Raw genomic sequence first — 57,671 nt, forward strand, 5'->3', positions numbered from 1 at the left:
GGAATATACCCGGCGCCCCCCAGTGGGCCGGTTTGCGTACCCACGCCATGTACCAACTGGATTTTTTCGGCCTGGGTCATTTGTGCCAGCATGGCTGTTGCCCGCTGGTCTGCCACCGTATCGGCGTCTGCCGTGGTAGCCGGGGTGGTATCACCCCCTCCGCCACCACAACCGGCGAGGATTGCAGCGCATAGCGTAGTTAATACCCATTGTGTGCGAGTCGTCTTCTTCATTGCTACCTCCAGCTCCATGTTGCCGCTCTGCCGACTTTGTATCGGCTTGTCGGGATTTCTTTTCTGGAGCTGATGGTAGACGCGTCGAAAAAAAACCGTTTTGCATAGGGTTTCCTCATTTGGCATCAGGTTGCCAAATGTTGGACGAGGGGTAAGGCAATAACCCTAAATGTAATGGTGTATGTGTATCGGGATTGTGGCTGGATAAGGCTTTGCGGGCAGGTCCGTGATTATGGACCGGCGCGTGTTGAAGGCGCTGCCCGCAGGCAGGAGACACTCAGAGATCTTTGGCAGGATGCCAGGCAGCGGTGTCGTTCAACCGGTCAAAAAGCGCCTTCCCGTCTTCCTCCGACAGTGGAACCCAGCCGAGTAAATCCATAAACAGCAAGCCTGAAGCGGCCAGCCAGCGTAACGAGGCCAGGTCCGCATCTACGGCTTCATCGCGGATTTGTGCCAAAGATTCAACGTGATCAGCACTGACTTGATGAAGCAATTCCGGCGCCTGCACCAGCGCCGCCAACAACGCCAGATTCACCGCCTTGTGCTCACCGCCAGACAAACCTTGCAACGCTGCGAGATGGCCATGCAGGAGAGGTTCGGGCACTGCCGTTTGGGCATCGGCGTTATATCCGGATACCGTTTCCGTGATGAACTGCTGGCGGTGTTCCAGCAGGGCGTTGAGGAGTTCTTCTTTGGTGGCAAATTGATGCAGCAGCCCGCCCTTGCTCAGACCACTTTCGGCGGCCAACGCATCAAAGGTGAGTGCACCGACACCGTCGCGCGTCAAAATGGCATGTGCCGCTTTGATGGCTTTCAGTCGTGACTGTTCAGAACGGGTGACGTTATCCATTTGCTTGCTTGATTGGCTTGATTGCGTTCGCTGTGATGACTTGTTGGCCGGCTAACGAACTATTTCGTTTCAGCCGGTTTTTCCAGTGGGCGCCAAAGGTCACTGTTACCCAACTTGTTGAACAGTTGATTGCGTTCGTCCTCAGAGAACGGTGACAACCCAAAAACACTCAGTAGTCCTAGCCCCCACCCCGCTGCCCAACGCAGGTGAGCAAGATCCGGGTCGACGGTCTCGGCCTGCGCTTTGACGAGGCTTGATGCAATGCGTTGGCCCATTTCCTGCATGGCTTCCGGCGCATCCAGCAACGCAGAGAAGATGGCGCGGGCAGGCGACTGGGCATTTTCGACCATGGCTCTCATCATGGCAATTTGCCCGACAATGAATTGTGGCGCAGCGTCAGACGGCTGTGTCGCAACGAAGTCGTTGCGAAGCGCCCGGAATGTCTCGGCACGAAACGCCAGGATGCCCTGCAATAAATCTTTTTTTGAAGGGAAATGACGCGTGACCGCCCCCTTGCTGAGACCGGCTTCGCGGGCCACCGCGCCGAACGTCAGCCTCGCCGCACCGTCACGGCCCAGAACGACAAGCGCCGCTTTGACAATTGCACGTCGGGTTTGCTCTGAGCGCGCTTGCCTCGTCGCCAAAATCAGTCCTTGAGTGACTTCACTGAAAAGAATGCAAGCATAACTGATGCGGCCTGCCGCGGCCTAATTGGGGTCGTTCGAGGGCAGCTTTTATCACCGACTCCTTCATGTCTCCCGTCAGGTTCCTGATACATTATAAAAACCGTCCAGTCGGTTTCTAATTTGCATATTTTTGGTAGACTGCGTCGCATAATCACTTCTGTCGGTCTCTGGCCTTACGGGCGCGGGGCTATCAAAACGCTTGTGGAGAAAAAATGGCTATTCGGAAAACGGGTGTTCGCGGCACGTGTTTCGCATCTATTGCGATGCTTTTGTCAGCCGCAGCAGTGCACGCAGCCACCGGCAGTGCGCCTGCTGCTGCCGCAACAACAACTCCGCAGGACTTGCCTGACGACGGGCTGCACTACTCGCTGGGTTTTGGCGCCTTCGTGGCTCCGAAGTATTCCGGTTCCAGCGATAACCACGTCGTACCAGCGCCATTGTTTGGTGTGCGCTACGACCGCTATTTCATCGGCACGGTTCCGGATGCCAATGTGCCATTTGGTGTCGGCGCTTATCTGTATCGCGACAATACCGTGCGCGTCGGCGTGGCCGTTTCGGCTGACCTGGTCAAACCCCGCAAATCGTCTGATGACGCACGCCTGACCGGCATGCCGGATATTGAGCGCACTGCGCGTGCGACCCTGTTTGCCAGCTACAACCTGGATTGGGTGTCTGTGGTGGGCGCAGCCACGCAAGACATCGGCGGCAAGGATCAGGGCGCTACCGCTACGCTGGACTTGCTTGGCAAATATCGGCCCACCGAACAACTCACCCTCACTGCAGGCCCTGGTGTCACCTGGGGCAGTAGCCAGAACAATCAGACCTTTTACGGCGTGACTGCAGAAGACAGCGCCCACTCCGGGCTTGCAGAGTACACACCGGGCTCGGGCCTGGCCGCAATCCGCTTCTCGGTCGGGGCGATGTATCAACTGGACAAACGCTGGACCTTGGGCGCGCGCATTGGGGCGACCCATCTGCCTGGCGATGTCGGTGACAGCCCGATTGTCGAGAAGAAAAACCAGATGACCTACGGCGTCTTCACCAACTACAGCTTCTGATACCTGGGCGCGGCCAGATTGTTTGCCCAATCTGGCCGCCGCATTGCGCTGTCGAACTGATCACAGGCCACGCCATGCCAGATATGTGTCGCCATCTACTTCGCCACAAGTTGAACACTGTCTTGCGCTATCTGACCATGCTGGTCATGTCATGCACGGTCACTGCGTGCGGCGGGCTCCTCAGTCCGGACGGGTTGGCACACGTGTATCACTCAGCTACCGAAAGCCTTGCATCGCTGACCACTTCGGCCTCCGGGAGGCAGACCTCCGCTCAACCAGTAGTGCCCTACCTGCCACTCAAAGAGGTCTGCATTACCTCGAATGAGCAAGTCGCCATTCCGGATTTTGTGCCTGCCTTGCGGCAATTACTGGATGACTATGGGCTGGTCAGCCGTGTTTATGCACGCGGCACCACGCCCCATGGCTGCGCCGAACTGACGTACACGGCGATGCTTCGACCTGTACAGCAAATCCAGAGCACACGCATTCCGCCCACACTGGCCAGCGCGTCTTTGACACTGAGACGCGACGGTACATTGCTGAGCGCAGCCAGTTTTGAAGAACACAGCCCAACGGATGACTGGCGCGATACCGTCACCAGGCTCGCCCAACTCGTAGACACGTTGTTGTCTGGCAAGCAGTCGCCACTGGTGACATGTGTATACGGGGACCACTGCGCTGCCCTGGCCTATGAACAAACCCCGTGAGTAAACAGTTCTGTGTCGAAGTCCCGGATGCCTGGTGTTTGCTCGGCCTGCCAAGGAGCATTGCAATGGTCTGGATTGTGCTGGTCGCCCTGATGGGTTTGCTGTTTTTAAAGCGTTACTGGTCAAACCACGACCCACGCCGACAGGAAAGGCAGCGCAACGAAAGGCTCTGGCGCAATCTTGATGGTGCGCTGGCGGATATTGAGGCTGTGTTGAAGGATACGAAAAATCCTCTCCAGCGCTCCACCGAGCGTGTGCTAAGGCAAGCGGACCAATCACTGAAAAGAGCCCGGCTCATCATGGATGACACCCGCGAAGCCAGACAAACCCTGGAGCAGACCTTGCTGGAAATAGGCCATGCCGTCCATGCAATCCGGAACCTGAACGACGCTCTGGAACGCCCCACGCCGCCCGCCCATAAGGAAAAACCTGTGCGTACAACGCCTTAGTGGGCCGTCGGCATTCCCTTGCTAAATTATGACGTCTATATGAAGGCCGCTGCGTTCACTACCTTGACCCGCATTGGGTAGGTGTTTTCAGCTGTGCATGCGGGAGAAAACAGTCATGTCCAATCGCATCAAAACGGTCACCAGCAAACTGGCCCAACTGGGCCTTGAATGCGCGCGCGACGCGGGTATTGGCCCGCTGGAATTCCAGCGGCGGACGGGTATTTCGGAACTTGAGGCACGCACGGCCGGCGGCCGGATTTCCGCAGAGAAACATATCGCCATGCTCAACCTGATTGAGCGTTTGCCCGGTCAAGAGTTTAGCAACGACCAGATGCGCGCCATCGCGGCCATGGCCCCTTTCAGCACCACATTTGGCGTCATTTTCAATTCGCGCACCCTGCACGAGGCATTTGAAAATTTCCTGCGGATCAGGCCGTTGATTGGCGAAGTCGATGCCTTGCAAATGCGCGAGGACTTGGGGCAGTACGAATTTACCTACGCGCTGGATAGCCCTGCGGACCGGACCTCACGTGCGGCCTATGGCAACCTGGCCGTCATGGTCATGCTCGCACGGCAGTACACCGGTAACGACAAGATCTTTGCCACCTTCGAGTTGACCGGCAAACCGTTCCCTGGCTGGCAACGCCTGCAGGACAACGATGGCAGCAAGATGCTGTTTGAACGTCCGCAGAACCGGCTCGTCCTGAGCATACCCAGCGCCAGGGTGTCCTACGAACTGCATAACAAGTTTGCGTTCGACGCCATTTGTGGCCAGGCCCTTACAGAGGTCAAAGCGCTACAGGCGCAGTTTTCGTTTGCGGCGCGGGTACTGGCGTTGACGGACGACATCGTCTGCAACATGTCGGTGTTCGCCCCGGAAAGCACGCTTCTAGCGCTGGTCTGTGACCGGCTAGCGATTACGCGCTCCGGGCTGCACAAGCGTTTGCAGAAGGAAGAGACCAACTTCCAGAGCATCATGACGCAGGTTCGCATGGCCAGAGCGAAACAACTGCTCATGCAGGACGACACGCCTGTCTCTGTGGTGAGCGACTTGCTGGGTTTTTCGTCTGTATCCGTGTTTTCGCGGTTTTTCTCAGGACAAAGTGGCGTATCCCCCTCGCGATTCCGGCTGAATGAAAAACCGGATGCGTAACCCTGCGATCGCATCAAGGCCACGGCACGCAATCAAGTTCAAGCCACGTCATTTTGCACACCGCGCTTGATCCGGTGATCTTGGCATCACCCACCCTGGCGGCGCTACTGGGCGGGTAGCCCGGCAGAGGATTGCGCCATGCCGGCGTGTCCTGCCGCAGCACTCATGGACTCTGAACGTGCCATCAAACTCAGACCGATGACGGCAAGCCCGGCGAAGAACGCGGGGAGAAAAAACACTTTCGGCATGTCCAGCACCTCAATGCCCAGCCCACCGGCCATACCGCCAAGTGCGGAAGCCAGCGCGGTGGAGCTCATGAAAATGGCCGAAGCAGTGGCCACCGCGTTGGGCAGCAGGCGTTGCGCCACAATGATGCCGAGGACCATATAAATTCCCCACACACCGCCCATGAGAATCTGGCCGGCAAACATGCCAATCACGGAGGGCCATAGCGCAAAACAGAGATTAGCCAACACGGCCAGAACGGCGGCAAGGCTCATTAGCCATAGATTGCCCAGTTTGCGGCCCAGCACGATGCTGAACGGCATGATGAACAACTCGATGAAAGGCTGAATCCCGATAACGGCGCCCCGAATGACCGGGCTCAGTTTCAGATGCTCCTCCATATAGATCAGAAGGAAGCCGTATTTGATGGGTTCTCCCGCGTACACCAGGACAAAAAGCCCCGTGAACGCCAGCAAGGGCATCATGGCGCGATGACTGCCATGTCCGGCTGCCTCATCAGATGAAGTAACTTTTATCGGGGCTGTCGGGTTCAGTTTTCCCAGCGGCAGTACTTGCAACAAAGTGCAGACAGCCGTCATCCAGAGCATGGGGCGCAGCCCGAAGCTCGCCGCGACCCAGGCACCCACCACCGGCCCCACGATCCAGCCAGCGGTCAGCGCCATGCGGACGACGGCAACAACGCGATCATTCTCGCTGCCGGGGCTTTTGCTGAGTTCATCATGAACCGCTGCGAAAATCTGCGAGGCCGTTGCGCCGGAAACTGCCAGCAAGGCGACACCAATAAAAAATGGCATCCAGATTGCGCTGGACAGCGCCATTGCGGCCCAACCAGTAAACCCTGCTACCGCGCATATCCGGAACAACCCTAAGCGGTTGCCTGTCCGGTCTGAGTAACGCCCCACCCAATATCCGGCAAGGGGTGCCGCCAGACTGGTCAGGTAGTAAAACCCGGCCAACGGCAATGAGGCGCCAAGCTCCTTCACCAGAAAAAGTACAATCTGCGGGGCTGCCGCTGAGGTACCCAGCCCGGAGAGAAACATGGCAATCGTGGCGCCGAGAAAAAGCTTCGAAGCGGCGACCTGATATAACGCAGAGCTACGGCCTGTTGGACTAAACATGGTTTACGAACGTCTCGAACTGGAAATGAAACCCAAGACAAAATCGCTCAAGTCGTGTTTGCCTAACGGTGCACTCGGGGCTTTCTTTTTCAAACTTCAAAACCCCGCTTATTGACGCTTCAGCGCTCGTCGAAACGTGCGGGGTCTGATGGGAAACAAACGATAACTACACGTTATCAGGTGGCGGCATTTTTTCAGCCTGGTACTTGGCAATGAATATCCCTTCGTTCATGGAGTCCATTTTCTCCTTGAAAGGTCGGGTAGTAATTTCAGCTTTATGCAGACCATCAATGACATAAGACCATTTCCAGAAAAAACCGGATTTCCACACAGTTACCCGCAAATGGTGCCCGGCGTGAATAAAGTCTTCCACCAACGTGTCATCAGTCATTTAGCCATCCAGTTATGAGCATGCCTGATCATAAACACAAGCCCGGCATACGGGGCATTTTCTTTTTGGAAATCATAAAACCGTACCCTGCCCTCGCGGGAAATCAAATCATCCGCGACCGTGCCGTTCGCAATACAGATGCCGCGGTAACACGGCGACGCAACCCCATGGGCGCACGGGATACACGATATCGATCGCTGCCCCGTGACTGGTCTTGCATCGCGGTCAATGCCTCAGCATAGCGTTCAAAAGGTGGGGATTCATCATCTTATGTTGGTTTGCGCGTAAACCGTTGTTCAGTAACCGGGTATCCCCATTGAGAGCCTGTGTCTTCCCAAGTCAGTTCAAAGCCGAAAGATTCATACAAACGGCGGGCAGCATCCAGCCCTTTGAATGTCCATAATTGTGTTGCGCTGAAGTTGTGCTCATCGCAAAACGCAATGGCATTGGCAAGCAATTGCCGACCCACGCCGGTTCCACGGCACCCATCATCCAGGATAAACCAGCGCAGGTGCGCTTCGTTACTCCCTAAATCCTGGCCATCAATCGCAATTGATCCAACGATTCGGCCATTTTGTATTGCCGACCAGATTTGATTCACCGGCTGGTGCAGTCGCCCCATGAATTCCGCTGCCCCGGCGGCCACTTTGCTCTCGAAAAACTGGCCAAAGTCCCAATGACGGGAATAAAAATCGGCGTGCATCTGCGCAATCCGTCCGACCAATCCGGGTCGATAACCGGTGTGAATCTCAATGGTGTTGCCCGAGGTCTCATCTGATTGCAGGTGGCGTTGTTTCAATGCTCCCGCATAAAACCCCATGCCTTGCGCAACGAGGCTTTGTTGCTCGGGGTTGAGCCGCTTCAGGGCAGAGATAACCTGTTGTTGGCCATGCGCATGGATCTCTGCGATGGTTCGCTTCCCCTGGGCGGTAAGCGCGAGTTGTTTGAAGCGCCCATCGTCCAGTGCTGCTGTTTCTTCAATCTCTCCGGCTTCTATCAGTTTTCCTGCCATCCTGCTGACGCTGGATTTCTCTAACCCGAGCGCCTGGACCAGTTGAGCGGCAGGCATCGCGCCATGCATATCAATTTCGAGCAATGCATGGACCGCGGAGGGGGAATAGCGAGTGCCCGCCAGAGTGGGTTTCATGAAACCCAACTCGCGCACCATCGTTCGTGATGCAGCGCGGATTTCTTCGATCAGAGAAGGATTGATGCTCATTTTTGACAAAACCTGCATAACAAGTTGCAACATACAACTACATGACCAAAGCATACGACACCATGGTTGTATATTGCAACCATCTCAAAAAACCCGTGCCACGGCAGGCAGCAGACGGTAGCCCACCGTTTGGCCGGTAAGCTAGACTCGTGGCCGCAATCGAAAAGAGGCGCTGTGTGGACCTTGCTGCCGTAGCTTGCCCAGCCAAACCAGGCGACATCCCCGCGCGCTGATTTTCCCGCACATACCCACAAAAAGCGGCAGACAACTCTCGCTGCAGGAAAACAGATATGGCTAACAAGATTACATTGGTCACCGGTGGTGACCGCGGCATCGGTCGTGCAACTGCATTACTTCTCGCCAGCAAAGGCCATAAAGTGTGTATTGGCTACCGTACGCGAGAAGACCGTGCACACGAAGTGGTTGAGCAAATCCGGCAGGCCGGGGGCGAGGCGATTACCGTGCAGGCCGATATTTCGCAGGAAGAACAAGTTGTTGCGCTCTTTTTGCAAATAGACAAACACTTTGGCGCACTCACCGGGCTGGTCAACAACGCCGGTATGCTGATGCAGCAAGCCTCGATTGAACAACTGAACGCAGGGCGACTGGCAACGCTGTTTGCAACCAATGTCGGTGGTAGCTTCCTCTGTGCCCGGGAAGCAGTAAAGCGCATGGCATGGCGTCATGGCGGCCAGGGCGGCGCGATTGTGAATGTCTCTTCGGCAGCCTCACGCCTGGGTTCGCCGCATGAATATGTCGACTACGCCGCCTCAAAGGGTGCCATTGATACCATGACCATCGGTTTGTCTCTGGAGGTGGCAGGCCAGGGTATCCGGGTCAACGCGGTCCGTCCAGGGTTCATCTACACGGAAATGCATGCTGACGGTGGCGAGGCCGGTCGGGTCGACCGGGTAAAAGACAATTTGCCCATGAAGCGCGGCGGCCAGCCTGAAGAGGTGGCACAAGCAATTGCCTGGTTGCTCTCCGATGAGGCTTCGTACGTGACCGGGAGCTTTATTGATTTAGCAGGCGGGAAATAGCCTGCCGCATTGCCTGAGATCGCCGCACTGGCCCATGCCAACCAGCAATCAGCAATCACAGCCGTTTATTCTGCTGATCTCCACCCGTTATCCACCCATAAAAACGCCTCAATACGTTGAGGCGTTTTTATGGGTATCTGTGATCAGCCTTCAATGGGTACCCGACGCTGGAGCACCACATGCGTGGCTTTCTCAGTGCCCACGGATTGAACGCACTCATACCCCAGCGCGCGCATGTCGAGCCCTTCGAATAGCCGCTCTCCCACGCCCAGCAAAACCGGTGCGATTGCGATATGTAGTTCATCAATAAGCCCTGCGCGCAGATATTGCTGGATGGTGGCGGTGCCGCCGCCAATGCGCACATCCTTGTCCCCGGCCGCTTCACGGGCACGATCCAGCGCTTCATGAATACCGCCGGTGACAAAATAGAACGTCGTCCCGCCCTCCATCACAATCGGCGCGCGCGGGTGATGAGTGAGGATGAACGTTGGAACGTGATAAGGCGGATTGTCGCCCCACCAGCCCTTCCAGTTCATGTCCGGCCAGTCACCACGAACCGGCCCGAACATGTTTCTGCCCAGAATCCAGGCACCCACATTTTCAAAGCTCTGCGCAGCGAAGTCGTTATCGATGCCTGTGGTCCCGCCGTCAGCACCAAACAGGGTTTTCTGGAATGTGTGTGTTGAGACCAGCCATTGATGCAAATCCGTGCCGCCCTGACCAAGCGGGTTCTCCAGACTCTGGTGTGGACCGGCGCCATAGCCATCAAGCGAGATGGTGAAACCTGCAACGCGAACGCGTGCCATTTGCGTACCTCCAAGTGATTGATGTCTGACACTGTAGTGAACACAGCAAGATGACTGCGTAATCACCGCCCACGCTGTGCAACAAGCTACAGAGAATAGCGGCGACCTGGTGTCGCATCTGCCTGCTGCAGTTTTGCCCTGGCCGGCCAGCGTAGAACACATTCGGCTTCAGAATATGGCATAAGCATACTTGAGAAGGGACTGGATCGCTGTGGGCCATCCAGACTGGGCAATCAGGGCATCTTCGACAAGCCAGCGAAAATAGCCAGCCATTGCGGGGGCAAGCGTATGCGGCCAGACATTGTTAATCGGCTTCAGACCGGGAAAGCCTGTTTTCTGCTGAGCGATCATGACCGGGATCTGGCGGTTCCTTTCATTGAAACCTGGTTCTTTCATGGGAAAGATCTGTTTCATGAGACGGGATTTGAGGTCTGGTTTTTTCCAGAACCATCACATTTCCTGGATGGATATGTCGCACAAAACCTGGAAGGTTGTGAGCCCGCCAGCGTCATGTCCGTTCCCGCTGACGGGCTGCCAGACTTTGTTGACTGGCAAGGCTTGATTGATGAATTGGCCAAGAACACGTCACTGCAAGATCAAGGGAAATTCCTCTCGCAGCGCGATCTGTAATACTCAATTTTGTTGCCGCACAGGCCTGAACCAGGCAACGCTAGCGCTGCAGGCCGTTTAACCTGGTTTACCTCACTCGCTCCGCCACCCACGCCAGCACATCAGTCATCACCTCCTCCTTACCCACATCATTTAATGGGTCGTGAAATCTGCCGTCATACAGTTTGAGCGTTTTGTCGGTGGACCCGGCTTGTTCAAACAGGCGTTCGCTACCGCTTGGCCTGGTCGCGTTGTCGGCGGTGCCATGGATGATAAGCAGCGGTGATATCAGCGAAGAAAATGACACTCTGAGCCGTTCGTTCGCGCGGATCAGGGCCGCGGCGGTGGCAAAAGGCTGGGCTTCGCCGGCGATCAACGGGTCATCGTTCATGGCTTGCACGACGTGCAAATCGCGGGAGAAGTCAGCGTTTTTCAGGGTTAGCGCACGCGCACGGGGCGCGATGTGGCTGATACCCTTGAGTATGGTAAGGGCGAAGTCCGGTGCGGGGACTTCAAAAGCGAAGTCTTCGCAAATCAGCCCGGCCAGTTCAGCACCATGATCCAGCCCGTACAGGCACGCAACAACGCCGCCAGCACTATGGCCAAGGATGAAGAGCGGCGCGTTGGGCTGAAGGGTTCTGGCATGGATCACCAGCGTGGCCAGGTCTGCGACGTAGTCGTCGAAACTCTCCACGTAATAGCGGACACCACCGGATTTGCCGCGTCCGCGCAAATCGACCGCAAAGGTCGCATAACCGGCATCGGCAAACTGCTCGCCCACCCATTGATAGTACCCGCTATGGGCGTTGAACCCATGGCAGATGGCGATCAGCGCGCGCGCCGGGGTGAGCGGCAGCCAGGCGCGCGCGTACAACGCCCCTGCACTGCCGCGCAGTGTCTCCTCGTGCATTGCTGCCACGTTAGTGGCCTTCAATGGCAAAGAGGATATCGGCAAAGCCCGGGACAGTTTTCTCGCGGTTCCAGTCGCGTTGTAGTTCACAGATCAGCTGCACCCAGGAAGTGGGCCTGGCTCCGGCCTGGACCAGTCTTTCAAGGCCGGCCTGGTGTGCTTCCAGAGATGTCCCGCCGACACAATCGACCACCGGATAAACCTCAAACCCTTCGTGCAACGCGTCCAGCGCAGGGTGGACCAGGCAGACCTCGGTCCACAGCGCAGCCATGATCAGCTTCTTGCGTTGCGTCGCCTTGACCGCGCGGTTGAAATCCTCGTCTTCCCAGGCGTTGATCGAGGTGCGATCAATCACGTCGACCTCAGGCAACACCTCAGTGATCTGGTGGATTGTCGGTTGATTGCGACCGGTTTTTACATTCACCGAGGTCAGCACGACGGGCATTTCGTACAACTTGGCAATCCGGGCCAGGGCAGTGATGTTGGCGACCAGCTCACGCTTGGAGCGCGAGGCGATGGATGAAACCTGAACCGGCTGAAAATCAATGATCAGAATAGCGGCGTTGTGCGGCGTAATCAGGTGGTCATCAACGGCACTACGGGGTTTTGCATAAGAGGTCATCTTGCTCTCCTTGGGGAGTGAAAGCACATCTTCAACATCAACCGGAACAGGTCAGATGATTACGGACATTGCCCTGCGGGCCGGTCGATAAAGGTACGAATGGCCTTCACAGTGGGGCCAGTTTGTTCTTCCATCAGCCAGTGACCCGAATTGGCGATCACCACTTGCTGCACGTTGTCGGCGGCAAAGCGCATGATGTACGCCATGGTCGCGCCCAGCGAATGATCTCCACCAATGGCCAGCACCGGCATTTGCAGGCGCCCGCGAGAGACCGATTGCCGGTTGTCTATAACGTCCTGGTCAAATGCGGCAAACTGCAGGAAACCCGCGTGCATGCGGCCAGGCTGGGCATAAAGCGCGGCGTAATGCTGGCGCGATGCCTCAGGGAAATGGGCCGGATCGGCTGAGAAATCATTCCAGAAACGGTCCAGATAAATGCGTTCGCGCCCCGCGACCAGGCGCTCCATATCCGGGCCGCCAAAACGGAAATGCCACAGCAACGGGCTTTTGAGGATGTCATCCCACGGGCCAACACCCGGGACAGGGGCATCCATCATGATGAGGCGCGTAGTGCGGTCGGGGTGAGCCTCTGCAAATGCAAAAGCCACCATATTGCCAATGTCATGCCCGACCACCACCGCTTGCTGCACCTTGAGCGCATCCATCACGCCCGCCACATCTTCCGCTTCGTTTTTCTTGGTAAAACCTTCTTTGGCGACAGCCGACAAGCCCATGCCACGCAAATCCGGCGCGATGACGGTGTGATCACGCATCAACTCTGCGGCCAGCGGCGCCCACATGTCCCCGGTATCGCCATAGCCATGCAGCAGTACCACTGCCGGGCCACTACCACCCACACGAACGTGGATAGTGGTGCCATTTGAAGCGATGTCCTGAGTGCGAAACCCACTGGGGAAAGTGGTCTGGTCTGCAAATGCCACCTGGCTCAATGCCATTACGGCGGCAAGTATCACGAATGCCCGTTTCATTGCGATCTCCTCGTCTGAGTGGTCGCATCTAAGCATCGTGAAAGCCGTGCATCTTGATCAATTCCTCCGTCCCCTGGCGAAAATGCGCCCTTTTTTGGTTGTTTTCCGACATATACAAAACACGTACATCCGGAACGGGGACATTTCAGACAAAAAAAGATAACAACATTCAAGACCAGGAAAGCAGCGATTGATTTATGCTTCCGTCAATTATTTGTTTGCTAATGGACAGACCAAGGTAAGTTGATATACCCGGTGACAACACCTACAAACCGGGTTGGGGGAGTTCTCTTTGAGGCGCAATCTATGCAATCCGATCTTGGTTACAGCCGGAACTTTGTAGAGAAGTTCAGGGCAGACTCGGTCTCGCAACTCATTACCCGAGGCCCCAAAACCTCTCGTTTGCTCGTATCGCGTTTGCGCCGGGACACCGCCGGTCACGGGCTGGTCACGCCCCCTCAGGGCGACGCGGTGTTTTCGGTACTGCTGCAATTACGCGAGCAAAAACAAAGAGAACTCTTCCTGGATGGCCGCTGCATTCATCGTGGGGCGTATCTGGCGCGAACGACGAGTGTGGTGAATCATCTTGAATTGCCCTGTGCCAACCTGATCAGTCCATTCGATAACCTGATGTTCACGATTCCGCAAAGCGCGCTGAACGAAATCGCAGACGAGTCCGGCGTGGGGCGGGTTGATCATCTGTATTGCGAGCCAGGCGGGGTGCTGGATGAAACGGTGTGGCATCTGGGCAATGCCCTCTTGCCCGCGCTGGAACGACCGCATGAAGTGAATTCGATGTACGCCGAACATGTCATGCTGGGCGCCTATACCTATTTTGCGCAAACGTTTGGGGGCATGCGGCCATCCAGAGAACGTCCGGGCACACTGGCGCCGTGGCAGCTGAAACGCGCCATGGATGCCATGGGCTCCCAGATTGATGCGGATGTCTCGCTAAAAATGCTGGCTGCCGCCAGTGGCTTGTCGGTCAGCTATTTTATCCGGGCCTTCAAAGCGAGCACCGGCGAACCGCCGCACCGCTGGATGCTCCGTCACCGTGTTGAGCGTGCAAAAGATCTGTTGAGTGGCACGGAGGCAACGCTGGCTGAAATTGCCATCAGTTGCGGTTTTGCCGATCAAAGCCATTTCACCCGCGTTTTCAAAACGTTTGTCGGGGTCAGCCCGGCGGCATGGAAGCGTAGTATCCGTCACTAATCCCTCCCCAAAAATCCGCATGGCAAGGCCAGGAAGGCCGGCTTGCATGCGGTCAGGCGCTTGCTGGTTTACTACTGCGCACCCACCGAGCCTGCCATGGCAAGGCGCAAGGTGATCCTTACAGGCAGCATGCCGTTTGTGACCGTTACCCGCACAACGTGTTGTTACGCTTGCCAAACCTGCCTGCGCACCGAAAAATAGCCCTGAATAACACTCTGGATCACCAGGGTGATCGCCCGCAGCACATCTGGCAGCGCACATCGCATGCGCCATGCCAGACACAAAACAGACTGATATGACCACCCCGCTCGCATCACCGTGCCGACACGTGATTGAACACGTGCCCATTTTTCAGTCGTACTGCGCACTTGCATTGCAGGCGGCGAAGATTGGGTGTGCCTGTGCTGCGGATGGCCGGTGCAACGGGTAAGCGGTCGTCCAGATGCGCGCCAAACTGCCCCTTGCCGAAGACTGTAAACCGGGCTTTGCGTATATCGAATACGTGGGCAGGCGCACGGTGTTTATTTCCAAGAGCGTGGAGTTGCACTGTCGTCGCTGCGGCAATACGGAACATGCTGGCCCGCTGGAGCTATTCCGCACTTTCAAAACCTGGTTTTTCGTTAACGAATACGGGCTCGAATGCCTCGAGTGCAATTGGCAGGAGTTCACTGCCCATCCTCGCTTGCCGGCCAGCAACTCACGCTAAATCCCGCGGGGTTAGCGCCGTGCCGCGGCAAATACCGCCCAAAATGCACCTTTAGGCTGGCCTTGCGCATCAAACAGCAGCGGTTGGTCACGATGATCTGACGGTGCATCCTGATTGAGCCAGGTGCCCGCGTCGGTCACTCCCCACCACGTCACGGCGGTAACATCCGGATGATTGTGAATCATGCGCATGATCTCGCCATAACGCCGGGCCTGCAGTGCCAACAGGTTTTCACGCGTATCGTACAGATGGTTATCTTTCCATCGGTACAGGCTCATATCCAGCTCGGTAATCTGGTTTTCCAGACCCAACCGGGCGAAAGCGGTCAAGGTTTCATCTATGGCCGCAACGGTCGGGTAAAACACGGAAATGTGCATTTGATGGCCAATGCCATTGACCGGCACGCCCCGTTGCAACAAGCCTTGTACCACCCGGATCAGGCAGCGCTGTTTGGCAGGCGCTTCCGTTGAGTATTCATTGATGAACAGGCGCGCAGCCGGATCTGCAGCGTGGGCGTAACGAAAGGCGTAATCCACATAGTCTGGTCCGACCACTTGATGCCATTTGTCATCACGCAGGCAGTCGGGTTGTTTCTCATCAATGATTTCGTTGACGACATCCCAGACGTAAACCTGCCCTTTGTAGCGCCCTACTTCGGTCTCGATATGCCGCTTTAGCCGCGCCAGCACCAGATTGCGGTCCGCCGGCTGGCCGTTGGTGCCCTGCCACATCCAGTCCGGTGTATGCAGGTGCCAAAGCAAGGTGTGGCCACGGATGGCCATGTCATGGCTTTGTGCAAAATGGACGATTGCATCGGCCGCTTCGAAATGGAACTCACCCTCGCGTGGTTCGGTTGCCATTGGTTTCATGGCGTTCTCTGCCACCACGCTGTTGAATTGTTCAGCGATCAGGGTGCCTTGGGTTTTGATGTTTTTCTCATCTACCGCCGCACCGATCAACAATTGCCCTTGCCAGGCTTTGGCCAGCGACGGCTTAGGCACAATTCCGGTAGTTTGGGCTGGTGCGGGCGTGTTGCTGCTGCAGGCCAGCAGCGCACTGGTAACCAGCGTGCATGCCAAAACACGTGCGATACAGCCGGCGATCATCGTTTTGCCTCCACCCGTTGCATCTCTACCCAATGTTGTAAATCCTGCACGACTGCATTGATCAAGGTCTGCCAGTCTCCCGCTGAGGTCTGCCAATACAGCTTGAATGTCGGGTACCACGGTGAATCTGTGCGGTGAGTCAGCCAGCGCCAGTCCGGTCGGAAATCCGGTAGCAGCACCCAGCAAGGTTTGCCCATCGCACCCGCCAGATGCGCTACGGCGGTATCGACCGTGATGATGAGATCAAGATTGCTGATCAGCGCGGCAGTGTCATCAAAACTCTGCAGTTCTGGTCCCGCCGCGAACAAAGAGGTCGGCACGGGCTCGACCAGCCGGGCTGATTCAGCCGGCCCTTTTTGCAGGCTCACAAACTGGATGCCAGGCACCATCAGCACCGGCGACAGCAAATCCAGCGCCGGGATAGAACGGTCTTTGTCATTTTCAAATGCCGCATTACCCTGCCATACCAACCCGACCCGAGGACCTGTTCCCTCTAGCCGGTCTTGCCACTGCGCGGCTTTGAGCGCATCTGCAAACAGATACGGGACGTGATGGGGAATATTGTCTAGCCGCGTGCCAAGGTACAACGGCAGGCTCATTGGCGGGCACCAATAGTCCCACCCGGTTTGCGGCACGGCCTCGTCGTAGCCGTAGACGTCGTCGAGCGTCGGCATACGCTGCAACAAGGTCTTGAGCGGTGGATGGCAGACCAGGCTCACCCGGTTGGCGCCCTGTGCCTTGAGCAACGTGGCATAGCGACAGAAATGCAGCATGTCACCAAAGCCAGCCTCGAAACCGATGAGAAAGGATTTGCCGGAGATCTCTTCGCCCTGCCAGCGCGGGAACTGAAAATAACGCCCGAGCGGATCGTCCGAGCGCGCCTCGCGCGCCGCCCAGCCTTCCTCAAAGCGCCCCTGACGCATCAGGATATAACTGAGATTGAAACGCGCACGGTGGTAGTGCGGATCAATATCCAGCGCATGGCGATAACAGGCTTCTGCTTCGTCCTCACGCTTCAGGCAAGCCCACAAGACGCCCAGGCTGGACCATGCCTGCGCGGAGTTCGGTGTGAGTTCCAGCGCCTGCCGGAACGCCAGTTCTGCATCATCAAAGCGTTTGTGATTGAGCAACAACACGCCCAGGTTGAGGTAAATCTGCGTGCTGGTTGGCTGTAACGCCAGCGCGCGGCTGTAACTGCCTACCGCGTCCGCGATCTCGCCTTTGCGCTCCTGCAATAGCGCCAGATTGGCCCAGATCGCCGCTTGATCCGGCGCGATCGCCAATGCCATTTTGTAGTGCGCTTCTGCAGCGGGCAGATTCCCCAACTCCAGCAAGCGATTGGCTTCATCAAACTGGTGCTGAACCTCAGGCGAATACGTAACAGACATGGATGGGTTCTGATAAAAGGCGTGAGTTGAGGTCAGTGTAGCGCCAGCAGTGCTGGCCCCGAAACCTGTCATCAAACGGCCATGCTAACTCTGACAGGGTTACAGAGCAGAACGAAAGATTATATTAAGCCCGTGCGCACGCAATCCCCCCAGCGCATTCTGGAGCATTTGACAGGCCCCGGTGTTCTCCCTGCATCGGGGTATTTTTTTGTCAGCACCAGGCTTTCAGTGCCAACTTCAATTAACGCAATTAACGTCGCGTTGGCGTGTCTTGGGGAATCTCGACCGCCATCAACCCGGCCAGCCAGAAACAGAACACTGCGATCAACAGCGCCAGTATGCCCAGCGTGATGCCCAGTTGTTTGCCATGCCACAGGTGGCCCAGCCAATCGTTGAACTGGGCGACCAGCACGCCGGATGTACCGCCAATACGCTCCATCTGCGCGGTGTACTGGCGGCCCTGCATGGCTGAACTCGCCGAATCGACGACGTCATCGGCCAGCCAGTAGATCAGCCCGCCGCCGATCAATCCGGCAAACAGGATAAGCACACCGGCAAGGCGCACGGTGGCGTGCGCGGTCCACGTCTTGCGCGCAGGTTGCGGCACGGGCGGAGGGAAATCAGGCATCGACATGGCGGGTGGTCGGGATTTATACGGTTGTAATGACTAGCATAACGCTTCATGGGCAAGGTTGGCAGACGAGCTATCAGATCATTTGGGTCGGGCCCGTTCAGCGCAGACTGAGGCTCGAAATCACACACACCCTGGAACTGTCCATGAACAGTCTTGAACTTGAGCGCATCGCCAACGACTTGGCAACGGGTGCAGGTTGTCCGGGATCGCCAAGGTTGGGATGGCATTCCCGAGAATTGATTGGCTCCGAAATCCGATCAGACCCTGATGCAGCCCAGAGAAGGCAGGGTCTGCGCGTACAGACCTCGCTCGCCATAAAAAACGGCAGCCAAAGCTGCCGTTTTTTTCAACCCGTCAAACCAGGCGCTCAGCGATTCACCGCCGCAGCCAGACGTCGTGCGCCTTCGGCTGGTGTCATGGCTTCATTGGTCCAGAACTCCGCCACTGCTTCGATCAGTGCCTTTTTCTGGTCATCCTGCACCGCCATGTTGTGCGCCCAGGACGGCACCAGCGTGTTGCGGCTGGCAGCAGCCTGGAAGTCACGCGTAGATGCGCGGCCGTAGGCGTCCAGCTTGTTGGTATCCACATCCGTGCGGGCCGGGATACTGCCTTTGTGCTTGTTGTAGGCCAACTGACCTTCGTGACTGACCAGCAAGCGAACAAAGTCCAGCTGGGCTTTGCGGCGCACCGGGTCATCCTGCCGGAAGAAGGTCAGTGTGTCGGCGGCAAAGCTGTACTCGCCGCCCACGGAGGGCGCCGCCCAGAACAGGTAGTCTTCACCCGGCTTGCGGTTGGCTTCGTCCAGCTCACCCTTCACCCAGTCACCCATCAATTGCATGGCAGCGCGGCCGTTGATCACGTCCGCCGTGGCCAGGTTCCATTCACGCCCAACCGAATCAGGTGTGCAGTATTTCTTCAGCCGGCGGAAGGTTTCCAGCGCACGCGCCATCTGCGGGCCGTTGAGCGCACTGGCATCCAGCTTGCTGAAGGCCTGCATGTAAAACTGCGCACCGCACAGGCCCAGCACCACGGATTCAAACAGCGTGGCGACCTGCCATTTCACTTCACTATGTGCCAGCGGCGTAATACCGGCCGAGACCAGCTTGTCGCACACCGTGAAAAACTCGTCCCAGCTGGACGGCGGCTGTGTGACGCCCACGCGCTTGACCAGGGTGGCATTCACCCACAGCACGTTCACGCGTGCCACACCCAAAGGCGCTGCCACGTACTTGCCATCGGCCTGCATCATTTTGTCCAGCGCAGACGGCAGAATACGGCTCCAGCCTTGTTCATTGGCCACTTCGCCCAGGTCAGCCAATACACCCTTGCCAGCCCAGTTCTGGATCTTCACGCCACCAAATGCGGCGGCCGTCGGCAGTTTGCCTTTTTCGACTGCGGCCTTGAGCATGCCAGGCACGTCTTTACCACTATGCATATCAGCCCAGTGGTGGCCCATCTGGTTCAGACGCAGTTTGATTTCGGCCACGGCGCGCGCACCGCTGGATGCAAACCAGCCATGCAGCACCTCAATATCTTCAAGACGGAAACGCCCTACCACGGCCATCAAGTCACGGGCGCGCTTGTCCAGAGACTCCAGCGCACGGCGGGCCTGTTGCAGGGCCGAATCAGACGCCTGACTCATCACGTTGATCTGCTCAGAGGACTGAGCCATCGTGGTGGCCGCAGAGGTTTGCTCTTGCGTGGCGTCGGCAATGCCCTGGATCACGTCGGCCATTTGGTCCATGCGCGCGCCAATTTGCAGCATGTGCTCACGCGCAACATCGGCCTTCTCGACACTGGCGGACACCTGGCTTGTGGTGCCTTCCATGCTGTCGACGGCTTTGCGGGTTTCTTTGTTGACCGATTCAATCAGACTGGCGATCTCTACCGTGGCGTTGGCAGTGCGCTCAGCCAGCTTGCGTACTTCATCGGCCACCACGGCAAAACCGCGGCCTTGCTCGCCTGCGCGTGCGGCCTCAATGGCGGCATTGAGTGCCAGCAGGTTGGTTTGCTCTGCAATATCCTTGATCACCACCACGATGCTGCCGATCTTCTGGGAATTCTTGCCCAGATCGGTCATCGTGCTGCCCAGTTGCTGCATGGATTGCGCCATGCTGGACACTTCATCTGACACGCGCAGCACGGCCTCAGCACTTTGGCGCGAAAGATGCGTGGTTTCTTTGACATTGCCATCAACGTCTGAGGCGTTGTCGGCAATGTGGGTGATGCTGACGGTGATTTCTTCCACCGCCGCAGCAGAAGCCGCCGCAAAGTCACTCTGGACATGGGCGTCTTTCACCAACTGAGCCGTCACGCCAGTCAGTTCTTTCAGTCCCAGCGAGAGGCTTTCCATATCACGCTGAACTTCACGGAACGTGACTTGCAGGTCAGACACAAAATGGTTGAACGCGTTGGCGATGTCGGCCAGTTCTGGCGCGCCGGTCGCCTCAACGCGGGTGTTGAGATCGCCCCCCTTTTCCACCAGCGTGGTCAAGGTATTGCGCAGACGGTTGAGCGGTTTCAGGGTCAGGCCGACGGCAACCCAGATACCGGCCAATACGGCCAGCAAGATAACAACGGCCACAGCAGCAATGGCACCACCGCTGGTGATGCCCAAAGCGCCAATCAGGCAAGAGGCAAGGATAAAGCCGACAACGACAAGGGCCGCGACCCACAGAAGAATGCGGTTCTGGATGGACATATCAGGATTCCAGGCTGTTTGTTTCCACTCATGACATACATAGCTGATATTTCTTTTTTTATGTGCAAACCATATCCGGAACTATCACAAAACACCACCGGATTTTTGATATACGCAACATTAGCTTACGGAATAGTAGATTTTTTGTAGCGTTTTCGTCTTCGGACAAAAAATTGCTTTCATCAAATGAAATGTATACGCAAATCAGCTGGTGATACCTCTCTATGATTGTGAGAATACGCCCACATCATTTCTCCGTTGCCGGTCTGGCCACAAGACCAGGGCGCAAAGTCATTTGATTCAAATCAATGCCAATCGTCGCTCATGCAATCAGCATGCTGTTATGCCATTTGAGAATCACACGATGCAAACGCTGGTGCAATGGGATGACAGTCTGTCGGTGGGTATTCAGGAAATCGACGAACAACACAAAGTGCTGGTGGCGCTGCTCAACGAGTTATATGAAGCCATCCACCGCCATCAAGGTCGCGCCGCTTCAGTCGACATCCTGGGCCGACTGGCGGATTACACGCGCATCCATTTCACCGTGGAAGAAAGTCTGATGCGTATTCTGGGTTACCCGGAATACGAAGAACACAAACAGCATCATGAGATTTTGATCGCTGATCTACGGGTGTTCCAGGCACGGGTTCAGGCGGGCGACGCGGTCACCTTTGAGCTACTGCATTTTTTGCGTAACTGGCTCACTCATCACATTCAGGAGGGTGACACCCGCTATGCCGCGTTCTTTCTGGAACGCGGCGCGCAGGCTACCTGGCAAAAAAAGAGTTGGCTGGACCGTTTCTGGTCTGGCATGACGGGCTAGCCGCAACTGGCTTTTTTGATGACTCCGGCCTCATCAACTTCCAGGTTCAAACGCGTGATGTTGTAGTCCATGGTGACGGCATCACCGGGTTTGATCACCCGTAGCAGTTTGGCACTGGCCTGCTGGCGAATGCTGTCGAGTTGATCCGGCTCTGCCATCTGCCCTACCCGCGCCTGCACCGCGTCTGCGTTGCAGTGTTCTTGTGCTTCTGGCGAGGCAGGTGCCGTGGCCGGCCCTTTGTTGCTGGCGCAGCCTGTCAGGCTTGACGCCGCCAGCAACGTCATACTCATGATCAAAGCAATACGCATGACGGCTCCTGGCTTGGTTCCGGGGATTTCAACATAGCAGAGCGTCAAGCGCCCCGAGGTCTGACAGTACAGATACGACGACCAATGCGCTGCGCATGCGGGGATGCATTATTTGCCCGCAAAGGCCAGGCACTCCGGTCCACCATGGCCTCCGTCCAGCGACAGACCCGTCGCTACCCGCATACTTTCAACTACAACAACCGCGTACTACATTAGTCAGACGTGCGCTTGCCGTGCCTGTGACTGGTGCGCAGCGCCCACGACCACACAGCGCGCAGGTTTGAGCCTGGCGGGAGACATCACATGAACAAGATCGGGATTAACGGGTTTGGCCGCATTGGCCGTCTGGTGTTGCGGCGCCTGCTGGAGGTCAACGCTGGCCTGGAGGTCGTGGCCATCAACGATTTGACCTCGCCCAAAGTGCTGGCCTATCTGCTGCGCCACGACTCTAACTACGGTGCGTTCCCCTGGTCAGTCGATCACACAGACGACGCACTCATCGTGAATGGTAAACGTATTGCTGTTTACGCTGAAAAAGACGCGGCCAATATCCCGTGGGGCAAGCTGGATGTGAATGTTGTCGTCGAATGCACCGGCTTTTATACGTCCGAGGAAAAATCCCAGGCGCACTTGACCGCCGGCGCCCGCAAGGTGCTGGTCTCTGCCCCGGCCGGCAACATGAAAACCATCGTGTTTGCCGTGAACGATGACACCATGACGGCGTCGGACAAGTTCATTTCCGTGGCTTCTTGCACCACCAATTGCCTCGCCCCCATGGCCAAAGTGCTGGATGACCAGTTTGGCATTCAAGTTGGCACCATGACCACGGTACACGCCTACACGGGCACCCAGGCGCTGGTGGATGGCCCTCGCGGCAAAGATTTGCGGGCCAGCCGCGCCGCCGCTGAAAACGTCATTCCGCACACAACCGGCGCGGCCAAAGCCATTGGTCTGGTGATCCCGTCACTCACCGGCAAGCTCAAAGGCCATGCACAACGCGTGCCAGTCAAAACCGGCTCGGTGACTGAACTGGTGACCATTCTGGGCAAGAAGGTCAGTGCAGAAGAAATCAACGCGGCCATGAAAACGGCGGCGAGCGAATCATTTGGCTACACCGAAGAAGAGATTGTCTCCTCCGACGTCATCGGCTCTACGTTTGGCTCGGTGTTTGACGCCACCCAAACAGAGATTTCTGAACATGGCGATCTGCAACTGGTGAAAACCGTGGCCTGGTATGACAACGAACATGGTTTTGTGACACAACTGATTCGGGTGCTGGACAAGTTTGTGAAACTGCAATGACCTGTATGTGTATTGGCGGTCATCAAAAAGCCCCGGGAAACCGGGGCTTTTTATTAGATACGGGCAATCACAACCCGGCATTCCCTCAGAAAAGCAATCAGGTGAACTGGAGTCTGCAAAACCTGCAAGTCATGCCAATAATCCATGGATAGTTGCCAATAACAAATGGAGAGCAATCATGGCTCTGGGTATGCGGACTTTGCAAAGTAAACTGGTCGCGGCAGTCAGCGCGATGGTCATTGTGACGGGTGTAGTCATCGCGGGGGCGAGCTACTTTTTATCAAGTGCGCAGCAAGAGAGTGAATCCAAGGCACAGATCAGTGCAGTCAGCAGCGTGCTGGGGATTCACATCGGCAACTGGATTTCCGCCAAGGCCCAGGTACTCAACGCATTCAAACCGGTACCGCATGATGCCGGCCTTGTCGCCGGTATGGGTTATGCGCGGGACGCCGGTGGCTTTGCCAATGTGTTCCTGGCTTACCCGGATGGCACCCAGCAAAACGCCAACAATGTGACCTTGCCGCCGGATAACAATGATCCGCGCAAATGGCACTGGTGGGGTCGCGCTCAGGCTGAACAGAATGGAACGTTTGTCGAGATGCCGTCGGTGGCAGCGGCAACAGGCTCTGCGGTTTCAAGCTTTGCGCACGCCGTCGTCAATGGGGGTCAGGTAGTCGGCGTCATCGGCGCAGACGTCGAAATCTCATCCATCATGCAAGAACTCAAGCGCACGCAATTGCCCGGTGAAGGTTATGCATTCATCGTCAATCATGATGGCCTGATCTTTGCGCATAGCGACCCATCGCGCCTGAATCAGCCTGCATCCGTATTGGGTGCCGCGCTGACACCGGCGGTTCTGGAATCCACCTTCAACGACAAGGGTTTTTCTGAGGTCGCCATTGATGGGCGCACCAAGTTGATCACGGTATTGCCCGTGCCGGGTACCGAGTTCCGCCTGGTCGCCGTCAGCGACAAAGCCGCACTGCAAGCCGCCACGCGCTCCCTGTTGTTCAAGAGCGTGATTATTCTGATTGTGTTGCTGGTGGTGATCATCAGCCTGAGCGCGCTGTTCCTGCGCAAACAACTGCAACCGCTGTTGGGTATCCGTAAAGCCATGCGCGATATCTCGCAAGGCGATGCAGATCTCTCTCGCCGTCTGCCGGTGCTCACGCAAGATGAAGTCGGCCAGACCAGTGAGGCGTTCAACCAGTTCATCGGCCAGTTGGGCAAGACCTTTGCCGACGTCCGCAGCCGCAGCCAGCAATTGGCGCAAGGCGTAGAAAACGCACGCAATGAAATCCAGCGTATCGCGCGGGAGACCAACTCGATTACCGATTTTGCCGGCCACAATGCCGCGGCCATTGAAGAAGTGACGGTCAGCGTGTCAGAGGTGGCGGCATCCGCCCAACAGGCTGATGAACTGGCCAGCCAGACCGCTGAACAAAGTACGAATAGCGCACGGGACCTGGAGAAAATCTCCCGTGAGAGCGGTCAAACGCGTGAAACGGTCCAGTCGATCTCCGGCATGCTCGATACCCTGGCGCAACGCGCCAGCGATATTCGCTCCATTACGACGGTCATCGGCGAGATTGCTGGCCAGACCAACCTGCTGGCATTGAACGCAGCGATTGAAGCCGCCCGTGCCGGCGAACAAGGCCGTGGTTTTGCGGTGGTGGCTGATGAAGTGCGCAAACTGGCAGAACGCACTAGCGCGGCCACCGGCGAGATCACCGGCATGCTCGAATCCATCAGCAAAGAAACCGAGAGCGCCGCCGGCAGCATGCAAGGTGCACTCGATAGCGTCACCGCCAGCGTGACCCTCACCGAACAGGCCAGCGGGCGCATGCGTGAAGTGGCCAGCAGCATTCAGGATATGGCCGGTCGCGTAGGCCATATTGCCGATGCCACGCTGGAACAACGTAACGCAACCAATGCCATGAGCGAGAGTACTGAGCAGATCAACCAGCGGATTGGTCAGTCTGACTCTTCGCTGCAAAACACCTCACGCAATCTGGAAGAACTGGAAAAACTGGCGCAGGCCATCAATGCAGACTTTGGGCGGTTCCGCCTCTAGCCCTCAGCAAAGGCCCGCCATGTGCGGGCCTTTTCAATGATGTGCAGTAAACGCAGTTAGACCAGCAAGTTCTTGTTTGGGCCGTGGTAAAACCTGGTCGTCTTTTCAGGTATTTGTTCGCAGCAAGTATTCCTTGGGGCGTCTCAAAATCTGCTCATCACATTTCGCAATTGAGGAGCGAAATCATGGCAAAAGCTGTCCTTATGCTTGCGGCTTCCACGCTGTTGATCGCAAACCTGGCGTTCGCTGAAGACGTCGTTGTCGTCCAGCAGCCTGCGCCTGTTTATGCACCAGCACCCGCACCGGTGTTACCCGCCGGGGGCGCTTTCATGGGGATGGCAGTGGGCGCTGCCATCGCAAACAACAATGACGATGTAGACATCAACGTCAACCGCTCCACCAACATCCAGCGCGATCAGGTCCAGCACTTCAACCGCGACACCACCATCAACAACACCCGCGAGACCAACCGTCCCCGACGCCAGAGCCGTAATCGCTAATCGGTAAGCTCGGTGCATCGGGCTGGTCAAGACTGTTGCTGGAGTTGTTGAAATGAATCGCCGTCCATTCCGGGCTGAACCCGTTATTGCTCTCACCGTACTTTGTGCCACGCTGTCCATCGGCCTGCGTGTTGGTTCAACCGGACCCCACTCCGACTGGCTCCCGGCACGCCCGGATCAACAAGAAGACAACCAGCCGCGTAGTCGACATCACATTCAGCAATGGTCACTGGCAATCCCCGGTCCGGATCAGGCCCTTGTCTTGCAAGCAGAGACACCACAGCGACCTGCGCAATGGCCAGAATTTAACAGTGTCTCTATCGTCGGGATGACCCACTACCCGCAATACGTATTTACGCCGTGGCTGCACTACCTGGGCAATTCACTGTTCTCTCTCGTTGCGGCCACCACCCTTGCACAAGCCATCTGCGCACATTACCTCGCCGACGGTTTTGCCCTTCCCCGTGTTCTTGCCGGAGCAGATCTCCACGATCGCGGACGCCTGGTGATTACAGTGCTGGAGCGCTAATCAACCCTTGATGGTGCTCTGCATCAAACCTGGTTTGGGAATCAGCACAATCTGATTTACGTCTATCAGATGGCGTGTTCGATATCACCGCTTTGTCAGAAGTCGCTGACTATCTTTCGGGCGAACGCGCTGCGGATATTGCATCGCACCACGATTTCGCCCTGCCAGAGGTATGTGTATGTCGTTTGTTGAACAAAACGCGAGCCATATCGTGACTGCCAATGATCGCGTTACCAAGGTCTTTCAGCATCGCAGTGAAACTGCCCGTGCGCAGTTGACTGATCGCATTGGCAAATCAGCCGAGCGCCTTGCTGCGCTGCAAGCGCGCTCCTGGCTCAATCCATGGCAGGTGTTTGAAGACTGGTGGTCCTACGGCCTGGACGCCACGCAGCGCGGCGTGCTCTTCATGGATACCCTGCGTGAACGAGGCAACAACTATCTGCGCCATGTCGAAGCCGGCCAACCGCCTGTGCTGCACTTCGAGTACGAAATGGTGCTGGATGCCCGAACCTTTGAGCACCCGGTCAATTACGCGTTGATCCGAATCACTCCCCCTGCCGGCGTCAAGGTCGACGCGAAAAAACGTCCCTACGTCATCATTGATCCCCGCGCAGGACATGGTCCGGGCATTGGTGGTTTCAAAGATGACTCTCAGGTGGGGGTTGCGTTGCGCGGCGGTCATCCGGTGTATTTCGTGATCTTTTTCCGCGATCCTGAACCCGGTCAGACACTGCTGGATGTCTGCGCAGTAGAAGCCGTGTTTGTACGCAAAGTCCGTGAGTTGCACCCGGACAGCCCCAAGCCCGCCATCGTTGGCAATTGCCAGGGCGGCTGGGCCGCCATGATGCTGGCGGCATCCGGCCCGCAAGACACCGGCCCGATCGTCATCAATGGTGCGCCGATGTCGTACTGGGGCGGTGCCTGGGGTGATGGCATGGCAGATAACCCCATGCGCTATTCCGGCGGACTGTTGGGTGGCAGCTGGCTGGCGTCGCTCACGGCGGATCTGGGCAACGGCATTTTTGATGGCGCCTGGCTGGTCGACAATTTTGAGGCCCTGAACCCGGCCAATACGTTCTGGGACAAGTACTACCACGTATTTGCCAATGCGGACACGGAACCGCCACGTTTTCTGGAGTTCGAGCGCTGGTGGGGCGGGTTCTATCTGATGAACCGCGAAGAGATCGAATGGATAACCCGGAATCTGTTCGTAGGCAACCAACTCTGGCAAGGCGGCACCCGTGATGGCAAGGGTGCCACGTTTGATCTGCGCGAAATCAAAACGCCCATCGTGTTGTTTGCCTCTATGGGAGACAACATCACCCCGCCACAGCAAGCCTTCAACTGGGTGGCAGATGTGTATGGCAGTACCGAAGAAATCAAAAAGCGTGGCCAGACCATTGTTGGCTTGCTGCATCACGATATCGGTCATCTGGGTATTTTCGTCTCTGGCAAAGTCGCCAAAAAAGAACATGCGCAGATTGTCGAAGTTCTTGAATCAATTGAACTCTTGCCGCCGGGACTGTACGGCATGGAGCTGACCGAGGTCCGTCATGATGATGGACAAGTGACCTGGCAAGTGGAATTCCGTGAGCGTGAACTGGCAGACGTAGCCGGGCGTTTGAACCGCTTTGCACGCAAGGATGAAAAACCGTTTGCTGCAGTGGCTCAGGTCTCTGAGTTGAACCAGCGTGCGTATGAACTATTTGCCCGGCCACTGGTACAGTCAATCAGCAACGAACAAAACGCCAAACTGCTGCGTTACTTGCACCCTTTACGCATGCAGCGTTGGGGCGTGTCAGAACTCAACCCCTGGTTGTCATGGCTGCCTGGTGCCACTGAACAGGTCAAAGCGCATCGCGCTGCAGTACCCAAAGACCAGTACTTCCGCCAACTGGAAGAAACGGGTTCGGCGTTGATCAGCGCCGGCCTGGATTACTACCGGGCCATGCGTGACGCACTCAGCGAAGCCATGTTCTTCCAGATCTACGGCAACATTTTTGGCCAGGTAGCGGCCTCTGATGCCGAGCCACTCATGGCTAAATTCGCCCCGACAGGCGAGCAGTTCGTCCAGGAAGCATTGGCTGCGATCGAGGATGGCGGGTTTGACGACGCCTTTGCTCGCATTTCCGCGCTATTGACCCGGCCGGGTGATATCTCTTTATCCCGCCTCGCCCTCACCCGGGAGATCGCTAACGACTATGCCGCGCTGTTGCCCGATCTGCCACTGGATCAATGGCGGCGTATCCGCGGTGAACAGGAAATCATCGTCCGTCATGCGCGTGATGAAGCCCTGCGTACCCTGCCGGCCCTGGTGTTCGACCCCACCGCCCGCGCGCGTCTGCTCGCATTACTGGACGCGCTTGTGGCCGACCCACGCATACAGGATCGCATGGCGTTACCGGAACAATCGGCCACGCTGGCTCGGATCAGAGCGGTGCTGGCCCTGCCGGCAGAGATCTCGCCGCCCGTGCCGCCTGCAAAGCCCGCCGCACCGCGCCGCAAACGCAGCCCGGCCAAACCGGCCCTCGCCGCAGACAAGTGAGCCCGCCATGACGCAACTTGAACATTCCAGATTCCAGAATCTGATTGATCGTTGCCGTGCTCTGCCGCCGACTTCTGTCGCTGTGGCACACCCTTGCGACGAAACCTCTCTCGCCGGTGCGGTCAACGCGGCGCGCATGGGGCTGATTGCGCCCATTCTGGTCGGGCCGATCAGCCGTATTACCGCCGTAGCCCATGAGCACGATATTGATATTGCCGGGCTGCAGATTGAAGACGCGCAGTTCAGCCATGCCTCGGCCGAACGCGCTGTCGCGCTCGTACGGGAAGGCAAGGCCGAGGCCTTGATGAAAGGCAGTCTGCATACCGATGAACTCATGGCAGCGGTTGTCCGCCGCGAAGCCGGTTTGCGCACCGGCCGGCGCATCAGCCATTGCTTTGTGATGGATGTTCCCGGCCATGATCAGCCGCTGATCATTACCGATGCCGCCATCAATATCGCCCCTGGTCTGGCAGAAAAAGCGGACATCGTGCAGAACGCCATTGATCTGGCCCACGCCCTGGTCCCTGAGCCTCACCGTGAAATACGCGTAGCGATTCTCTCCGCCACAGAGACCATCAACCCCGCCGTGCCTTCCACCATTGAAGCCGCCGCGCTGTGCAAGATGTCTGAACGGGGCCAGATTACCGGCGCGGTGCTGGATGGTCCCCTCGCGCTGGATAACGCCATCAACCTGGAAGCCGCGCGCATCAAAGGCATCAAGTCGGTAGTGGCCGGTCAGGCGGATATCCTGGTCGCGCCCGATCTGGAAGCCGGCAACATGCTGGCCAAGAGCCTGACGTTTCTGGCGGGCGCTGCGGCGGCGGGTATTGTGCTGGGTGCGCGCGTGCCAATCATCCTGACTAGCCGGGCAGACTCGGTCACCACGCGGCTGGCGTCCTGCGCGGTGGCGGTGATGGTGGCCAACGCCCGCAAGCGACAGGCTACGGGGCTGACATAATGGCCGACAACGTGATTCTGGTTCTCAATGCCGGTTCATCCAGCATCAAGTTCTCCGCCTTCACCGTCAAAACACAAGGGCTCACTCAGGTTATGCGCGGCCAGATTGAAAGCCTGGCGACCAACCCGCGGTTTCTGGTGGGGCATGGCGACAAACCTGTTCAAGCCCTTGAAGACTGGGCCGCACCCGGCACCCTGACCCACGATGAAGCCGTGGCACAACTGGTCGCGTTCTTGCAGCAATACCGCGATCAATTTCACCTGGTCGGTGTGGGGCATCGGGTGGTTCATGGTGGCGCGCGCCACGCCGGGCCGGCATTGGTGGATGACGCGCTGTTAGAGGAGCTGGCGGCACTGACACCGTTGGCGCCCTTGCATCAACCCCACAACCTTGCGCCGATGCGGGCGCTCCGGTCGCGGTTACCCGATCTGCCGCAAGTGGCTTGCTTTGATACCGCGTTCCACCGGGATCAGCCTGAACTGGCCCAACGCTTTGCCCTGCCGGAAGCCATCACCCGGCGCGGGGTTCGTCGTTACGGGTTTCACGGGCTCTCTTATGAGTTCATTGCGCAGGCACTGGCCGAGCGCGACCCGGCCAGTGCAACCGGCCGCGTAATCGTGGCGCATCTGGGTAATGGTGCCAGTTTATGCGCCATTCACAACGGCAAAAGCGTGGCGGGCACGACCGGCTTTACAGCAGTGGATGGGCTGCCGATGGGCACGCGGACCGGCGTGCTTGACCCGGGTGTGATCCTGTACTTGCTGGACGACCTCCACATGAACGCCCGCCAGATCGAAAACCTGCTCTACAAAGAATCAGGTTTGCTGGGCGTCTCCGGGATATCCAGCGATATGCGCGTCTTGCTGGAGAGTGATGCGCCGCAAGCCAGGCTGGCGGTCGATCTGTTTGTATACCGCATTGGCCGGGAAATCGGCTCTCTGGCTGCGGCGCTGGGCGGGCTGGACGCGCTGGTGTTCACCGCCGGCATTGGCGAACACGCAGCGTTTATCCGGGCAGCAGTTTGCCAGCAAGCGGCCTGGCTGGGTGTGCGGCTGGATGAACCCGCCAATGCAACCGGCAAAGCACGCATCAACGCCCAGGAGAGTCGGGTGGCGGTGTGGGTGATCCCGACCAACGAAGAGGCGATGATCGCTCGCCATACCGCACACATCACCGGTTTGAATTGAGGAAACCAAGCTCATGCAAAACGAACAAATCCGTCCCATCCTGGCTGGCAAGAAAGCGCTGGTGGTGGGTATTGCCAACGACAGTTCCATTGCCTGGGGCTGCGCTCAGGCCTTTGCCCAAACGGGTGCAGAACTGGCCATCACCTACGCCAACGAAAAAACCCGCACCTACACCGAGCCGCTGGCGCAAAGCGTGGATGCACGGTTATTCCTGCCTCTGGATGTCACCCGGGATGAGGAGTTGAACGCAGTCTTCGAGCAAATCAAACAGACCTGGGGTGAGCTGGATATCCTGGTGCATTCCGTGGCCTGGGCACCCAAAGAAGATCTGCAGGGCGGTTTGATCAATACCTCGGCCAGCGGTTTTAGCCAGGCCATGGATATCTCCTGCCACTCTTTTATACGCATGGCAAAACTGGCTGCACCCCTCATGAAAAACGGCGGAGCCATGATGGCGATGAGCTACTACGGTGCCAACAAGGTCGTGCCAAACTACAACCTGATGGGACCCGTGAAAGCCGCACTGGAAGCCAGTTGCCGTTATCTGGCTTATGAACTGGGCAACCAGGGAATTCGTGTGCATGCGATTTCTCCAGGACCGCTCAAGACGCGTGCGGCATCTGGCCTGAAGGACTTTGATTTGCTACTGAACGAAGCGGCCGAACGCGCCCCGCTGGGCGAACTCGTGGACATCATGGATGTTGGCTACACCTGCGCTTACCTCGCCTCCCCGTTCGCGCGACGGCTATCCGGGGAGACGCTGTACATTGATGGCGGCGTGAACATCATGGCGTGAGTTTTGACCCCGCCTTGACACACCCCGGTCCTGCAAATGCAGCCGGGGTGTTTGTTTTTGGCGTAACGCATTAGCTCGTAAACCTTCCGGCAGGGAGTTCGGGCTGCCGCATATGAGAAATATTCTCAGGCAAATGTCATTCAGATGGTCTAGCGTGGTCAGGTAATGTCTGACAGAAAAATATGATCATGCTTGATTCTTTCGTCAAACTCATTCAAGAAAACCCTTCCATTGCGCTATTTCTGGCGTTAGCAATCGGCCACGCCATTGGCGCCGTGCGTTTTATGTCGATCCAGCTGGGTGGGGTTTGCGGCACTTTGCTGGCGGCATTACTGATTGGCCAGGTCGGCGTGCAACCTGACCCAGGCATCAAAAACCTGTTCTTTGCCCTGTTCATTTTTGCACTGGGCTTTGCGGGTGGCCCCCAGTTCTTTGCCAACCTCAATGCCAAGGGGCTGCGCCTTGGCTTGTTTTCCGCCATTGAAATCGTAGTGGTCCTGAGTCTTGTGCTGGCGGCTACGCACATTCTGAAACTGGATCAAGGCACCGCAGCGGGCTTGATGGCTGGTGCGGCCACCGAATCTGCGGTGGTCGGAACGGCTTCAGATGCAGTGGGCAAACTGGCATTGCCAGCAGCGCAAATCACCCAGATGCAGGCCAATGTGGTGACCGCTTACTCAATTACCTATGTCTTTGGTCTGATTACGATTGTGGTCATGACCAGCCAGATTTTTCCGTTGCTGCTCCGTGTCAATGTAGAAGCCGAAGCACAACGCTTGTGGGCCAGCATGGGCGGATCGGTGAGCGACGCTGACGGTCGCAAGGCCGCGCCGGAAATGGTTGGCCGGGCATTCAAGATCACCACGGCAGCGGGTTCCAGCGTGGATGACGTTGAAAATCGCTATCAGGGTGTCGAGGTGGGTCAGGTCGTCCGCGACGGGCAAAAGCTGCCGCTGACGCAATCCCTGGTCCTGCAAGAAGGTGACCTTGTCCTGCTGACGGGACGGCGCAGCGCGATGCTGGCTGCGGCCGAGATCGGCCCGGAACAGGCCGATACGCTGTCGCTCGATTTTGCAGTCGAGACCATGGAAGTGATTTTCAATCGCCGCGATCTGGCCGACCGCACGCTGGCTGAACTGACTGCCATGGGCCGCCAGTCAGGCGTTTCGGAAGGTGTTCATCTGGTTGCCATTACCCGTGGCGGCCAATCCATTCCGCCGTTGTTTGATGTACCGCTGCAAACGGGTGATGTACTGCGTTTGTATGGCACCCGGGAAAACCTCAATCGCCTGGCGCCTCATCTGGGCGCCCGCGTTGATCAATCCGACCGGACCGATTTCACCTTTGCCGGCCTTGGCATTGTGCTGGGTATTCTGATTGGCATGCTCAGCCTTCGGGTCTCAGGCGTGGCATTTTCTCTGGGCACGGGCGGTGGCGCGCTGCTGACGGGCCTTGTATTTGGCTGGTATCAGGCTCGCAAACCACAGCTGGGCCATATTCCGGCCTCTGCCATCGCATTGCTCAAAGACCTTGGGCTCGCCGTTTTCATTGCCTGCGTCGGCTTGTCATCCGGGCCACAGGCGATGACGCTCATTCACAAATATGGCGTGGCGCTCCCCCTCACCGGTGTGCTGATTGCCTTGCTGCCAGCACTGGTTTCGCTGTTTGTTGGCCGTTATGTGCTCAAGCTGGAGGCGCCGGTATTGCTGGGTGCCATCGCTGGCCAGCAATGCAGCACGCCCGCCCTGAGCGCCGTAGTCAACGTGGCGGGTAATACCACCCCATTGTTGGGCTACACCATCACCTATGCCATTTCCAATGCGCTTTTGCCGCTGATGGGACCACTGATCGTGTTCCTGTCAGGCGTGGTCGGCGGCGCACACTAGCTTTTCCGGGTTGTTCTGATTGGTTTAGACGAGGGGGTTGATGTGGATTGGTTACACGACATTTTCAAACATGCGCCAGAAATTGCATTGTTCTTTTCATTGGCAGTCGGCTACCGCATCGGGCAGATTCATTTTGGCAAATTCCAGCTTGGCGGTGTGGCCGGCTCCCTGCTGGTTGCTGTCGTCGTGAGCCAGGTCGGTGTCTCTGTTGACCCTGGCGTCAAGGCCGTCCTGTTTGCGTTGTTCATCTATGCCGTCGGTTACGAAAGCGGCCCGAGTTTTTTCTCTTCGTTGGGCAGGCAGTCGATCCGGGAAATCATTCTGGCGGCGGTGTTGTCCATCACCGGCCTGCTCACGGTGGTGATCTGCGCCAAAATCTTCGCGCTCGACAAGGGCCTGGCTGCGGGTATTGCCGCAGGGGGACTGACACAGTCCGCCATTATTGGTACGGCGGGTGACGCCATTACCAAGCTGGGTCTGGGGGCTGATGAGGTCAAACGCCTGCAGGCCAACGTGGCGATCGGCTACGCGGTGACCTACGTGTTTGGTTCGTTCGGCGCCATTATTGTTTGCGTCAACATGCTTCCCAAACTGATGGGCCGCAGCATCCGTGAAGACGCCATCGCCGCAGAAGCGTCGCAACAGGCTGGCGTACATGTACTCGGGCCCGGACAAGTGGCCGCTGCGCCGGCATTGGTCGGGCGCTTGTACCAGGTGGGCCCGGCGGCTGGCCGGCAAGTGAGCGAGATCGAACAGTCTTCAGAACCGCCCATTACCCTGGAAAAACTCAAGCGTGACGGCAAGGTGATCGACATCGCCGCCGATACACAATTGCAGCAAGGCGACATCGTGCTGGTGGTGGGCCGCCGTACCGCGGTGCTGGAACAAGCACCGCGCCTGGGGACGGAAATCCACGGCGAAGAAGGCATGGATCTGGTGGTGCAAGCGCGCGAACTGGTGGTCACCAGTCAGCAATTGATCGGCAAGAGCCTCAAGGAAATCGCCGAGCAGACTTCACCGGTGGTGCGCCATGGTGTGTACCTGACTGCCGTATCCCGCATGGGCAAACCCTTGCCGATGGGGCCAGACACCCGTATTGAGCGGGGCGATACCGTGCAGATTTATGGTGCAGAGCGTGATATCAACCGCGTCGCTGGCCTGATTGGTTACATGGTGGTGCAGAGCGACAAGACCGACTTCGTCTACATGGGTGCCGGTCTGGTGGTGGGGCTGTTGATTGGTCTGATCGTCGTCAAGCTTGGATCCATTCCGCTGACGCTGGGCAGCGGTGGCGGCGCATTGCTGTCCGGCTTGCTGTTTGGCTGGTATCGCGCCAAGAAGCAGAACTTCGGGCTGATTCCTACCGGAGCGGTGCAGTTACTCAAGGACCTGGGGCTGGCCGGCTTTGTGGTCGTCGTGGGGTTGTCATCCGGTTTGCAAGCTGTAGAGACCATCAAGGCGCAAGGCATGTCGATTTTCTTGATTGGCGTGGTGGTCACCATGTTGCCCATGATTCTGACCATGCTCTTTGGCCGCTACGTGCTGCGCTATGACAACGTCGCTGTGTTTGCCGGCGCCCTCTCCGGCTCACGCAGTGCTAACCCGGCGTTTGGGGAAATCCTCACCAAGGCAGAAAACGCCGTCCCGACGGTGCCTTTTGCCATCACCTATGCACTGGCTAACGTTTTTCTCACGCTGCTGGGCCCGTTGATTGTGGCCCTGGTCTGATTGCGGGCCGGGGTTTCCGGCCTGCCCTTTTTGTAAACGATGCAACCGGCAACAGGAGCAGTTTCAATGAGCAATCTGAATTTCGAAGAACTGGCCACTTTGAGTCCTTTTGAACTCAAAGACGTGTTGATGAAGTCAGCCTCCAGCAATCGCGAACGTTCCATGCTGAATGCTGGCCGGGGCAACCCGAACTTCCTGGCCACTGTGCCGCGCCATGGCTTTTTCCAGTTTGGCCTGTTTGCCATGACCGAGGCCGAGCGCTCGTTCATTTATATGCCCGAAGGCGTGGGTGGTTTTCCGCAACGTGAAGGCATCGAAGCCCGTTTTGAAATCTTCACCAACACCCATACCGAAACCAAAGGCATCGATTTTCTGAAATCGGCCGTGTCCTACGTGCGTGATCAGCTGGGTCTGAATGCCGGTGACTTCATTTATGAGATGTGCGAAGCCATCCTGGGTTGTAACTACCCGGTGCCGGACCGCATGCTCAATCTGAGCGAAAAAGTGGTGGCGCAATATATCCACCGCGAAATGATCGGCACCCATCCGTTCGTGGGTAGCTTTGACATGTACGCAGTCGAAGGCGGTACTGCGGCCATGACTTATCTCTTTAACAGCCTGCGCGAAAACAATCTGCTCAACTCTGGCGACACCATCGCCCTGGGCATGCCGATCTTCACGCCGTATATCGAGATTCCGGAACTCAACGACTACAAACTGAAAGTCGTGACCATTGATGCACCGCCGGAAAACAAATGGCAATTCACCAAGAAGGAACTGGACAAGCTGCTGGACCCCAAGGTCAAGGCTTTCTTCCTTGTGAACCCGAGCAACCCGCCTTCCGTACGGATCAGCCAGGAAACACTGGAATACATTGCCGATATCGTCAAACGCCGGCCCGATCTGATCCTGCTGACCGATGACGTTTACGGCACCTTTGCCGATGATTTCGTCTCGTTGTTTGCCCTGTGCCCATACAACACCATTCTGGTGTATTCGTTCTCCAAATACTTTGGCGCGACCGGCTGGCGCATGGGTGTGGTTGCCACGCACGAGACCAATCTGTTCGATGAACTGATTGCCAAACTGCCCGAGGCCAAACTCAAGGAACTGGACGAGCGCTATGGTTCAATTACCACCGAGCCGCGCAAGCTCAAGTTTATTGATCGACTGGTCGCGGATAGCCGTACTGTGGCGTTGAATCACACGGCGGGCTTGTCCACGCCGGTGCAGGCGCAAATGGCGTTGTTCTCTTTGTTTGCGCTGATGGATGAACCAGAAGCCTACAAGAAAGCGATGAAGCGCATTGTCCGCCGCCGCAAGATCGCGCTGTACAAAGAACTGGGGCTGGAAGTGCCGCACGATCCGGATTCGATCGACTACTACCACTTGCTGGACTGGGAAACGATCGCCACCCAATTGCACGGCCGCGACTTTGTCGACGCGATGCTCAAGCAGTTCAAGCCCAATGAGTACTTGCTCAAGCTGGCAGAAGAAACCGGCGTAGTGCTGCTGCCAGGCCGGGGTTTCGGCACCACGCACCCTTCGGGCCGTGTATCGCTGGCCAACTTGAACGAAGTGGATTACGCCCGTATCGGTGCCGCAGTACGCAAACTGGGAGACAGCTACTACCAGAAGTGGTTGGCCAGCAAAGGTGGCAAGAAACCTGCTGCTGCCGCAGCCGCCGCTGCACCGGCAGCCAAAAAGGCAAAGCCTGCGACCAAACGCAAGTAAAACGGCTCCGGGCTGGCGGCATGAAGCCAGCCCGCAGTGCAGGTTAGCCACAACAAACCGCAATAAAAAAAGCCCTTGTTCTCAAGGGCTTTTTTGTTTTCTGCGGGATATCACAGCCGGCTGAAGATAACCCGGCCGCCTACCGGACGAATACGCTCAGGGATTGTTTTCCGGTGGGCGATTGACAGGCTCCGGATACCACCCTGTCTCCGGCACGAGTACCGCGCCTTCGGGCTGCATTCTGAAATGCGGGGACATGATCTGGACGCCCCAACGGTTAAATTCATCCTGGATTTCAGCATGCAGGATGGACAGGATCCCGACGGCCCGCATCGGTTCTGCACAATGCGCAAACAGTTCGTACTCGACATAAAAATCTGACAGGCCGCGCTGTACAACGTAGGGCTCCGGCTGCAGGGCCAGTCCTGGGGTTCGCTTGGCTGCATTGACCAGCATGGCATGCACCTGGCGCCACGGTGTGTCATAGCCAATGGTGACCACCGTCGAGAGCAGCGAACCGGCCTCGCCCGCAGCACGGGTGAAATTGCGGATGTTATTGCCCACCACTACTGCGTTGGGGATGGTGATTTCTTCCTTTTGCAGCGTTGTGAGCTTGACCGACAGCGTCGACAGTTCCGTCACCACGCCACGGGTATCGCCAATGGCCACGAGGTCTCCCCGGCGCAATGCGCGCGAGTAAACCAGCACCATCCCACTCATAAGCTGGTTCACGATACCGGCTGAACCAAGGGTGATCATAAAACCAAAAAGAACCGACAATCCCTTGAAAACATCGCTTTGCGAGCCCGGGATATAGGGGTAGGCAAACGTTAAACCGAGAGCCCAGACGACGACGGACACCATGCGCCGCGTGGCACCAGCGGTGTCCGGATGCATGCCAGGCACTTCCAGCCGGCCCTCCTGCACGGCGATAAACACGCGGGCGATCACATCCTGAATGGCACGCGTGATCATCAGGATCACGATCACCGTGATAATGCCTGGCAAAGCGTCGACGAAACCACGCGCAATGCGTGCCAGCAGGTCCAGCAAGAAGCCACCCAGGCGTTCTCCCACCGGTTGCGTCAATGCAAACTGGTCAAGCGTATAAATCAGCCACAAGTAAATAAGCGCGAGAGCGGCAAATGTCCCGACGATCTGCGTCACCCTGTTGGCAAGCGCCATACTGGCATCGAGCCAGTCGAACCCGCTGACCTCGATATTGGCCTGTTTGCGACGCGTTCTGCTGATCGCAGCCAGCAATGCCTTTCTGGCCTTGCCCATGATCCAGAGCGCGACAAACAACAGTAACAAGGCAATCAGTGCAGCAATGACGCCATGAATGAGGTTAGGCCAGTGCACGCCCTCCAGTCTGGCCTGCAGGGCGCTTTGCAATTGTTTTTGCACATCCGCGACAAATACATCGAAGGAGCGATGATCATCTGCGGCCATATCTTCTTTCACGACATAAAACAGTAAGCGGTCCCCGAGTTGATACACCGTCACCGGGGTGGTGTCGTAGGTGACGGTGAAGTGACGCAACGGCTCATCAAGCTCTGCTTCTTTTAGTTCCTGCAGACGTTTGAGACCGCGCTCTGCACGATCCTGCGGGCTGATTCCGGCCACGGTGGCGCGAAAAGAGACGATATCCCGGTTCACAAAACTGAGCGCAGATGGCGCTGACGCAATCGTTGTACCCGCAGAAGACGGCGACGACGCCGCCGATTCCGCCATGGTCAATCCTGAAAAAAGGATCAGCAGCAGACAGAAAAACCGGATACCCCAAGTGTTGAAGTACTTCATGGTGGAGACGTCCCTGCAAAAAGACATGGTTGGGCAGCCTGGCTTGCCCACGTACGCTAGCCATCTCATGGAGGTAGCCGTTCGCGACAGGCGTAATCGCAACGGATGCACCACCATGAATGGAGGTTAATGGCTGATATGCCCCGGCGCGGTATGCAGCAAATGCGTGCGGCGATCGCTACTCAATGAAAGATAGCGCTCGTACTGACGCAAGATGTCCGCAATGATTTCCTCTTCGCGCAGATGCTGGATGTCGTATCCCTCGCGCCCGTCTTCAAAGAAAGTCACCGGTTCGTACACCAGACCATCGTCATCATCTTCGGCCTGCGCTTGCGCCAGCATGAACGCCGGCAAGACGCGACTGGTTACGCGTACGCCGTAGATAAAGTCCCGCACACCTTCAATCGGGATCACAAGGTGGACTCCATCTTCGGTATTGTCACCGACCACCTGGGCCTGCACATCGCGGCGCTGCAGCTCTGCACTGACCTGACGCATGGCAGAGAGCACCTTGCTCTGCAGGAACAAGCGCACTTCTTCCTCTGTAGAACGGTGCACCAGTTGCGCCAGGCGTTTACGCCAGTGCGCGCCACTCCAGAAACTGGTGGCATGAGCCAGATCTTGCGAATAATGCGCGAGATCAGCTTTCAAGCCTCGCCATAAGCCAAAACACAGCAGCAACATGATGATGGTCAGCGGCAGCGCCGCCACCAGTGTCATGGCCTGCAGGGCCTTCAGGCCACCTGCCAGCATCAGGATCGCGGCCGTCAGCCCCAGCACCACTGTCCAGAACAGCCGCTGCCAGACCGGGGAATGCGGCGCACCACGCGTGGCAATGATGTCCGCCACGAGTGCCCCGGAGTCTGCAGACGTAATGAAAAAAACGGCGATCAACACAATGGCCAGCACCGACAGCAGCGTGCTGAACGGGAAGAAATCAAAGAAGTGAAACAGCAAGGCATCCACCTGCCCGGCCGAGTGTGAGAGGTCACCCATCGCCTGATGGCTGTCGATCCAGATTGCACTGTTGCCAAAAGCCGTCATCCAGATCAGGTTGAATGTGGCTGGCACCAACAAAACGCCAATCACAAACTCGCGAATCGTGCGGCCGCTGGAGATTTTGGCGATGAACATACCCACGAATGGCGACCAGGAAATCCACCAGGCCCAATACTGGACCGTCCACGAACCAAACCAGCCCGGAGTGGCCGGGGGTTGATAAGCAAAAGTGCGAAAAGAGAGCGATACAAGATTGCTCAGGTAGTTACCCACGTTCTCGCTAAATGCCAGCAATAGATGGGTCGTTGGGCCGCAGATCACGACAAAGAGCATCAGGATGATGGCAATGGTCAGGTTGAGTTCGCTCAGAATCCGCACGCCCTTGTCCACCCCGGTTGCGGCTGATGTGCCGGCCAGCCCCATGACCACGATGATCAACCCTATCCGGAACGCAGAGGAACTGGTCTCCCAGCCGAACACCTGATGCAGACCGGCACTCAATTGCAGCACACCGTAACCCAGAGTGGTTGCAATGCCGGCAATGGTGCCGATCAGTGCAAACGCATCAATGATGTGGCCAACAGGACCATTGATCCCGTTGCGCAACACGGGGTAAAGGCCAGAACGCAAGGTCAGCGGCAGGTTGTAACGAAAACCGAAATACGCCAGCACCAGACCCATCACGCCGTAAACTGACCACGCGTGAAAACCCCAGTGGAAGAATGTCGAGAGCATGGCTTCGCGCGCCGCTGCCGGGGTGCCGGCAGCTTGCGTTGCGGGTGCGACGTAATGCTGCATGGGCTCACCCACGCCGAAATACATCAAGCCAATTCCCATGCCTGCCGCAAACAGCATGGCGATCCAGGACACAAACGAATACTCAGGCCGCGCGGTATCCGGCCCCAGGCGGATATCGCCAAAACGGCTGGCGGCCATCAACACCAGGAACACCAGGAAACCGGTGACACTCAGGATGTAAAACCAGTCGAAATGCGTCGTCACCCAGCTCTCAGCGCCGGAAAACAGCGCCAGCGCTTCCTGACGATAGGCCACGCAATACACCAGCAAGCCCGCCACGACCGCCAGCGCAGGGATGACGACGGGCGCGGCCAGCGTCGTGACAGGCCGCGTTTGCGTCGCTTCGGTGTCCGTGCCGGCGGGATGGGACATGAAAAACTCCTTGGTGTCAGACCGGGCCAGCCTTAAGGGGCCACCCGGCCTTGCAGCGCGTTGCCATCAATGCTCAGGGTGCGTTAACAACCACATAAGTGACGTTACTACCCTGGTATTGCGGCTGGTACCAGGTGCTGCCGCATTGCATGTATGCCGTGTTCCCGCGCATGACCTGAACACAACTGGATGGCATTTGATTGGCGTTGACAATCGAGCCCACCACGGCCGAAGTGACTGCAACAGTCGCGGTGACTGCGGCTGCCGTGGCCACCGGATGATAGTGATCATGATCATCGTAATAACGGCCATGATCACCATCGACGTTCACGTTGACGTCACGGTTGACGTTCACGTTGTTGTGACTGTTGTTGACGTTGACGTTGTTACGGTTATTGGAGTTGCGCTGCACATTGGCATTGTTGTGTTGCGCTGCCGGGCGGGCTTCATGCCCCCCACCACCGGCATGATTGACGGAGGCTCTGGCCGCTCGCTGGGCCTGCGCATCCATCGTCACGGACATCAACACAACACTGGCTGCCAGCAGCACGCCAAGGCCCGGCTTGAAAATCGAAGTGGTTTTCATGTCAGTGCTCCTCATTGCGCAGCCGTATCGGCATCCGCTTTCTTCAGCGGAATGGCGATGTCGCCTTTACCAGGCTGGAAGGTGAACGCGCCCGATTTGACGGCTGGTTTGAGATTCCAGTGGTATTCAGCCGAATACTCAGGCTTTGATTCACTGTCCGTTGAGGTAATCACCAACCGGCATGGCAGCGGATTACCCTCTCTGGCGATCCACAATTGCCAATCTACGTTGGGCTGACTGAACGCATAGTGATCACACACTTTGCCGGCAATCTTCGACGGGCCAACATAGGCGGCCATGGTCAGGGCATCAATCTGGTCCTGGTTGCGACCAAACTGGAACAAGTCTTCCATGGGGACCTGAATGCCGTAATAGTCCTCGATTTCATGCAGCATGTCGTAAACGTTATCCGGGGCCTTCACCGTGGTGTAGTACTTCAGCGCTGGCGAGTACTGGGTGAACTGCGTGCCGTTGTAGTAGAAATCGCGCACATAACGATCACTTGCCAGATGCGCCACCAGGTGCGCGCGCCCATCAACGGTCATGTCCACCTTGCCAAGCGTCTTGACCTTGTACCCGGAGTCGAGTTCGACATCCTGGCTGACCTGCGCCTCAACACTGAAACGCTTGAGTGTGCGCAGATAACTGCCCATGTCGCTCAGGCGATTGATCACGTCCTGGTTCAGCACAGGCTTGGACTGAACCTCATCTGCCGCGTATCCGCTTGTACTGACGACAAGCAGCATGACGGACAGCCATTTGGCAGGCGACTGCATGATGACCTCCAGGAAATCCGGGATGAGAAAACACGGTTATAACCGCTGGAACGCGTATGTCTGCCAGCGAGAAGTGCGGCCAGCGCTCCCTATTGATACAAGCAAACTTAGTAAATTGAAAGAAATGGATAAGTCAAAAGCAAGAAAAATCCATTCCTTTTTCGGTTGATGGGATCAACCGTTCCGCCCTCTCCAACTGGATTAATCCCCTGCTACCCCGGAGCAACGGGTGACCGATTACCGATCCTGCGGGTCAGCGGCCTGCAAAAGAACAGCGTGTGGCCAGGTTTCGCCCAAGTGCGCAGTGAAACAAACGTGGTTTGCCATCCATACCCTGACCTGTCGCGTCCATCGCTATCCCGCAACAGAAGCGGATATATCTGTCTTGTCACGTTTGTCTTTCTTTTGTCTCTGTCTATATTTGGCTTTCTACTTGCATATTTCTTTCCAGTCTTAAAAGTCACGTCTGCAACGACGCACGTGCACTTTCAAGGCCGGGTGAGTTGTTACAGAGAGCCCGCATGCCACAGCAAACCACGCGCAGCCCGGCCCATTTGCGACCCCAGGCCAGAGCGCTGGCACTGGAGCCCAGAATCCTGTTCGATGGCGCGGTAGCAGCCAGTGTTGAACATCATCAGCATCACACAGATGTGCACGCTCAAGCCGCCGACAAGGCCACGACGCCCCAGGCGCGCAACGGCGCCACAGCTGCGCATGCGGCCAGCGCGGACACCCCGCAAGCACGCGACGGCACCACCGCCACCAAGGCCGCCAGCGCAGAAAATCCCATGCCGCAGGCCCGGGACGGCGCGACTGCAGCGGCCGCGACACCTGCGCAAAATCTGGTGGTGATCGACAGCCGCGTTGATAACTACCAAAGCCTGCTGACCGACTTACCGCAAAACACCCAGGTATTGATCATCAATGCGGGTGACGACGCCCTCACCGCCATCTCCAGCGCGCTGGCAAGCATGGGTAAGGCCGATTCCATCCAGATTTTTTCGCACGGGGCGGCGGGCCAGTTCACCCTGGGCAACCGCACTTATGACGCGCAGACTTTGCAGAGTCTGGCCAGCAGCATGAGTAGCTGGCGCAGTGAGTTGACTGCAGGCGCAGATATTTTCCTGTACGGCTGCGATGTGGGCGCCGGTGCAGAAGGTCAGACCCTGGTCAATACGCTGGCGAATATCACCGGCGCGGGTGTGGCGGCATCCAGCAATGACACCGGCGCGGCCAGTGCAGGTGGCGACTGGGTGCTGGAGGTATCCAGTGGCGTGATCGATCGGCACATCGCACTGAGTGACAACGCGGTATCGCACTACGGAGAACTGCTGGCCAATGCCAGCCCCACGGTCACCATCAGCACGCCGACGACCAGTGTCCTCCTGGGCGATCAGGTGACTTTCAACGTCACGCTGACCAATGCATCCAGCCAGGTAGGCTACGCGCCATTTATCGACCTGTTCCTGCCCAAAACCGGCAAGGATGGCGACGATGGGTTGAGTTTTGTATCGGCCAGCTATCTGGGTCAGGCGGTGACCGCCTACGTGGTCACCTTTGATAGCAATGGCAATGCAGTTCACCCGCTGGCCAAGGACAGCAGCGGCAATTCGTTGATCATCAACGCGGCGAGCTATGGCTTGCGCGCGGGCGACTCCATGGTCGTGCTGCAACTGCCCTACGGCAGCGTCAGCCAGTCGCAACCGGCCATCACGGTGCAGGTCACCGCATCACTCAGCGACCTGGCCGACACCAGTTTGTCCAATGCTTCGCCGGATCTCGTCGTCAAAGCGCGAGGCGGTTTCCAGTTTGGGAATGACTCGCTCGACAACCCGACCACCGACCCCAGCATTGTTGGCGCAGCAACGGCCAGTTTTACCGTACACCCGACCGTCGTCACACTGACCCAAAGTGTACAGATGCCCGAAGGGGAAACGGTGACTGGCCCCAACTATGTCCACACCGAAACAGTCACGATTACGCCGGCGCCGGGCCAGACCATTGATAACGTGGTCGTCACCCAACCTATGCCTGACAACGTGCAGGTCACTGCAATCACGCCCAGCAACGGCGGTACCGTGACCTCGCTGACATTGCATGATGGCACCATCTTGACCAACCCGACGGCCATTGCGGCAGCCATTGCCAGCCAACCTTTGTTCATCAGCAGTTACACCGTCACCTACAGCAGTATTTCTGCACCGGTCGATGTGGTGGTCAGTTTTTATGTCCCGGAATCCGATGCCAACGGCCAACCCGTACTTAATCCGCAAACCGGTGCCAATGTTTCCATCACGTTCGGCACACCGACTGCGAGTGGCGAATGGGTGCCGCTGGACCCGCGCGACGTAACGCCGCCTGCAACAACCATTGATTTCTCAGGCTCTGGCGATGGCACGGGCGGCACCTTTGTCGCCAAAGCGTTGACGGTGCAAAAAACCGTCACGGACACCAACGATGTCGGCACCCCGGGCATCACCCCGGGCGACACGCTGGATTACCAGCTTGATCTGGCCATTTCAGACTTTTTTGCAGTTGGCGAGACGCTGACGCGCAATGGTTCGTTTGTGCTGACCGACACGGCAAGCGACGGCCAGACCGTGACCGGTACGCCCACCTTTACCTTCAGCATTAACGGCGTTTCCCATACGGTCGCGCTGAACTACACCAGCACCGTCAATGCCGACGGCACCACGACGTTACGCTTTGATATCGCAGGCTCCATTCTCAATGCCGGTATTCTGGGTGCGCTGGTCGGTGATCTGGCATTCGACAATAACCAGCAAGGCGCCACGACCGGGACCATCCACTACACCACGCTGGTCAATCAGGCCTACACCAGCAGCCACCCGCAAAGCGAAATCAACGAAGGCGACACGCTAGGCAATAGCGCGACCGTCAGCGGCACATTGATGGTGGATCGCGTCAACCTGACTGGCAGCACGGTGTCAGATACCTCCAGCACCAGTTCTACCATTGCCACCAGCGCGGTGGATATTGAGATCACTGGCGTCAACGGTGGTACGCCACCTTCCAGCGGAGAACTCAACCCGGGCGACGTGGTGACCTTCGAGATGAGCTACGACCTCATCACTGGTGACTACGAGAATTTCTCACTCACGGCTTATCTGCCGCTGCCACTGTTCAATCTGTCTTCGATCAACTGGAGCCAGGGCACGGGGGTTGGCACCTGGGCCATTGGATCTGGCAATACCAACGGGGGCGCCGTTGACAGTGTGACCACCGGCGCCGGCAATGCCGTCATCTTCAATTTTGGCGACTACGCCACGGCCAGCACCAGCGGCAGCAAGATCGTGGTGACCTTTACACTGAAGGTGGGTGACACGCCGTATGCCGATCAGCGCTCACTGAACGTATTGGCACAGTCCGACCAGACCACCACCCTGACAGGCCAGCATCTGGTGTCATCCGACGTCGCGACCATTGTGTCCGTCGCCGAACCCGTACTAACAATCACCCAGGGCGTGGTTTCCAATACAGGCAATGGCGTCATTACCGGCACGACCGGAACGTGGTCTGCGCCTGGTTCGACGGGTGTGCCGTTTACCGGCAGTGTCACGGACCTCACTACCGTCGCCGGCAGCATTACCGGGATTGATGGCGGCGACACCCTGCGGCTGGCCACGGCAATTGAAAACTCAGGCGGCGGTGGCGCGTACGACGTCGTCACCAGCGTAACGATCCCGGCAGGATTGCAGTTTTCCGGTGGTTCGCTGGCTGCAGCAGATCTGCAAATTTACCGCGGCGACGGCACTTTGCTGGTCGCCGGCACAGACTACCAGGTCAGCGGCAACGTCATCACCTTTCTGGACCACAACAGCACCGCCACCCTGCTGCCAGGTCGCAGCGGCACTGCGGCGGACACCAGCGGTCAGAATGTGGTCGTGATCACCTATGACGTGAAAGTGGTGGATGCAATTGCCGCATCTGCCACGCTGCAGACGTCAGCCATTTTGAGTAATTACGCCAGCGTGGAAGGCGGCACGGATTTCACCCCGGTCGACCTGGTGGCCCAAACCGGTGAACAAGTTGCGGCACCCACCGTGAACGCGGTATTTGCCGGCGGCAGCAACACCACCGCACCGGATAGCGACTCCTCAGCCAGCCATACCACCGGCAACAATCTGGTCATTGGCGAGGGCATGCTGTATGACCTCGTGGTCACCTTGCCGGAAGGCACAAGCCAGACGCTGTCGCTGGATGGATTGATTCCGGCGGGAATGCGGCTGGATACCAGTTTCAACAACGGCCTGGGTTATCAAGTCATTACCACCAGTGCCGCAAGCACCGCGTTGACGGGCAACTTTGCCGGCACCGTTACAGTCAGCGGCATAAGTGGGCTATCAGGCGGGACGCTGGGCAATGACGGCGTGGGGGCACACTGGACGTTCTCTGGCTCGTCCGCTTCTGCGGACAACGTCACCACCAACAACAGCTTTGTCATCCGTGTCCAGCTGATTGCCGACAACGTCAGCAGTAACCAGGCCGGAACGCAATTGCCCGTCAGCGCGCGCATCAGCTACAGCGATCCGGATGGCGATACCCCCAACGGTGCCACGCCTGCCACCCGTACGGTGAACCAGAGTATTTCGGCACCAACGGCGGTGGTGGTCGAACCCACCTTGCAAGTCACGCAGTCTTACACCGGCGGGTCAACGCTGGGCGTAGATGAAGGCGATACGGTCGACTACACCATCACCATCACCAATGGCAGCGCCAGCAGCGATTACAACGCGTTTGATATCAACTTCCAGGATGTACTGCCCAGCGAACTGACCGGCCTGAGTCTGGTGAGTGTGAGTTTGAACGGCGGAGCAACCAACAATGGCGGGAGTGATTTTCAACTGGTGGGTCATACGCTGTCTTCGGTCAGCGGTGCCAATATCGACATCCCCAAGGGCGGGTCGATTGTGTTGCATGTCACCGGCACCGTGGTTGCCGCTGCCGCCAGTGAACAGAATTTCAGTAACACCGCCACGGTGCAATGGACCAGCCTGGACGGCACCCAGGCCAATTCAGGGCAAGCCACCGGAGAACGCACCGGTACGGACGGTGTGTTGAACTCCGGCGTGCTCAATGATTACCGCGTCGCCAACACACTGGTGGTCCCGGTTGAACAAGGGTTGATTATCTCCCGCGTCGGTGGTCTGCCCGCCACCCCAGCCCCCAATCCGACCGATACCGCAAGTGAACAGGTCACGATCGGCGAACTGATCCGCTATCGGGTCACCGCCGTAGTCGCAGAAGGCACGACCAATGACTATGTTCTGCAAGTGACGCTGCAAAATGGGCTGCAATTTATTAACGACGGCACCGCCAAACTGGCGCTGGTCTCCGATCAAGGCAATATCACCAGCAGTTTTTCCGACCTGGTCACTGGCGGCTCACTGGATGTCGTCGGCAGCCGCGATACCGCCATTGGCCAGAACATCACCGCAGACCTCTCTGGTGCAGCGCCCAGCGCCATTTTCAACACAGCATCGCATCTGACGGTCACGACGGACAGCAACGGCAACCAGGTGCTGCAATTTCATCTGGGCACACTCAACAACCCGGATAACGACCCTAACCTGGAAGGGATTTCGCTGGAATTCAGCGTGCGGGTCATGAACCAGGCCTCGAATGTCGCCGGTGCTGCGCTCGCTGTCTCGGCACAGACCCAGTCCGGCAGCACCGTGCTGGCGCACTCGGACACCATCTCAGAAAACATTGTCGAGCCAGTGCTGTCAGGACTGAACAAACAGATTATCCAGTTTGACCCCAACGCAAATGGCAGTAGCGGGACGGCGCAGGTGGGCATCAGCTTTACCGCCGGGGGGACCATTCCTGCCTACAACGTCGAACTCACCGACGGCTACCCCAGCGGCAGCAACCTTACCGGCCTGACGCTGGTCATTAACGGCACCAGTTATGACATCAACAGCAGCAGCATCCCGTCCAGTCTGGGTTTCAGCTACTCCTTCACCGGCAACACCATCACGGCAGATTTTGCCGAGCTAGACCCTGGCACGACCGTCAAGCTGACTTACCAGATCACGCTGCCTAACTCGGCCACGATTGCCAGTACCAACGCCAGACTGACCTGGACCAGCTTGCCCGACAGTTTCACGACCTGGGGTGGATCAACCGTTGGCACCAGTGCTTCGACCACCGGTGAACGAACAGGCAGCGGCACTGGCGCGAACCAATACGTGCTGACTGAGGGCGCCGGCCTGGGGCTGATCAGTGGCACGCTGTGGGATGACACTGCATCTGCCACCGCATCCACCACGCCGGATGGCCCGGCACTGGCCGGCCAGACCGTGACTCTGACCTGGGCCGGTGCAGACGGCAATCTTGCGACGACCGCCGATAACCTCACCTATACCGCGACAACCGATGTCAATGGTCAGTACCACTTTGGCGATCTGGCCGCCGGCGTGTACCAGATCACGACCAACGCGGGTATTTTCAACTACGGCACGATCGGTAACGTCGCGGTGCGGATCGATAGCGACAGCAGCACGCCACTGGGCCAGGTCAACCTCACCGTGGGTGAGTCCGGCACAGGCACGGCCAATTTCGGCTATGTCCAGCAGAATGATCCGCCAGTCAACCACCTGCCCTCGCCGCCTACCGGGCTGGAAGATACGTCACTGCATATCACCGGTGTCAGTATCAGCGATGTGGATGCCGGTAACGGCACGATGACCGTCGCCCTGGGTGTATTACATGGCAAGCTGAATCTGACCCCGACCACCGGCGTGACCATCACCGGCCAGGGCACGGCCAATGTCGTGCTCAGTGGCAATATCGTCAACATCAACACCGCACTGGCAACGCTGACTTACCTGGGCAACCAGGACTACAACGGCACCGATACGCTGACAATGACCACCAACGATAACGGCAATTTTGGTGATCACAATGGCGATGGCATTCCAGGTCAGGCAGCCGATGCGCTTTCCGTCACCAATTCGCTGCAAATCAACATCACCCCGGTCAACGATGCACCCATTGGGGTAAATGACACTGCCGCCGCCACAGAAGCGGGCGGTACCAACAACAACACGGTGGGGGTTGATCCGCGCGGCAATGTGCTGACAAATGACATTGATGTCGATATCGCCACCAATGGCGACGTATTGCACGTCGTTGCCGTACAGCCTTTGAACGGCACGCTGGGCGCGGTCGCCGCCACGGGCAACGTGTTGTTTGTGGGGCAGTACGGCACGCTGAGTATGGGCGCGGATGGTGGCTACCAATACACCGTTGATAACAGTAACCCCGCAGTCCAGGCATTGCGCACGGCAGGCCAGCGACTGATAGACAGCTTCACCTACACACTGGCCGATACCGCTGGCGCGCAATCAACGGCCCTGTTGGTTGTCACCATTCACGGCGCGAACGACACGCCAACTGCGACTCTGGATACGGGTACTGCAACGGAAGCTGGCGGGGTCAACAATGGCACCGTCGGCAGCAATGCCACGGGCAATGTGCTGACCAACGATTCGGACGTCGATAGTGCCGCCAATGGCGAAGTACTGCATGTCAGTGGCGTGCGCAATCAGCCGGCCTCATCCAGCAGCCCGCTCACGCCTGTTAATACGGGCACCACGAGTGCCAACGGCACACAGATTGTGGGTACCTACGGCACGCTGACTATTGGTGCTGATGGCACTTATCGTTACGTCGTCGACAACAACAACGCCGCGGTGCAAGCCCTGGTGCCAGGTACCTCTTTGCTGGATACCTTCAGCTACCAGGTGACCGATGCCGGCGGGTTGAGCGATCTGGCCAACATTGTCATCACCGTTCAGGGTGCCTACGACAATCCGGTCGCTACCGATAACACCACGCATGCCACGGCCGGTTCGCCCGGTCTTGGCACTGCGGCCATCGCCGGCACCGGCAACGTGATTACCGACGACAACGGGCAAGGCGTCGATCACGATGTAGACGCACCCGATCAAGTTGCCGGCGCGTTGACCGTCACCGGCGCAAGAACCGGTACGGAAGCCGCGGGCGGCACCATCAGCAGCGTGACTGCGGGCAGCACTTCAACCAGCAGCGCTCTGGCATTAACCGGGTTGTATGGCACCCTGCATATCGGGGCTGACGGTAGTTATGAGTATGACGTCGACAGCAATAACGCCGCAGTCCAGGCCCTGCCCGCGGGCGCCACGTTGACCGAAACCTTTACCTACCGCTTGAGTGATAGCGAAGGGTTGACCGATACCGCCCAGCTGGTCGTCACCGTGACCGGTGTGAATGACCCGCCGGTACCGACTGCAGATACCGCCCATGCAATCGAGGCTGGCGGCGTCAACAATCAGACTGCGGGCCTTGACCCGACCGGTAACGTCCTGAGCAATGATCGTGACCCGGATGGCGATGCCATGAGCGTGACTGGCATCCAGACCAGTGGCGGCACGACCGGCACGGTAGGCACGGCGCTAGTGGGCGCGCACGGCACTTTGACGCTGGGCGCCAACGGCCAGTACACCTACGTCGTCAACAATAACGATACAGCCGTACAGGCGCTACGCACCGCCAGCGACCAGATCACCGACCAGTTCACCTATACCGTCAGCGATAGCCACGGTGCCAGCGCCACCACCACGCTCACCGTCACCATTACCGGCCAGAACGATGCCCCGGTAGGTGTCAATGACACCGGCGACGCTACCGAAGCCGGCGGTGTTGGCAACGCCACGCCTGGCAGCAATGCCACCGGAAACGTTCTGACCAATGACCAGGATGTCGACAGCGGAGACACCAGGACCGTGAACGGCGGCCATGCTGGCGCGCTGGGTACAGGCAGCTTTACCGCCGTTACCGCCCCAACCGCCTTCACCGGTCAATACGGCACGCTGACGTTGCAGCCCGATGGCAGTTACACCTACGTGGTCGATAACAGCAATGCCACCGTCAATGCACTCGCGCCAGGGCAGACGCTGGTTGATAACTTTAGCTACCAGTTGCGTGATACGGCCGGGTTGACCGGCACGGCGCAACTGGCCATCACCGTTCACGGCGCCAACGACGCGCCGACCGCACAACTCGATCTGAACTACGCGTTGTCTGACAACGGGCAAGGTCAGCAGGTCAATGCGAACGGCAATGTCATGACCAACGATCACGACCCGGACAACGGCGACACGATCACCGTCACCGCCGGCGGCACAGGCTCGGCCTCCAGCAACCCGTCGCTCAACCCGGTCACAGCGGGCAGCAGTGTCAGCACGGGCACACCGCTGACGCTGACTGGCACCTACGGCACGCTGACTCTGGGCGCAGATGGCACCTACCAGTACGTCATCGACGTCAACAACCCGGTAGTGCAAACGCTGACAGGCAGTAGCTTCCGGCTGGAACAGTTTGCCTATCAGATCACAGACAGTGGCGGTCTGACCTCGACAGCCACGCTCGACATCATTGTGCGCGGCCGTAACGACCCACCGGAACCGCAGCCAGACACTGCACTGGCCGTCGAAGCCAGCGGCCTTCACAACAGCACGCCTGGCCTGAACCCCTCTGGCAATGTACTGGACAACGACACCGACCCTGATAACGGTGATGTATTAAGTGTCACGACCGTGCACACCGGCGCACCAGGCAGCGGTGGCACCCCGGTCAATGCCGGAACTACGCTGCAAGGTCAGTACGGCCAACTCGACATGAACGCCGATGGCAGCTGGACCTACACGGTCGATAACTCGCTCCCCGCCGTCGAAGCTCTGCGTACGGCAGGTCAGACCCTGACCGAGCAGTTCACTTACACCGCCAGCGACCAGTGGGGGCTGACCACAGACGCCACGCTCACGGTTGTGATCAGCGGCCGCAACGATACGCCGATTGCAGTCGACGACACCAATACCGCCGTTGAAGCGGGCGGCGTCCACAACGGCACGCCGGGCATCAACCCCACCGGGAACGTGCTCAGCAACGATACCGACGTGGACAGCACCGTCAATGGCGAAACCAAAGCCGTCGGCAACTTTGCCAATAGCAGCGGTCGATCAGTCGCGGCCGGTAGTGCGCTGGCCGGCCAGTTCGGCACGCTTACCATCAATGCCGATGGCAGCTATCAATACACGGTGGACAACAGCAACAGCCAGGTCGATGCCCTGCAGCAGGGCCAGACACTGACTGAGGTCTATACCTACCAGATGCACGATGCCGATGGCGCAACCTCCACCGCGCGCCTGAGCATCACCATTCAGGGCCGCAATGATGCGCCGGTCGCCAACCCGGACACCAACGTGGCCAGCGATCAATTCCCTTCGCCACAAGCCACGGGCAATGTCCTGACCAACGATACCGATGTGGACAACGGCGATCATCTTGCTGTGGCCGGGGTACACACCGGGCAACCGTCTGAGACCGGTACGCAAGGCCAGTTGGGTCAGCCATTGGCCGGGCAGTATGGCACCCTGGTGCTCAATGCCAATGGCAGCTACAGCTATCAGATCGATCTGACCAATCCGGATGTCCTCAAAGCGGCCGGCATGGGTCAGGTCTTGCATGACACCTTCACCTATACGGTGACTGATCTGGCTGGCGCCACCAGCCAGGCCACGCTGACGCTGAATCTGGATATCTCTCAGCCTTACGTGCCACCGCCCTCACCCTCACCCCCGCACGATGGTGGAGATGCCGGGCCGCACTACGGCTATGGCTACGATACGCCCTACACCGCCGGGTTGAACCGCAGTGTCGATCCCGTGGTGTTCGTCACACCGGAAGTCCAGGTCGTCGATGCCCAACTGGAAGTCAGCGCCTGGCAGGCCGATGGCAGCGATCTGCGCCTCGGTGGCCTGCAAGGGCCACTCAGCCCGTCGATCGGAGCTGGCCTTGGCTTGATCCCGGATGTTCACGTCGCCAACAGCGTGCACCAGAGCCAGCAGGAGTCCGCGCTGGATCAAGCCTGGCTGATGGGACGGCAGAGCCGTACCGATCTGACGGCAGATGGCTTGCTCGACAACCCGTCCGTCTTTGCGCTGACACCCCGGTCCCTGACGGAACACCCGGTCACGCAGCCCCATTCTGCGCCGCATCACGGCCACCGGCCTGCGCCTCACCATCACGCAGCTCCACGTACGGCCGCCGGTTTCAAGGCCCAACTGGAAGCAGCCTCGACCAGCTTGCCGGCAAGCTTGCGCCAGACTACCCCTCAACCCCACACAGAACTCGCTCATGAGGCGTAAACAAGGAGAACCTATGCGGAGGATCCCGCACCGTCCCGCACGCATGACTCTCTTACTGGGTGCCAGCTTGTTGCTGGCCGCATGTTCATCCATGCAACCCAAGCCAGCCACCGCCGATGAAATGCGTAAAAGGGTGGTGGACGATCAGGTGAAGATGTACGCCGAACAGGAACCTGTTACCGGGCCGATCACCTTTTATGATGCCGCTGCCCGGGCGCTCAAGTACAACCTTGATTACCGGCTCAAGCTGATGGAGTCGGCGCTGGCCTCAAAAATCCGGGATGTATCCGCTTACGAAATGCTGCCGCGTCTGGTCGAGTCGGCCGGATATAACGCACGCAACAATGACTCTGGTGGCACCTCTATCGGCATTGAAGACCGCACGGTCAGCTTGCGGCCATCCACCTCTGAAGAGCGCTACCACAAGCTCAATTCACTGGGTTTGAGCTGGAGTTTGCTGGACTTTGGCGTGGCGTATTACCGCACGCAGCAAAAAGCCGATCAGATGCTGATGGCTGACGAGCGCCGCCGCAAAGTCGAACAAAACGTGCTGCAAGATGTGCGCAATGCGTACTGGCGCGCGCTGGCTGCACAACGCCTGCGCCCGCAAGTTGACGAACTGCTGGATCGCACCCGCAAAGCGCTGGATGCCGCCCGCCAGGCGCAGGACAAGGGGCTATTACCGCGCCAGGAAATTCTGGCTTATCAGCGTGCGTTACTGGATTCCATCCAGCTGTTGACGGTGCGGCGCCAGGATCTGGAATTGGCACAGTCAGAACTCGCCGCATTGATGTCGTTGCCACCCGGCTCACCCATGATCCTTGAGGACACCGAAGAAAAAGGCCTGCCCGACATGAATGTGAGCGAGCAAAAGCTGGAAACGCTGGCTCTGGAGCACCGGCCCGAAATCATGGAAGAGTGGTACCGCAAACGGGTAAACGAAAACGACCTGAAAGTCGCCAAAGCGCAGCTGTGGCCAAACGTGAGTCTGGACGTCAACACGCAGTATGACTCCAACGCCTATCTGTACAACAACACCTGGAATGCCATCGGACTGAATGTCTCGATCAACCTGTTGAAACTCTTGCAGTACCCCTCGCTCAATGAGGAACAAGACGCCCAGGCCGCCACCGATGACATGCGCCGCATTGCACTTTCCATGGCGATCCTGACGCAGGTGCGCGTAGGCAATCTGCGCTACCGCCTGGCGCGCGAAGAACTGAACTATGCCGATGAAAGCTTGCGTGTAGACCGATCCCTCCTGGACTACGCCCAAGCTGCAAAAACCACTTCACTGGGCTCGGAACTGGAGGTCATCCGCGCCGAAGGCCGCTATCTGCTCTCGCGCTATCAACGCGAAGCAGCGTACTCAGATACCCAGGCGGCATGGGGCCGTCTGTATAACTCCATTGGCTTTGACGTGCTCCCGGAAAGCGTAGAGAAATATGACATCAAAACCCTTGCTCAAGCGATACGCCAGACCGTTATGGCGACGCCTCAATTGCGGTCTGACATTCTGGAAAAAGCCGTACCTGTCCCGATTAGCGCATCCAGCCCGGCCGCGGCTCAGTAAGACGGCGTTACTGCTGCTGGCCATGGGGTTGAGCACCAGCTTGACCCTGGCCGCCAGCAAACCGGCCGACACGCCCGATGACACCAACGCTATCCGGGTTCTGCTGGCCCCCAAGCTGGAAACCACGCTATCGAGCCAGATGAACGGCGCGCTGACCGACCTGAAAGTGTCGCTGGGTAAACGCGTCACCAAAAGTGCTGTGCTGGTGCAACTCGATTGCGCAGAGGTCAAAGCACGTGCAGGTGTGGCCAACGCTGAACTCAATCTGGCCAGACAGAACCTGGAAGCGAAAAAAGGCCTGCAAAAACTCAATGCCGCAGGCGATATTGAAGTAGCGGCCATGCAGACCGAAGTGGACAAAGCCTCCGGCACGCTTGCGCTTACCAAAGCCCAGCTAGGCTATTGCCAGATCACCGCGCCGTTTGCCGGCCGTGTGGCCAAGGTTTACGTCAAGCCCTACCAGACGGTCAGCACCGGTACGCCGCTGCTGGATCTGGTCAGCGACGGTCCCTTGAAGGTACGCATGAACGTGCCCTCAGCCTTGCTGGGCAAGCTCAAGCCAGGCATGGCGCTGGAAGTAAGCATTCATGAAACCGGCAAGAGCTATCCGGCCCATATCAGCGTGGTCAACGCACGGGTAGATGCCGTGGCACAAACGGTGGAAGTGGAAGCGCAACTGGACAAGGAAAATCCGGAACTGATTGCCGGCATGAGCGGCACAGCCCGGATTGCGAGTCAATGAACGACACCGCCTTACCTCACCCGCAACTATTGCTGTATCTGGATAGCCTGCGGGATCGCGCGCTGGCCGCAGAGTCACTCAATGCGCTGGCTTTTTCCATGGCCAACGATCTGTACGCACTCTTGCAGTTCAGACAAGCCATGGTGTTTGCCATTCAGGGCAACAAGCCAGCGTTGCTGAGCATTTCCGGCCTGGCCAAACCCGCTGAGGACTCGCCTTATCTGGTCTGGCTGGATCGGGCGGCCCGGTGGATCAACGATGCAGTGCCCACCGCTGACCCGCTCTGGCTCACACCAGATCCGCCGGATATTCCTGCAGATATCCGTGAAGGCTGGGCCGAGTGGTGGCCGGCCGGGGTCTGGTGTGCGCCGGTAGTGACTCAGGACGGTCTGCGCCTGGGGTTCTTGCTGATCATGCTGGAAGCGCCCCCGTCGCAACCGCTGGTTGAAAGTCTGTCGGGCGTGCGCGCGACCTGGGCCTATTGCTGGGCCGCGCTGACCCGCCAGCAACGGATTTTGTGGTGGCGCCCCAGCCGCAAGCAACTGGCCATTGCCGCGGTATTGCTGGCCGCGTTGTTGCTGGTTCCGGTACGCCAAACCGTCCTGGCACCCGCCGAGATTGTCTCCAGCGATGCGCAAGTGATCAGTTCTCCGATTGATGGCGTGATCCAGCACATCAACGTCAAACCCAATCAGCTCGTCGCAGCGGGGACCAGTCTGTTCAATCTGGACGAAACCTCATTGCGCGGCCGGGTGGAAGTACTCTCCAAACAGGTCGCAGTGGCCGATGCAGAGCTGATGTCTGCCAGCCAGCGCGCGTTTGATAACCCGCAATCCAGAAGTGAGCTGGCGGTGCTGGAAGGCACTGCCCGGCAGCGTCGTGCTGAATTGGCCGCCGTGCAGGCGCAACTGAAAAGAACGCAAGTCGTCGCGCCAGAGGCCGGCGTCGCCGTATTTAGCGACCCGAACGACTGGCTGGGCAAACCTGTGGTCACTGGCGAGCGCATCCTGCAACTGGCGAACCCGGATAAACCCGCAATTTTGATCCATCTGGCTGTCGCCGATGCCATCGCGCTGGAAGAAGGCGACGAAGTCACCCTGTTTCTCAGCGCCTGGCCGCTCTCGCCAGTGCGCGGCAAAATCATGGAAACCAGTTATCAGGCCAAAACCGGCGATGATGGCGTGGTGGCGTACCGGTTGCTGGCCAGCATAGACGGTCAACCCGCTCATGCCCGTTTGGGGCTGCACGGCACGGCCAAACTCTATGGTAGCCGCGTCAGCCTGGGTTATTACCTGCTGCGCCGCCCGCTTGCCGCCGCACGCGCCTGGACGGGTTGGTGATGTTCTCTGCAGCTGGTTTGCCTTTTTCACCGCTGCGTGAAGACCTCAAACTGATCAAGGCTGCGCCGGGCCTGGATGGCGAACCTGCGTGGGTTATTCAGGACGCCATCGTGAACCGGTTTTACCGTATCGGCTGGCTGGAGTTTGAATTTCTCTTGCGCTGGGGCTTGCCACCGGACCGCATCTGCAGCGATATCGCCGCCAATACCGCACTCAAGCCCGACGAAGGCCAACTGGAAGATTTTCTGCGCTTTCTGGACGGC

General features: G+C 58.0%; 44 protein-coding genes (2 of these 44 running past the window's edge). 24 read left to right on the forward strand and 20 right to left on the reverse strand.

All coding sequences use genetic code 11. The features are described 5' to 3' along the window. The 3 genes from IEX44_RS03300 to IEX44_RS03310 all read right to left on the reverse strand — a co-directional run. On the reverse strand, window positions 1-233 hold the 5' portion of the coding sequence (locus IEX44_RS03300; protein WP_188688762.1) for a beta-glucosidase family protein. 2,041 nt of this gene lie to the left of the window's left edge; the window shows 233 of its 2,274 coding nt (coding positions 1-233); it begins with the start codon at window positions 231-233; its stop codon lies off the left edge, out of view. A gap of 277 nt (window positions 234-510) precedes the next feature. Beyond that, window positions 511-1,083, reverse strand: coding sequence for a TetR/AcrR family transcriptional regulator (locus IEX44_RS03305; RefSeq protein ID WP_188688764.1), 573 nt, complete (start codon window positions 1,081-1,083; stop codon window positions 511-513). Between the two features lie 59 nt (window positions 1,084-1,142). Continuing rightward, the gene (locus tag IEX44_RS03310; protein WP_188688767.1) at window positions 1,143-1,727 is read right to left on the reverse strand and encodes a TetR/AcrR family transcriptional regulator; all 585 of its coding nucleotides are present in this window, start codon (window positions 1,725-1,727) and stop codon (window positions 1,143-1,145) included. 254 nt (window positions 1,728-1,981) lie between these two features. Between IEX44_RS03310 and IEX44_RS03315 the strand changes: the two genes are divergently transcribed. The 4 genes from IEX44_RS03315 (at window position 1,982) to IEX44_RS03330 (ending at window position 5,136) form a co-directional block, all read left to right on the forward strand. Next, window positions 1,982-2,827, forward strand: a complete 846-nt coding sequence (locus tag IEX44_RS03315) for a MipA/OmpV family protein (protein WP_188688770.1) — start codon at window positions 1,982-1,984, stop codon at window positions 2,825-2,827. Between the two features lie 110 nt (window positions 2,828-2,937). Continuing rightward, the gene (locus IEX44_RS03320) at window positions 2,938-3,534 is read left to right on the forward strand and encodes a hypothetical protein (RefSeq protein WP_229678717.1); all 597 of its coding nucleotides are present in this window, start codon (window positions 2,938-2,940) and stop codon (window positions 3,532-3,534) included. 65 nt (window positions 3,535-3,599) lie between these two features. After that, window positions 3,600-3,983, forward strand: a complete 384-nt coding sequence (locus IEX44_RS03325) for a hypothetical protein (RefSeq protein ID WP_188688777.1) — start codon at window positions 3,600-3,602, stop codon at window positions 3,981-3,983. A 115-nt stretch (window positions 3,984-4,098) separates the two neighbouring features. Next, window positions 4,099-5,136, forward strand: a complete 1,038-nt coding sequence (locus IEX44_RS03330; protein ID WP_188688780.1) for an AraC family transcriptional regulator — start codon at window positions 4,099-4,101, stop codon at window positions 5,134-5,136. A gap of 104 nt (window positions 5,137-5,240) precedes the next feature. Here the strand turns inward: IEX44_RS03330 and IEX44_RS03335 are convergent, their stop codons facing one another. From IEX44_RS03335 to IEX44_RS03345, 3 genes are all read right to left on the reverse strand, one after another. Continuing rightward, entirely contained in the window at window positions 5,241-6,500 is a 1,260-nt protein-coding gene (locus tag IEX44_RS03335) for an MFS transporter (protein ID WP_188688783.1), read from the reverse strand. Window positions 6,501-6,666: 166 nt separating this feature from the next. Next, entirely contained in the window at window positions 6,667-6,891 is a 225-nt protein-coding gene (locus IEX44_RS03340; RefSeq protein WP_188688785.1) for a hypothetical protein, read from the reverse strand. 268 nt (window positions 6,892-7,159) lie between these two features. After that, window positions 7,160-8,143: a helix-turn-helix domain-containing GNAT family N-acetyltransferase gene (locus tag IEX44_RS03345; protein ID WP_229678718.1), complete on the reverse strand. Its 984-nt coding sequence runs from the start codon at window positions 8,141-8,143 to the stop codon at window positions 7,160-7,162. Between the two features lie 257 nt (window positions 8,144-8,400). On the opposite strand from IEX44_RS03345, the gene IEX44_RS03350 reads away from it, so the two are divergent. Beyond that, window positions 8,401-9,150 carry an SDR family oxidoreductase gene (locus IEX44_RS03350; protein WP_188688789.1) on the forward strand — a complete coding sequence of 250 codons (750 nt, stop codon included), beginning with the start codon at window positions 8,401-8,403 and terminating at the stop codon, window positions 9,148-9,150. A 143-nt stretch (window positions 9,151-9,293) separates the two neighbouring features. Here the strand turns inward: IEX44_RS03350 and IEX44_RS03355 are convergent, their stop codons facing one another. From IEX44_RS03355 to IEX44_RS03375, 5 genes are all read right to left on the reverse strand, one after another. Beyond that, entirely contained in the window at window positions 9,294-9,956 is a 663-nt protein-coding gene (locus tag IEX44_RS03355) for a dihydrofolate reductase family protein (protein ID WP_188688792.1), read from the reverse strand. 168 nt (window positions 9,957-10,124) lie between these two features. Then, a complete protein-coding gene (locus IEX44_RS03360; RefSeq protein WP_229678719.1) occupies window positions 10,125-10,370 on the reverse strand; it encodes a hypothetical protein in 246 nt (81 codons plus the stop codon). 283 nt (window positions 10,371-10,653) lie between these two features. Continuing rightward, window positions 10,654-11,565, reverse strand: a complete 912-nt coding sequence (locus IEX44_RS03365; protein WP_229678720.1) for an alpha/beta hydrolase — start codon at window positions 11,563-11,565, stop codon at window positions 10,654-10,656. Next, window positions 11,486-12,097: a hydrolase gene (locus IEX44_RS03370; RefSeq protein ID WP_188688798.1), complete on the reverse strand. Its 612-nt coding sequence runs from the start codon at window positions 12,095-12,097 to the stop codon at window positions 11,486-11,488. The genes IEX44_RS03365 and IEX44_RS03370 overlap by 80 nt, the downstream gene beginning before the upstream one ends. Before the next feature lie 59 nt (window positions 12,098-12,156). Beyond that, window positions 12,157-13,086, reverse strand: a complete 930-nt coding sequence (locus IEX44_RS03375) for an alpha/beta fold hydrolase (RefSeq protein ID WP_188688803.1) — start codon at window positions 13,084-13,086, stop codon at window positions 12,157-12,159. Window positions 13,087-13,392: 306 nt separating this feature from the next. Between IEX44_RS03375 and IEX44_RS03380 the strand changes: the two genes are divergently transcribed. Both IEX44_RS03380 and IEX44_RS03385 read left to right on the forward strand, forming a co-directional pair. Continuing rightward, window positions 13,393-14,298, forward strand: coding sequence for an AraC family transcriptional regulator (locus tag IEX44_RS03380; protein WP_188688806.1), 906 nt, complete (start codon window positions 13,393-13,395; stop codon window positions 14,296-14,298). A 442-nt stretch (window positions 14,299-14,740) separates the two neighbouring features. Beyond that, window positions 14,741-15,004 carry a hypothetical protein gene (locus tag IEX44_RS03385; RefSeq protein WP_188688809.1) on the forward strand — a complete coding sequence of 88 codons (264 nt, stop codon included), beginning with the start codon at window positions 14,741-14,743 and terminating at the stop codon, window positions 15,002-15,004. A gap of 11 nt (window positions 15,005-15,015) precedes the next feature. On the opposite strand, the gene IEX44_RS03390 is transcribed toward IEX44_RS03385, so the two are convergent. The 4 genes from IEX44_RS03390 to IEX44_RS03405 form a co-directional block, all read right to left on the reverse strand. Then, window positions 15,016-16,110 (reverse strand): endo-1,4-beta-xylanase, encoded by a 1,095-nt coding sequence (locus IEX44_RS03390; RefSeq protein WP_188688812.1) that lies wholly within the window; start codon window positions 16,108-16,110, stop codon window positions 15,016-15,018. Continuing rightward, window positions 16,107-17,498 carry a tetratricopeptide repeat protein gene (locus IEX44_RS03395; RefSeq protein WP_188688815.1) on the reverse strand — a complete coding sequence of 464 codons (1,392 nt, stop codon included), beginning with the start codon at window positions 17,496-17,498 and terminating at the stop codon, window positions 16,107-16,109. The genes IEX44_RS03390 and IEX44_RS03395 overlap by 4 nt, the downstream gene beginning before the upstream one ends. 250 nt (window positions 17,499-17,748) lie before the next feature. Next, window positions 17,749-18,126, reverse strand: a complete 378-nt coding sequence (locus IEX44_RS03400; protein WP_229678721.1) for a hypothetical protein — start codon at window positions 18,124-18,126, stop codon at window positions 17,749-17,751. Between the two features lie 373 nt (window positions 18,127-18,499). Further along, window positions 18,500-20,833: an extracellular solute-binding protein gene (locus IEX44_RS03405; protein ID WP_188688820.1), complete on the reverse strand. Its 2,334-nt coding sequence runs from the start codon at window positions 20,831-20,833 to the stop codon at window positions 18,500-18,502. 364 nt (window positions 20,834-21,197) lie between these two features. Between IEX44_RS03405 and IEX44_RS03410 the strand changes: the two genes are divergently transcribed. Then, on the forward strand, window positions 21,198-21,659 hold the full coding sequence (locus tag IEX44_RS03410; protein ID WP_188688822.1) for a bacteriohemerythrin: 462 nt from the start codon (window positions 21,198-21,200) through the stop codon (window positions 21,657-21,659). Here IEX44_RS03410 and IEX44_RS03415 read toward each other — a convergent pair. Beyond that, window positions 21,656-21,967 (reverse strand): I78 family peptidase inhibitor, encoded by a 312-nt coding sequence (locus IEX44_RS03415; protein ID WP_188688824.1) that lies wholly within the window; start codon window positions 21,965-21,967, stop codon window positions 21,656-21,658. The genes IEX44_RS03410 and IEX44_RS03415 overlap by 4 nt on opposite strands. 303 nt (window positions 21,968-22,270) lie before the next feature. Here IEX44_RS03415 and gap point away from each other — a divergent pair, with 303 nt between their 5' ends. From gap to IEX44_RS03470, 11 genes are all read left to right on the forward strand, one after another. Beyond that, window positions 22,271-23,269: a type I glyceraldehyde-3-phosphate dehydrogenase gene (gene gap / locus IEX44_RS03420; RefSeq protein ID WP_188688827.1), complete on the forward strand. Its 999-nt coding sequence runs from the start codon at window positions 22,271-22,273 to the stop codon at window positions 23,267-23,269. Between the two features lie 178 nt (window positions 23,270-23,447). Continuing rightward, entirely contained in the window at window positions 23,448-25,343 is a 1,896-nt protein-coding gene (locus IEX44_RS03425; protein ID WP_188688829.1) for a methyl-accepting chemotaxis protein, read from the forward strand. 185 nt (window positions 25,344-25,528) lie between these two features. After that, entirely contained in the window at window positions 25,529-25,843 is a 315-nt protein-coding gene (locus IEX44_RS03430) for a hypothetical protein (RefSeq protein ID WP_188688832.1), read from the forward strand. 52 nt (window positions 25,844-25,895) lie between these two features. Next, a complete protein-coding gene (locus IEX44_RS03435) occupies window positions 25,896-26,372 on the forward strand; it encodes a hypothetical protein (RefSeq protein WP_188688835.1) in 477 nt (158 codons plus the stop codon). 178 nt (window positions 26,373-26,550) lie between these two features. Further along, window positions 26,551-28,917, forward strand: coding sequence for a DUF3141 domain-containing protein (locus tag IEX44_RS03440; RefSeq protein WP_188688838.1), 2,367 nt, complete (start codon window positions 26,551-26,553; stop codon window positions 28,915-28,917). A 7-nt stretch (window positions 28,918-28,924) separates the two neighbouring features. Then, complete coding sequence (locus tag IEX44_RS03445; RefSeq protein ID WP_188688841.1) at window positions 28,925-29,875, forward strand: phosphate acetyltransferase; 951 nt, start codon at window positions 28,925-28,927, stop codon at window positions 29,873-29,875. Beyond that, window positions 29,875-31,062: an acetate/propionate family kinase gene (locus IEX44_RS03450; RefSeq protein WP_188688844.1), complete on the forward strand. Its 1,188-nt coding sequence runs from the start codon at window positions 29,875-29,877 to the stop codon at window positions 31,060-31,062. Before IEX44_RS03445 ends, IEX44_RS03450 begins: the two co-directional genes overlap by 1 nt. Window positions 31,063-31,075: 13 nt before the next feature. Beyond that, window positions 31,076-31,858 (forward strand): enoyl-ACP reductase FabI, encoded by a 783-nt coding sequence (fabI, locus tag IEX44_RS03455; protein WP_188688847.1) that lies wholly within the window; start codon window positions 31,076-31,078, stop codon window positions 31,856-31,858. Between the two features lie 188 nt (window positions 31,859-32,046). Then, window positions 32,047-33,744: an aspartate-alanine antiporter gene (aspT, locus tag IEX44_RS03460; protein WP_188688852.1), complete on the forward strand. Its 1,698-nt coding sequence runs from the start codon at window positions 32,047-32,049 to the stop codon at window positions 33,742-33,744. A 42-nt stretch (window positions 33,745-33,786) separates the two neighbouring features. After that, window positions 33,787-35,472: an aspartate-alanine antiporter gene (aspT, locus tag IEX44_RS03465; RefSeq protein WP_188688855.1), complete on the forward strand. Its 1,686-nt coding sequence runs from the start codon at window positions 33,787-33,789 to the stop codon at window positions 35,470-35,472. A gap of 66 nt (window positions 35,473-35,538) precedes the next feature. After that, entirely contained in the window at window positions 35,539-37,206 is a 1,668-nt protein-coding gene (locus tag IEX44_RS03470) for a bifunctional aspartate transaminase/aspartate 4-decarboxylase (RefSeq protein ID WP_188688858.1), read from the forward strand. Window positions 37,207-37,362: 156 nt separating this feature from the next. Here the strand turns inward: IEX44_RS03470 and IEX44_RS03475 are convergent, their stop codons facing one another. The 4 genes from IEX44_RS03475 to IEX44_RS03490 form a co-directional block, all read right to left on the reverse strand. Then, a complete protein-coding gene (locus IEX44_RS03475) occupies window positions 37,363-39,009 on the reverse strand; it encodes a mechanosensitive ion channel family protein (RefSeq protein WP_229678722.1) in 1,647 nt (548 codons plus the stop codon). Between the two features lie 126 nt (window positions 39,010-39,135). After that, entirely contained in the window at window positions 39,136-41,178 is a 2,043-nt protein-coding gene (locus IEX44_RS03480; RefSeq protein ID WP_188688865.1) for a BCCT family transporter, read from the reverse strand. A 73-nt stretch (window positions 41,179-41,251) separates the two neighbouring features. Beyond that, window positions 41,252-41,764 (reverse strand): hypothetical protein, encoded by a 513-nt coding sequence (locus IEX44_RS03485; protein WP_188688868.1) that lies wholly within the window; start codon window positions 41,762-41,764, stop codon window positions 41,252-41,254. An 11-nt stretch (window positions 41,765-41,775) separates the two neighbouring features. Then, window positions 41,776-42,540 (reverse strand): DUF2092 domain-containing protein, encoded by a 765-nt coding sequence (locus IEX44_RS03490; protein ID WP_188688871.1) that lies wholly within the window; start codon window positions 42,538-42,540, stop codon window positions 41,776-41,778. A gap of 521 nt (window positions 42,541-43,061) precedes the next feature. Here IEX44_RS03490 and IEX44_RS03495 point away from each other — a divergent pair. The 5 genes in view from IEX44_RS03495 to IEX44_RS03515 are tightly spaced (at most 43 nt apart) and all read left to right on the forward strand, a layout consistent with a single transcriptional unit that may run on beyond the window. Next, window positions 43,062-53,753: a cadherin-like domain-containing protein gene (locus IEX44_RS03495; protein ID WP_188688874.1), complete on the forward strand. Its 10,692-nt coding sequence runs from the start codon at window positions 43,062-43,064 to the stop codon at window positions 53,751-53,753. Between the two features lie 43 nt (window positions 53,754-53,796). Further along, window positions 53,797-55,326, forward strand: coding sequence for a TolC family protein (locus IEX44_RS03500; RefSeq protein ID WP_188690378.1), 1,530 nt, complete (start codon window positions 53,797-53,799; stop codon window positions 55,324-55,326). A 22-nt stretch (window positions 55,327-55,348) separates the two neighbouring features. After that, complete coding sequence (locus IEX44_RS03505; protein WP_188688877.1) at window positions 55,349-56,068, forward strand: efflux RND transporter periplasmic adaptor subunit; 720 nt, start codon at window positions 55,349-55,351, stop codon at window positions 56,066-56,068. Continuing rightward, on the forward strand, window positions 56,065-57,408 hold the full coding sequence (locus IEX44_RS03510) for an efflux RND transporter periplasmic adaptor subunit (RefSeq protein ID WP_188688880.1): 1,344 nt from the start codon (window positions 56,065-56,067) through the stop codon (window positions 57,406-57,408). Before IEX44_RS03505 ends, IEX44_RS03510 begins: the two co-directional genes overlap by 4 nt. Beyond that, on the forward strand, window positions 57,408-57,671 hold the beginning of the coding sequence (locus IEX44_RS03515; RefSeq protein WP_188688883.1) for a site-2 protease family protein. 1,833 nt of this gene lie beyond the right edge of the window; 264 of the gene's 2,097 nt are visible here — the first part of the coding sequence; the start codon lies at window positions 57,408-57,410; its stop codon lies beyond the right edge, outside the window. Before IEX44_RS03510 ends, IEX44_RS03515 begins: the two co-directional genes overlap by 1 nt.

Source organism: Silvimonas amylolytica (assembly GCF_014645555.1).
GTDB classification, from domain to species: Bacteria; Pseudomonadota; Gammaproteobacteria; order Burkholderiales; family Chitinibacteraceae; genus Silvimonas; species Silvimonas amylolytica.

Excerpts from the sequence above, each read along its gene's own strand:
- IEX44_RS03305 (WP_188688764.1), bottom strand. The coding sequence starts at position 1,083 with ATGGATAACGTCACCCGTTCTGAACAGTCACGACTGAAAGCCATCAAA.
- IEX44_RS03315 (WP_188688770.1), top strand. The coding sequence starts at position 1,982 with ATGGCTATTCGGAAAACGGGTGTTCGCGGCACGTGTTTCGCATCTATT.
- IEX44_RS03325 (WP_188688777.1), top strand. The coding sequence starts at position 3,600 with ATGGTCTGGATTGTGCTGGTCGCCCTGATGGGTTTGCTGTTTTTAAAG.
- IEX44_RS03330 (WP_188688780.1), top strand. The coding sequence starts at position 4,099 with ATGTCCAATCGCATCAAAACGGTCACCAGCAAACTGGCCCAACTGGGC.
- IEX44_RS03335 (WP_188688783.1), bottom strand. The coding sequence starts at position 6,500 with ATGTTTAGTCCAACAGGCCGTAGCTCTGCGTTATATCAGGTCGCCGCT.
- IEX44_RS03340 (WP_188688785.1), bottom strand. The coding sequence starts at position 6,891 with ATGACTGATGACACGTTGGTGGAAGACTTTATTCACGCCGGGCACCAT.
- IEX44_RS03345 (WP_229678718.1), bottom strand. The coding sequence starts at position 8,143 with ATGTTGCAACTTGTTATGCAGGTTTTGTCAAAAATGAGCATCAATCCT.
- IEX44_RS03350 (WP_188688789.1), top strand. The coding sequence starts at position 8,401 with ATGGCTAACAAGATTACATTGGTCACCGGTGGTGACCGCGGCATCGGT.
- IEX44_RS03355 (WP_188688792.1), bottom strand. The coding sequence starts at position 9,956 with ATGGCACGCGTTCGCGTTGCAGGTTTCACCATCTCGCTTGATGGCTAT.
- IEX44_RS03360 (WP_229678719.1), bottom strand. The coding sequence starts at position 10,370 with ATGAAACAGATCTTTCCCATGAAAGAACCAGGTTTCAATGAAAGGAAC.
- IEX44_RS03370 (WP_188688798.1), bottom strand. The coding sequence starts at position 12,097 with ATGACCTCTTATGCAAAACCCCGTAGTGCCGTTGATGACCACCTGATT.
- IEX44_RS03375 (WP_188688803.1), bottom strand. The coding sequence starts at position 13,086 with ATGAAACGGGCATTCGTGATACTTGCCGCCGTAATGGCATTGAGCCAG.
- IEX44_RS03380 (WP_188688806.1), top strand. The coding sequence starts at position 13,393 with ATGCAATCCGATCTTGGTTACAGCCGGAACTTTGTAGAGAAGTTCAGG.
- IEX44_RS03385 (WP_188688809.1), top strand. The coding sequence starts at position 14,741 with ATGCGCGCCAAACTGCCCCTTGCCGAAGACTGTAAACCGGGCTTTGCG.
- IEX44_RS03390 (WP_188688812.1), bottom strand. The coding sequence starts at position 16,110 with ATGATCGCCGGCTGTATCGCACGTGTTTTGGCATGCACGCTGGTTACC.
- IEX44_RS03395 (WP_188688815.1), bottom strand. The coding sequence starts at position 17,498 with ATGTCTGTTACGTATTCGCCTGAGGTTCAGCACCAGTTTGATGAAGCC.
- IEX44_RS03400 (WP_229678721.1), bottom strand. The coding sequence starts at position 18,126 with ATGCCTGATTTCCCTCCGCCCGTGCCGCAACCTGCGCGCAAGACGTGG.
- IEX44_RS03405 (WP_188688820.1), bottom strand. The coding sequence starts at position 20,833 with ATGTCCATCCAGAACCGCATTCTTCTGTGGGTCGCGGCCCTTGTCGTT.
- IEX44_RS03410 (WP_188688822.1), top strand. The coding sequence starts at position 21,198 with ATGCAAACGCTGGTGCAATGGGATGACAGTCTGTCGGTGGGTATTCAG.
- IEX44_RS03415 (WP_188688824.1), bottom strand. The coding sequence starts at position 21,967 with ATGCGTATTGCTTTGATCATGAGTATGACGTTGCTGGCGGCGTCAAGC.
- gap (WP_188688827.1), top strand. The coding sequence starts at position 22,271 with ATGAACAAGATCGGGATTAACGGGTTTGGCCGCATTGGCCGTCTGGTG.
- IEX44_RS03425 (WP_188688829.1), top strand. The coding sequence starts at position 23,448 with ATGGCTCTGGGTATGCGGACTTTGCAAAGTAAACTGGTCGCGGCAGTC.
- IEX44_RS03430 (WP_188688832.1), top strand. The coding sequence starts at position 25,529 with ATGGCAAAAGCTGTCCTTATGCTTGCGGCTTCCACGCTGTTGATCGCA.
- IEX44_RS03435 (WP_188688835.1), top strand. The coding sequence starts at position 25,896 with ATGAATCGCCGTCCATTCCGGGCTGAACCCGTTATTGCTCTCACCGTA.
- IEX44_RS03440 (WP_188688838.1), top strand. The coding sequence starts at position 26,551 with ATGTCGTTTGTTGAACAAAACGCGAGCCATATCGTGACTGCCAATGAT.
- IEX44_RS03445 (WP_188688841.1), top strand. The coding sequence starts at position 28,925 with ATGACGCAACTTGAACATTCCAGATTCCAGAATCTGATTGATCGTTGC.
- IEX44_RS03450 (WP_188688844.1), top strand. The coding sequence starts at position 29,875 with ATGGCCGACAACGTGATTCTGGTTCTCAATGCCGGTTCATCCAGCATC.
- fabI (WP_188688847.1), top strand. The coding sequence starts at position 31,076 with ATGCAAAACGAACAAATCCGTCCCATCCTGGCTGGCAAGAAAGCGCTG.
- aspT (WP_188688852.1), top strand. The coding sequence starts at position 32,047 with ATGCTTGATTCTTTCGTCAAACTCATTCAAGAAAACCCTTCCATTGCG.
- IEX44_RS03470 (WP_188688858.1), top strand. The coding sequence starts at position 35,539 with ATGAGCAATCTGAATTTCGAAGAACTGGCCACTTTGAGTCCTTTTGAA.
- IEX44_RS03475 (WP_229678722.1), bottom strand. The coding sequence starts at position 39,009 with ATGAAGTACTTCAACACTTGGGGTATCCGGTTTTTCTGTCTGCTGCTG.
- IEX44_RS03480 (WP_188688865.1), bottom strand. The coding sequence starts at position 41,178 with ATGTCCCATCCCGCCGGCACGGACACCGAAGCGACGCAAACGCGGCCT.
- IEX44_RS03485 (WP_188688868.1), bottom strand. The coding sequence starts at position 41,764 with ATGAAAACCACTTCGATTTTCAAGCCGGGCCTTGGCGTGCTGCTGGCA.
- IEX44_RS03490 (WP_188688871.1), bottom strand. The coding sequence starts at position 42,540 with ATGCAGTCGCCTGCCAAATGGCTGTCCGTCATGCTGCTTGTCGTCAGT.
- IEX44_RS03495 (WP_188688874.1), top strand. The coding sequence starts at position 43,062 with ATGCCACAGCAAACCACGCGCAGCCCGGCCCATTTGCGACCCCAGGCC.
- IEX44_RS03500 (WP_188690378.1), top strand. The coding sequence starts at position 53,797 with ATGACTCTCTTACTGGGTGCCAGCTTGTTGCTGGCCGCATGTTCATCC.
- IEX44_RS03505 (WP_188688877.1), top strand. The coding sequence starts at position 55,349 with ATGGGGTTGAGCACCAGCTTGACCCTGGCCGCCAGCAAACCGGCCGAC.
- IEX44_RS03510 (WP_188688880.1), top strand. The coding sequence starts at position 56,065 with ATGAACGACACCGCCTTACCTCACCCGCAACTATTGCTGTATCTGGAT.